This window comes from Acidithiobacillus sp. TH-A67 (assembly GCF_057473545.1).
On the sequence record NZ_JBYCKU010000031.1, the window covers coordinates 1 to 53,288 of the forward strand.

Below are 53,288 nucleotides of genomic sequence, written 5' to 3' on the forward strand. Positions count from 1 at the left end.
CAGGGAGCCAATCGTGAACCGAGGGATGCAGTTGCTACCAGAATCCGCCAAGCCCTTTTTACTGGAGGCCATTCATGCCTGGTGTGTGGAACAGGGCTTCTCCCCTTTCATCGTCGTGAAGGTCGATTATCCAGGCGTCGAGGTGCCCGCGGGTTATGATCGTGACGGCCGCATCGTTCTCGATATCTCCCCTGCGGCGGTGGTGGGCCTGCAGATGGCCGATTCCTGGATTCGGTTTCAGGCGCGCTTTGGTGGCGTTGCCCGTCGCATTGCTGTGCCGATGGCCGCAGTGGTGGCCATTTACGCCGCCGAAACCCAAGAAGGGATGGGATTTCCCGAGCCAGCCACGCCCCCTTCCGCGCCGGAACCGGCACAGAAAAGCGACAAGCCGGTGGCACAACGACCGGGTTTGCGAGTCATCAAATGACCCGACGGCGGATACTGGCGATCGTCTGGCTTGCGCTGCTGAGTACTTCGGCGCAAGCGGATATTTACGCTTACACGGGAAGCGATGGCGTCGTCCATCTCACCAATCTGCCCCAACACAAGGAACAATACCGCTTGGTCATGCGCACGCCAAAGATGGCGACGCATATCGCCCGGCAAAACGTCAACCCCATTGCCCGCAGCGAATTGCAACCCTTCGTCAAGGCGGCAGCGAAACAATACGGACTGAGCGCCGCGCTGCTCAATGCGGTGATTCGCGTCGAGTCCGGATTCAACCCCGGCGCGGTCTCCAGCAAGGGGGCGATGGGTTTGATGCAATTGATGCCGGCCACGGCGAGTCGTTTTGGGGTGCAAAACCCCTTTGATGCCGCGGAAAATATCCGCGGCGGCGCCGCCTATCTGGCCGATCTGATGCGCAAATTTGGCGGCGATCTACGGCTGGTTCTGGCAGCGTACAACGCCGGCAGTCAGGCGGTGATCCAGGCGGGCTACCACATCCCTCCCTTCCAGGAGACGCAAAACTACGTGCCCAAGGTGATGGATTATTACCAAAAGTTTGCCAACGGAACGCCGCCTCAGGAGCCTGGCACACACTGGATAAAACCGGTGATTCAGATCTCCAGCCCGTAGTACTGAATCTTTTTGCTCAAGGTATTGCGGTTGATTCCCAGACACTGCGCGGCGATGCCGCGCTGCCCGGCATGTTGTTGCAACACTTTCTCCAGGAGGGCGCGCTCGACCTCTTCCATGACTTTTTGGTGCAGGTTTTGCGGCGCTTCTGATCCCAAATCGGCAAAATAGCGCCCCACCTGGTGCAAAACGCAGTCGCGCAGGCTGGGCATCTCCTCCTTGCCGGGGGCTGAAACATCCGTCACGGCAGACTCAGTATCGTGACCTGATAGCCAGGCGCCGCTTCGAGTTGGGGTCCCTGCAGGGTGAAGGGCACCTTCTGCCCGGGGGAAAATCCATCACGGGGCAGTACATCTCCCGGGAGGTACGTGCTGGGGGCGAAGGTCAGGGTACGAATTGTCGAGCCGTAAGCATTGCTGAGCACCACCTGAAGTTGCGGATACGCCTGTACCATCCTTGAGGTATTTTCCAGCTGTCCACGAATCAACGCCAGGTGATTGGGCAAGGGCGTTACTGTGCTCTGGACGATATGGATTTCCCGGTTGGGCCCTGGCCAGGGGACTCCGACCCCCAGGCCATTTGCCGCCTGCACGATGACGTTGCGGATGGCGGGAGACGCCGCCAGATAGGCATAACTGCGGGTCCACCAGAGAATCTGCACGACCAATACCAAAAGCAGAAAGACAATGATCGCCAGCAAAAACCAACTACCGATACCGCCGCGACGGGCAGATTCGGCTTCCAAAGACTTGGTCACCGCAGGTGCGGCGATCGGCACGCGAAATACCTCACCACAGACGCTGCACTGCAGCAATCCCTGATGCTGTCGCAGCGAAAGAGGCTCTACCGCAAAAGTCGATTCACAACGCGGGCACTGGACTTCCATCTTGCCCTCCTGGCAAACGTGTTCCAATCAGCAGTGACCAATCCTCGCGCCGCTTGGCTGGTGCAAAGGAAAAATACGGGGCGTAGGCTGCCCGCACCGAGTCCTCCTGCGCATGGAGCAGCCCGGAAAGCGCGATGCGCCCTCCAGGCAACACTCGCTGCGCCAGAAGGGAGGCGAGCTCGATGAGCGGCGCGGCAAGGATATTGGCAACGACAAGCGCATATTGCCGCGCTTTCTCCTCCTTCGGCAAGCACAGCGACAGTCGCTCGGCCACACCATTTTCCATGGCATTTTCGCGCGCCACCTCCAGGGCAACCGGATCGGTATCTACCCCCAGCGCAGATTCCGCACCCAACAACAGAGCGCCAATGGCCAGAATTCCCGACCCACAACCATAGTCGAGTACCATCTCGCCACCCGCAATGGTCTCGCTCAGAAACTCCAGACACAGTGCCGTCGTCGCGTGCGAGCCGGTGCCAAAGGCGCGTCCGGGGTCCAGGCGCAACAGCAGGGCATCGGCGGGAACCTCTGCCCAATGGGGCGCCACCCAGAGTCGTCCGAATGCCTGGGCAGGAAACGCTGCTTGGGTTTGTGCCACCCAGTCCTGTTCGGCTAGCGCCTCGACGCGTGGCTGATACCGCTGCCAGTTTGGCTGCGCCAGCAGTCCAGCGATGGCCTCGCGCCCCTCCTGGGTACCGGCGAAGAGTGCCTCGCCCTGATTGATCGGCCAGGTTTCGCCATCGACAAAGACGGGGGCCGCCGCGTCGTCCTCCAGCCAGCTCACTGCCTCGGCACCCGCCGCCAGCAGCTGCTCCTCGACTTCTGCCAAATCCTGCCCCGGTACGCGCAGATGGAGCTGCCACCATGCAAGACTCATAGGTCGAGCAATGCCTCTAGATAGTGGATATGCACTCCGCCGGCAGCAAACTGGGCATCGTCAACAATCCGCCGATGCAAAGCGATATTGCTGTGGATACCTTCGATGTTGATCTCGCGCAGGGCACTGCGCATTCTCGCCAAGGCCTCGTCCCGGTCGATACCAAAGGCAATCAGCTTGCCGATCATCGAATCGTAATACGGCGGCACTCGGTAGCCGGCATAGATATGGCTATCGACTCGAATCCCGGGTCCTCCGGGAGGATGCCAGGCAGTGATCTGCCCCGGAGACGGAACAAAGCGCTCGGGGTCTTCGGCATTGAGGCGGCACTCGATGGCATGCCCACGTAGTTGCACGTCGTCCTGGCTGAGCCAGAGCCTTTCTCCGGTGGCGACACGAATCTGCGCCTTGACGATGTCGATGCCGGTAATGAGTTCCGTCACCGGATGTTCGACCTGTATGCGGGTGTTCATCTCGATGAAGAAGAAGGTCTGCGCGACCGCATCATAGAGGAATTCGATGGTCCCTACGCCGCGATAGCCAATATCCTGACACGCCTGCGCGACCCTAGCGCCCATCGTTTGCCGCTGCTCGGCGCTGATTCCCGGTGCTGGGGCCTCTTCGATGACCTTTTGATGGCGGCGTTGCACCGAACAATCGCGCTCGCCCAGGTGAACACAGTTGCCATGGCCGTCACAAAGCACCTGAAACTCGATGTGGCGCGGCGTTTCGAGGAACTTCTCCATGTACAGGGCGGGGTTGCCAAAGGCCCGCGCTGCCTCGGCAGTGGTCAGGCTGACGGCATTCAGCAAGTGCGCCTCGGTATGCACCACGCGCATACCCCGCCCACCGCCACCACCGGCCGCTTTGAGAATCACTGGGTAGCCAATCTCTCGAGCCAGTCGATGAATCTCGGCGGGATCCTCCGGCAGGGGGCCATCGGAACCCGGCACACAGGGAACGCCCGCCTTGCGCATGGCAGCCTTGGCGGCAATCTTGTCACCCATCATGCGAATGCTTTCGGGACGCGGGCCAATAAAAGCAAAGCCACTGCGTTCGACACGCTCGGCAAAATCGGCATTCTCGGAGAGGAAACCAAAGCCGGGATGGATCGCCTCGGCATCGGTCACCTCCGCCGCGGCAATCACCGCCGGAATATTGAGGTAACTTTTGTCCGACGCCGCCGGGCCGATACAGACCGACTCATCGGCCAGCTTGACGTGCATCAGATCACGATCGGGCTCCGAATGCACCGCCACCGTGCGAATTCCCATCTCGCGGCAGGCACGTTGCACCCGCAGGGCAATTTCACCACGGTTGGCAATCAGGATCTTGCCGAACATTTCAGGACTCGGGCGCAATGATGAAGAGGGGTTCGCCGTATTCCACCGGCTGCCCATTGGCGACGAGGATCTTGAGGATCTTGCCACTCACATCAGCCTCGATCTCGTTCAAGAGCTTCATCGCCTCGATGATGCAGAGGGTCTGGCCGGCCTTCACCACGCTGCCCTCGTCGACGAAAGGCTTGGCCTCTGGTGACGGGGCGCGATAAAAGGTCCCGACCATGGGCGACTTGATCATGTATCCTTCCGGCTGCGGCGGCTCCGCCTTCACCGCACTGGGTGGGGTCTCTGGCACCGGCATGGTCGCGGGGCCAGCGCTGGGCGCGGCAGGGGGCGCAGCGTAGGACACGGCGGCGACGGGGGCCTCCCGATGCCGGGAGAGGCGTACTTTGCTCTCTCCCTCGACCACCTCGATTTCATCGATGGAGCTCTTTTCGAGAAGGTCGGCCAGGCGGCGAATGAATTGTATGTCCATATGCTTTCCTTTTGATGTCGTTCAGGCGGACAGACGACGGCGAATCGCCTCAAGGGCCAGGGTATAGCCATCCGGCCCGAGGCCGACGATGCTTCCCTGGGCTAGATCGGAGAAATAGGAATGACGGCGGAAGGGCTCCCGCGCATGAATATTGGAGAGGTGTACTTCGATGAAGGGGATGGCGACGGCACTCAGGGCGTCGCGTAAGGCGACACTGGTATGGGTAAAGGCTGCGGGGTTGATGATGATGTAATCGACCCCCTGTTTTGCCGCGGCCTGCACCGCATCGACCAATTCATGCTCGGCGTTACTTTGTAGACAGCGTAGTCTCCAGCCCCAGACTTGGGCCTGCGCCTGCAGGGCAGCATCGATCTGCGCCAGCGTGCTTTGACCGTAGTGCTGCGGCTCGCGTCGGCCGAGAAGGTTGAGGTTGGGTCCGTGTAGGGTCAGTATGTGGGGCACTCGGGCAACCTTGCGTCTGGGGTCGTTCGGTACATGGTCCAGAGTCTGCCGCAAAGTGCCCCACAAATCCAGATAATGGAGCGTTTTCCCTCAGAAATGATCTTTGATCAACCAGTCGCTGCTCGGCAGGCGATTGCGCTCCCAGGCATTGTCCATGCCCTTGCCAACGGCCACCATATACCCAATCACATAGTTCTTGGGCAGATGGATGAGACGCGCCACGGCATCGAAGTCAAAGCCATCCATCGGGCAGCTGTCGTAGCCCAGATCTTGCGCCAGCAACATCACGGTCATCCCAAAGATCCCCAGACTGCGCATGGCCTCATCGCGCGCCACTTGTGGCTTTCCTCGGTAATATTCGTCGAGCTTGGGCAGCAAAAAGTCCTGCACCGGTTGCGGCGAGGTCGCCCAGTAGCGCTGCGGCTCTTCCTGCCACGCATCAAGATCGGCACAGAGAACGAGGAGTAGCGAAGCGTCGGTGACCTGCGCTTGTCCCCAGGCCACTTCCCGGATGGCCTGGCGCAACTGCGGATCCTGCACATCGACCACTCGCCAATGTTGGATATTATAGGCACTGGGCGCGAGGGCGGCATTTTCGAGCAGCACACGGCGCGTCTCCGCGGACATTTGATGCTGCGGATCAAAACTCTTGACAGCGCGGCGCTTTTGAACGGCGGTAATGACATCCATACGACTTTCTCCCCTATAGACAATGCGGATAAATCATACCAACCAGTCTGTATAATGGCAAAGGCTAGCGGCTGATCGGCTTGAAGCGCAGCCGGTGAGGGCGTGCAGCCTCTTCCCCCAGACGACGGCGCTTGTCTTCCTCATATTCGCGGTAGTTGCCAGTAAAAAACTCCACATGGGCATCGCCCTCAAAGGCGATGATGTGGGTGGCGATGCGATCGAGAAACCAACGGTCGTGGGAGATCACCATCACCGTACCGGCGAATTCGAGGAGGGCATCCTCCAGGGCACGCAGGGTTTCCACGTCGAGGTCGTTGGAAGGCTCGTCCAGCAACAGCACATTCCCACCGGTCAGCAGGGTCTTGGCGAGGTGCAGTCGGCCACGCTCACCGCCAGAGAGCTGTCCCACCAGCTTTTGCTGATCCGCACCCTTGAAATTGAAACGCCCGCAATAGGCACGCGAGGGGATCTCGAACTTGCCGATCTGCAGGATATCCAGTCCACCGGAGATCTCCTCCCAGACGTTGTTTTTGGCGGCAAGGGCATCGCGCGACTGATCGACGTAGGCGAGCTGGACGGTGGGGCCGATCTTTACCGTGCCGCTATCGGGCTGCTCCTGGCCGGTAATGAGCTTGAAGAAGGTCGACTTGCCGGCACCGTTGGGGCCGATAATGCCAACGATGGCGCCCGGCGGGATCTTGAAGCTCAAGTTTTCGAACAGGAGACGATCACCAAAGCCTTTGGCCACATTCTCGAACTCGATCACCTCATTGCCCAGGCGTTCGGCCACCGGAATGAAGATTTCCTGGGTTTCGTTGCGCGCCTGATACTCGTAGGAGCTCAGTTCTTCGAAACGCGCCAGACGCGCCTTGCTCTTGCTTTGCCGCCCGCGAGCACTCTGCCGTACCCATTCCAGCTCCTGCTTCATCGCCTTGACGCGCGAGGCCTCGGCACGCGCCTCCTGCTCCAGGCGCTTTTCTTTCTGCTCCAGCCAGGTCGAATAATTTCCCTTCCAAGGAATTCCTTGGCCACGATCGAGCTCCAGAATCCACTCGGCGACGTTGTCGAGAAAATAGCGATCGTGAGTGACCGCCACCACGGTACCCGGAAAGCGCGCCAGATATTGCTCCAGCCACTCCACCGATTCGGCATCGAGGTGGTTGGTAGGCTCATCAAGGAGGAGCATGTCGGGGCGACTGATGAGCAGGCGACAGAGGGCAATCCGCCGTCTTTCGCCACCGGAGAGGGTACCCACCTTAGCGTCCCAGGGGGCAAGGCGCAGGGCATCAGCGGCAACTTCCATTTGTTGCTCGGCCTGATGTCCGTCACCTGCCGCCAGAATCGCCTCCAGGCGCGCCTGCTCGCTGGCCAAGTGGTCAAAATCGGCATCCGGCTCGGCGTAGGCGGCATAAATAGCGTCGAGCTCGGCACGCGCCGTGAGGATCTCGCCCAAACCTTCTTCTACGGCCTCGCGTACGGTCTTTTCCGGATCGACGTGGGGTTCCTGCGGCAGATAGCCAATCTTCAGGTCGGGCATAGGTGTAGCTTCGCCCTCATACTGCTTGTCGACCCCCGCCATGATCTTGAGCAGAGTCGATTTTCCGGCCCCATTGAGGCCCAACACGCCAATTTTTGCGCCGGGGAAGAAGGACAGAGAGATGTCTTTGAGCAAGGCGCGTTTGGGCGGTACTACCTTGCTCAGACGATTCATAGTGAAGACGTATTGGGCCATCGGAAATCCTTGCTGCGATCTGGATGGGCGCCAGTGTAGCAAAAACGCGGGCGCGATTCCCCGCCCTCGGACGAGCAGTTACAATACTCATGGTTTACTAAGTGGAGGGGCAAAGAGATGCTCAGCATGTGGGGAGAAATCGTGATCCTGGTAGGGACGCCCGTCCTGCTCTTGCTCGTCGCCGTGGGCGTCAACCGCCTCGCTCGCCGTCATTCCAACGAGCACAAGGAACGCTGATGCTGATCACCATGCTGAAAAGCAAGCTGCACCGGGTGCGGGTCACGGCGGTAGAGCTCGATTATGAGGGTTCTTGCGCCATCGATGCCGATCTGTTGGCGGCGGCGGGCATCCTTCCCTTCGAGCAGATTCAGATCTACGACGTGAACAATGGCGAGCGCTTCACTACCTACGCCATCAGTGCCGCGCCCGATAGTGGCTGCATTTCGGTGAATGGTGCCGCTGCCCGGCGCGTGGCCTTGGGCGACTTGCTCATCATCGCGAGCTATCTCCAAATCAGTCCCCAGGAGGCGCAGGGCTGGCTACCTAAAGTGGTCCACGTCGATACACAAAATCGGGAAATTCGCCCCACCCTCGCTGTCTGAAGCGTTTTGCTGCTCACCAACGTACCTGCAAGCGCGCGCCGACTGCTGGCTGCGCGCGCGGCGCGCAGTGTGGGGCAGGGTGCCCTGGTGGTCGATTTTGCCCTGTATCTGCACGCCCTGCACTGGACGGCGGTGGCGATCGGCGCTCTCTACTCTGCCAGTCTTCTGCTGGGCGGACTTGCTACCCTGCTGGTAGGGCCCGCCAGTGACCGCTACGGCGCACGACGTTTTTTATTGGGCTATGAAGGCACCCAGATCATTGCCGCCGTTCTGGCGTTGCTCAGCAGTAATCCCGCCATCCTCAGCATTGCCGCCCTTCTCGGTGCCTTTGGACGTGGCGCCAATGGCGGCGCCGGCCCCTTTGCGCCCGCGGAACAGGCGTGGCTTTCCCGTAGCCTGGCGCAGGAAATCTGGGGCCGGGTTTTGCCGATCAATACCGCCATTGGGCTAGCGGGAATGGGCCTGGGGGCAGCGCTTGCCGCTCTGCCAGGCCAGTTTGCCCGCGCTCTTCCCGAACTCCTGGGATACCGCAGCCTCTTTGCTCTGGTCCTCCTCGGCGCATTGGCTAGTCTGTGGCTGCTGTACCGTGCCCGCGAACCCGGACCCCGCGCCGTATCCGCAGCGGCCGCGGAGGAGGCAGCCTCGGCACCGACCACCTTTCACTGGGGTCCGTTGCTCAGCTTTGGCGCCATCAACAGCCTCAATGGCCTCGGCATCGGCTTGATCGGCCCGCTGATGGCCTACTGGATGCACCTGCGTTTTCATGCGGGCCCGGCGCTGATCGGCCCGGGTATGGCCATTGCCTTTCTGGTGGCGGCGGCCAGCTCACTGTTCAGCATTCGCCTGAACCGACGCTTTGGCATGGTAGGTACAGTAGTGCGCCTGCGCTTGGTCGGTTTGTTGATGTTACTGTTGATCCCTCTGGCGCCGAACTTCTGGCTGGCGATGCTCGCCTACATCCTCCGCTCGGCCATGAATCAGGGCAGCATCGGTTCCCGGCAGGCCCTGTTTCTGGGCATTGTCGATCAGCGCCACCGGGGTCTCGCCGCCACCATCAACAGCCTGAGCATCCAGGCACCGCGCGCTATTGGCCCGGCCATCGCCGGGCTCTTCTTCGCCGCTGGCCTGCTCAGCTGGCCCTTCTACCTCGGCGCCGGGCTACAGGCGCTGTATCTGCTCTTCTTCCATCGCTTTTTCGGCAACACCGAAGCGGCGACGAAGAAAGCCGATGCCTGAGCTCAGAGCTTGCCGTAGGAATGCAGGCCCGACAGGAACATGTTGACACCCAGGAAGCAGAAGCTGACCACCCAGAGGCTGAGGAAAGACCACCAGGCCATGCTGCGGCCGCGCCAGCCCTTCACCACCCGGGCGTGCAGAAAGCCTGCGTAATTGAGCCAGACGATCAGGGCCCAGGTTTCCTTGGGGTCCCAGGACCAGAAGCCGCCCCAGGCCCGCGCCGCCCAGACCGCACCAAGGATGGTAGCCACGGTAAAAAACAGGAAGCCCAGGGCAATGGCGCGGTACATGACCTCGTCCATCAGGTCGGCGTCGGGCAGGCGGGCGGCCAAGATTCCGCGGCGCCGGACAGACCCTTCACGCAGCAGATATGCCGCGCCAATCAAGCTGGCAATGGTGAAATTGGCGTAGCCGACAAACATCATCGGCACATGCAGCTTCATCCAGAAACTCTGCAAGGCGGGGATCAAGGGCTCGACGCGATCCATGTGTTGCGCCAGGGTCAACCACAACAAAAAGCCTACCGCCGCCGCCACCAAGGGCATGATAAAGGCCCCCAGGCTGCGATTTTGCGCCTTTTTCTCGTAATACAGGTAAAACAACGGAGTCGTCGCGCAAAAAAGCACAAAGACTTCCCATAGATTACTGACGGGGATATGTCCCCAGCTCGGGTGTCCGAGGTAGGTCTCGCGCCAACGCACGCCCAAACCAATGAAGCCGAAGATCACGCCACCCCAGGTCAGGCGCGTCGCCCAGCGCCCCACCGCCTCACGCCCCGAGAAAAAATGCAGCAGGTAGGCCCCGGTAGCGAGGAGGAGGAGTACCGACATCCACATTGCAGCAGCGACACCCTGTAACACGTAGTGCAAGAGGAAATTGTTTTCTGCCGTCTGACCGTGGGCATAGAGCCAGACCGCGCCCAATGCCGGCAAGACACTGGCTACGGTCGCCCACTGCAGCGGACGCCAGGCAACGCCGGCCAGCAAGAGCCCGACATACCAGGACGCCAACACCACATATTGCCAGTAGTCGAACTGCGCGCCCCAGCGGACGAGAATGAATACCGCCACCGCCGTCAGGCCCAGGATCCAGGCGGCTTCCTTACGCAGGATCTCCGCCAGGGTCCGGTGCCGATACTCTGCGGGCAGTTCTTCTGCCCAGGATTCCATGCTCTTTGCCATGTGTTCGCCCCTCTCTCTAAATAGGTCAACAATTCAAAGTGGTATCTTCTGTTCCAGGCGGCGTCCGCAAGGCACGCTCCCAGGCAGCGAACTCGCGGGCGAACTCCCGCTTGTTCCGGTCAGCGCTGGCCCCCAGTTCCAAATGACTGCCGCCTTCCCGATCCTCCACCACCCGCGCCCAAATCCGCCGTTGCGGCAGGTAAAAGAGAATGAAAATTCCCAGTACCAGGGCCACACAACCCCAGTAGATGGGCACCGTGCCGGGCCACTTGGTAACCTGCAGACCGGCCGCCCAGCGATGGTCGAAGGACTGCAGATGTAGAATAAAGGGAGCGGGATAATCCCGCATCTGCGCCAAGGCATTCAGGCTCGCCTGCACGAAACGATCCTGCTCGGCAGTAGACATATTGGGTGCGACACGCGCGGCAAGCATCGCAAAAATCTGCTGAAATACCGCCGGAGATGCCTGTGCACCGCCGCGCGCCGCCACCTGCAAGGCAGCCAGATAATTCAGAAACAGGGAGATGCCGCCGTTGGGCCCGATGGGCAGATAGACATAGTGATAAGGATCGCCGAGCGCCTGACGATATCCCTGCACGAAATACCCTTGCCCATTGCGGCTGATGGGGCTGAAATAGGTTTTGAATTCCGCCGCGCCGCCCTGCGGGTCATGTACCACGTAGGTGTAACTCGGGCCCAGGTTGACCATAGGGTTTTTCGGGTCGGGCTTGTCGCCTACCGCCGTGCGCGGCATGACATTGTAGAGGGAGAAGTTCTTCAACTGCACCGAATAACCGGAGCCCCCCGCCTGCAGGGTCTGCCCGACCCGTCCCGTGAGCTGCCCCGGCTGCAGCGCTGGCATTCCCAACACATAACTTTGCAGGTGCAGGAGGGAGCCACCGTCACTGAAGCTCGACTGATAAATTTCCACGCCATCATAGGACATCGGATGATTGACGCGAATGATGCCACTTTTCAGTACCTTGCCCGACGGACTGTAGAGCACGACATCGGAAACGAAATCGCGGGGCATGCCTGTAGAGTAGTAACTGACGTGAAAGGAGCGCAGATGAATGCGAAACGGCAGGGGCTGCACGAGGTAGCCAGCGCCGGCCAGCTCGAAGACGGCATCCGCCGTCTGTCCCTCAGGCAGGGTGATGATGCCGCGGTAAGCGGGATTGTGCAGCGGCATCCAGGCCGAACGGGGGATTTCACTGAGAGGCAGGTCGAAGTTCTTGGCAGGCTGGAGAGCGCCCGTCCACTCTGCCCATTTCACCGGAATATCGGCATTGTAGAGGGCCGCCGCGCAGATGAGGATGATGGCCAGATGGGTGAGGAAATATCCCAGCCGGTGAAAGCGCCCCTTGCGCGCGGCTACATAGAACTCACTACCCTCACGCTCCAGGCGCGGGCGGAAACCGGCCTGGCGTAGCAATGCCGCAAGGCGGTTGGCCATGCCTTCGGCCGACAGCTCCGCATCAGTCGAGAAAAAATATTCCTGCGCACGGATAGCCGCGCTGCGCTGACGGATCGGCAGGGCGCGCATGTCGCGCAGCATGCGCGGGCCATTACGCGTCACACAGGTGGCAGTGGAGAGGACCAGAAAGGCGACGATCCCGGTGTACCACAGGGTCCGGTAGACGTTGTAGAGCCCCAGCTCGCGATAGACCTGAAACCAGAAGCTACCGAACTGGAGCTGGTAGTTGTCATAGGGCTGTTGCTGGCTCAGTATCGTACCGATGATGGAAGCGATGGCGAGCAGGACAAGCAGGCTCACCGCCAGGCGCATCGAGCCCAAAAATTGCAGCAGCAGACGCAATCGCGAAGACTGCGCAGAGTGAACACGACTCACGGTCTGCAAGACCACCTCCCAATTCTGTTATCTGCCCGCAGTCTAGCGCCTCAGGAAAGAATTGCCAGTAGCCGCGTGGCACGGCTATGCTCCTAGCATGGAACATACCAAGGAAACTCCGAGGCCGGAGAAAGCGCGCACGGTTGGTCTGCAGCAGGCCGAGTACCTGCTGAGCGTGACCCGCCTAGGCCAACTCCCCGCCGATAGCGGTGCCGAAGTGGCCATGGCCGGGCGCTCCAATGTGGGCAAATCCTCGGTCCTCAACCGCGTCTGCCAACAACGCACCTTGGCTCGGGTCAGCCGCACCCCGGGTCGTACCCAGGCGCTGAACTTCTTCACTCTGGGCAGCCCCAAGCAGCGCCTCGTTGATCTGCCAGGTTATGGCTACGCCAAGGTTCCGGAGGCCATGCGCGCCCAATGGGGGGAGCTGCTCAGCCAGTACTTGCGCAGCCGCCAGAGTCTGATGGGACTGATTCTGGTGATGGACATTCGCCATCCACTGATGCCCTTCGACTGCGATCTACTGCGCTTTGCCGCGCATTGCCAGCGACCCGTACATGTGCTCCTCAACAAGGCCGATAAACTGTCGCGTGGGGCAGCAAGGCAGACCCTGCAGCGGGTGTTGCGCGCGGGAGAAATGGCAGGGAGTACAGCACAACTGTTCTCCGCGAAAGAGGGCGAAGGGCTCCCGGAGTTACAGAGCAGACTGAGCGCTTGGCTGGAAAAAAGTCCCCCGCCGGCGGCGGGGAACAATAATGAGTCCTCAAAGGGAGGAGAGGACTCCCATCCCGGACAGGGAGGTGAAGTCCGGGAAAAACCACTTCTCTTAGAATCTAAAGATTGAAGTAAAGTTCAATTTTTTTGCGAAGCGGTCCAAGGAATCTCTCATGCCATTGAAAGATCATTACATTATCGTTGGTGACACGCCGCTGGCACGCAACAGCTATCGCCAGTTGAAAGACCGCGGACAGGTCGTGCGGGTCATTCTGCTGCGCCAGCCCGACGACACCTATTTTCAAGCCGAGGATGTGATCATCGGCGACGCCAGCGACACCGACATCCTCAATCAGGCTGATGTCCAAAGCGCCGCCGCGGTCCTCGCCCTGCGCGCCGATGACTCGGAAAACGCCTTCATCATCCTTGCTACGCACGAACTACAGGGCGCTGCGAAGACCGTGGCGGCGGTCAACGACAGTAAAAATCTCAAGCGCGTGCAACGGGTACAGCCGGATATGATCATCGCCCCCCAGGTCATTGGCGGCGAGGTCCTCGCCATGGCGCTGAACGGTGAAGAGCTCAGCAGCGACGCCATCCTGAAGATGTTTCAAGGCAACAATCAACGCTAAACATCAGGAGTGCGCTTCCGCCCAGGAAGCGCCCCAGCCCACACTCACCTCCAGAGGAACGGCGAGTTGTGCCACCCCTTCCATACGTGCCCGTAGGGCCTGACTGGCCTCCTGCAGACGCTCCTCCGCGACCTCCAGAATCAACTCGTCATGTACCTGCAGGATCATTCTCCCCCGCGACCGGTCTTCCTGTAACCAAGTATCGACGGCGATCATCGCCAACTTGATCAGATCGGCGGCGCTGCCCTGCAACGGGGCATTGATGGCGGCACGCTCGGCGTACGCACGACGCGCCGGATTGCGCGATTGAATCTCAGGCACATAGAGACGGCGGCCATACAGGGTCTCGACAAAACCTTGCTCCCGCGCCCGTTTGCGGCTTTCTTCCATGTACGCCCGGACCCTGGGATAGCGCTCGAAATAGCGCTGCATGTACGCCCGCGCACTGGCCTGATCGACCCCCAACTGCTGCGCCAGGCCAAAGGCAGTCTGGCCATAGATCAGACCAAAATTGATCGCCTTGGCGGCCCTTCGTTGCTCCGCATCGACGTCCTCTAGCGGGATCTGGAAGACCTCAGCGGCGGTCGCCCGGTGGACGTCTTCCCCCGCCGCAAAGGCGGCGAGCAGACCCTCATCGTGGGAAAAATGCGCCATGAGACGAAGTTCGATCTGTGAATAATCGGCGCTCAGCAGCAGGTGCCCCGGCTCGGCGATGAAGGCGGCACGGATTCGTCGCCCCTGCTCGGTGCGCACTGGGATGTTCTGGAGATTCGGATCGCTGGAGGAAAGTCGTCCCGTAGCCGCCACTGCCTGGCGATAGTGGGTATGCACACGCCCGGTGCGCGGATGGATCATCTGTGGCAGGGCATCGGCGTAGGTATTCCGCAGTTTGGCCAGGCTACGATATTCGAGAATCAGGCCCGGCAGGGGTGAATGGCTGGCCAGTTGCGCGAGACTATCCTCGTCGGTCGAGACCTGCCCGCCCTTGGTCTTCTTCTGGCTTGGCAACTGCATCTTGTCGAAGAGAATTTCCTGAATCTGCTTGGGGGAAGACAAATTGAAGGGCTGCCCGGCCAATTCCTGCGCCTCCCGCTCGACCTGCTGCATGGCCGCAGCCAGCTCACTACTGAGGGCCTCCAACTGCTGCCGGTCGATCTTCACTCCTGCCCATTCCATGCGCGCCAATACCAGCGCAAGGGGCATTTCGATCTCTGCAAACACCCGCCGCAGCCCCGCTTCCCGTTCGATCCGCGGCCACAGCAGAGCATCCAGGCGCAGACAGACATCGGCGTCCTCCGCCGCATAGGGCAGGGCCTCGCGGATCGGGACCTCGGTGAAACTGCGTTGCTTTTTGCCTTTCCCAGCGACGTCCTCATAGGCGATGTTCTGGTGCTGCAGAAAGCGCTCCGCCAGATGATCCAGGTCGTGCGGCCCGTTGGAGTCCAGCACATAACTTTCGAGCAGGGTATCGCGCAGCAGACCCTGCGGCTCTATGCCCTGGCCCCAAAAGATCTGCCAGTCGAACTTGGCATTCTGGGCGAGCTTGGCCCGCTCGGACTCCAACCAGGGGCGCAGCGCGGCCAAGACCGCTGGTCGGGGCAACTGCTGACCCTCGCGGTGTCCGAGGGGCAGGTAGGCTGCCTGCATCTCGTTGCCTTCCTGCCAGGCAAAGGAAATCCCCACCAGCTCGGCATCATGGGGATTGAGAGAGGTGGTTTCGGTATCGATGGCCACCCGCTGTGCCGCCGCGATCCGCGCCAGGAGATCTTGCAGGGCGTCTTCCGTATCGATCAGGCGGTAGCGACTGCGGTCGATGGTATCCCCTGGGAGAGGGGAAAATCCTGCAAGATCCCCTGCCGCTGCCAATTCGCTCTGCAGCTCGCGGCGCCAGCTACTGAAGCCCAGACGTTCCGCCAGGGCAAGAAGCGCCGCAGTATTGACCGGCTGCCGCACGAGCTCGGCAGCGGGGAGCTCCAGATCACAGCGAATCCTGGCCAAGTCCCGGCTGCGCGGCAGAAAATCACGACTGGCGCGCAGGGCATCACCAACCTTGCCGCCGATTTCATCGGCATGCGCAAGAAGATTGTCCAGGGTACCGTACTGTCCCAGCCATTTGGCCACCGTCTTGGGTCCTGCGCCCGGCACGCCCGGAATGTTGTCCACCTTGTCGCCCACCAAGGCAAGGTAGTCCACCATCTGTTCCGGCGGGACGCCAAACTTGTCGCGCACTCCCTGCGCATCGAGCATGGTGTTTTTCATGGTATCGATGATTTGCGTACGCGCATCGATAAGCTGTGCGAGATCCTTATCGCCGCTGATGATCAGGAGGGGACGATCAGCAGGCGTGGCGCAGGCAAGTGTGCCGATGACGTCATCGGCCTCGACGCCCGCCTCACGCAGCAGAGGCAGGCCCATGGCCGCTATCCACTGCAGCAGTGGCTCGATCTGCACGCGCAGTTCCTGTGGCATGGGTGGGCGCTGCGCCTTGTATTCGGGGTAGATCGCATCCCGAAAGGTCGGCCCGGCGGCGTCGAAAACCACCACGATCTCGCCCTGCGGATACTCGCGCTGCAAACGTCGCAGCATGTTGACCACCCCATAGATGGCGCCGGTAGGCAGGCCATCGGGGGCGCGCAGATCCGGGAGGGCATGAAAGGCGCGGTAGAGAAAACTGGAGGCGTCAACCAGGATACGAGGAGTTTCGGTCATGAGCAGGACTTTTCGGCAGCTTTCCCCCATAATACGGAAAATTTGAGCAGCTACGGTAGGCCTGCAATGCGCGCACCCTTGGACACGGAACGTCTTCTTGACGGCGGCGAGAGTCGCCTCACCCGCGAAGCCTGGAAAATCTTTCAGATCATGGCGGAGTTTGTGCGTGGCTACGAAAAGCTGGCCGCTGTTGAGCCCTGTGTCAGTATCTTCGGCTCGGCGCGGCTGCCCGAGGAGCACCGCTGGTATCAGCAAACCTTGAGCATTGCCGAGAAACTCTCCAACGCTGGTTTTTCGGTGATCAGTGGCGGTGGTCCGGGCGTCATGGAGGCGGCCAACCGCGGCGCCTATCGCGGCACCGGCTACAGCATCGGCCTCAACATCGAACTGCCGCATGAACAACACAGCAACCCCTATCAGGATATCTCCCTCTCCTTCGAACATTTTTATTCGCGCAAGGTGATGTTCATGAAGTACGCTGCCGCCTATGTGGTCATGCCCGGCGGCTTTGGTACCCTCGATGAACTCGCGGAATGCATCACCTTGGTGCAGACCGGCAAGACCCGCCGCATGCCCATCATTCTTTTCGACTCTGGCTTTTGGAATGGATTGATCGACTGGTGGAAAAGCACCATGCTGGCGCACGGCACCATCAACGCGGCCGACCTGGATCTGGTCACCGTACTCGACGATCCCGATGCCGTTGTTGCCACCATCTTTGATCATTACGAAAAACGCGGTTTTGCCCCCTCGTCGGCAGAAACCGAAGCCCTGCTCAACCTGTAACAAGGGAGGAACCTCGTCATGCCGCGCACTCTTGCAATCTTTCTGGGTCTGGGAGCCTTTCTCTGCGCTGGCGTTGCGCTGGCCGAGAGCAGCCCCGAGAAACATCCCTACCATCTGCCGCGCCTGGCACCGCCCAAAAACAGTGGGCCCGAGGCCCAACTCCATGTGCCCAAGGGCTCCAGAATCGAAGAATACAGGGCCGATGGCGAGGTCTACATGGTCAAGGTCATCCCGCCCAAGCCCTTCCCCCCGTACTATCTCGTCAACCGCAGCGGCCATGGCTTCACCCGTGTACCCAATTCCGATGCGGAAAAAATGGATGTCCCGCAGTGGACTCTCTTCCGCTGGTAAACGCATGGCTGTCTACACCGAACTCCCCGATGCCGAGTTGGCAAGCTTTCTGGCCGCCTATGACCTTGGCAGCCTGGAACAGGTTACCGGCATTTGCGCCGGTACCGAGAACAGCAATTTTTTTCTCGATACCCAGGCCGGACGCTTCGTTCTGACCATTTTTGAACGTCTGCCGCGGGAGAGCATTCCTTACTACCTGCACGTTACAGAGTGGCTCAGTCAGCATGGCATTCCTTGCCCGGCGCCAGTGCATTCGCGCGCTGGCGAGATCCTCGGTACCCTCTCCGGTAAACCGGCCGCCATCGTGCAACGCCTGGCCGGGCAGTCCATCGAGGGCCGCATGCCCAACGAGGCCGAGATCAACGCCCTCGGGCAACTGCTCGCACGCATGCATCTCGCTGGTCGCGGCTTTCCCGAGGAGCATCCGAACCCCGCGGGGCTCGGCTGGTGCCTGGAAACCGGCAGACGACTGTTTCCCAAGTTGAGCCCGGCCGAAAGAGAGCTGCTTGCAGATGAACGGGAAACGCAGAAGCAATGGCCACGCGATAAGCTGCCGGGCGGTGTGATTCATGCCGATCTCTTCCCCGATAACGTCCTCTTTCAGGGCAACGCAATCACCGGTACCATCGACTACTACTACGCGGGCGACGATGCTTGGCTCTACGATCTGGCCATCGTGGCCAATGCTTGGTGTTCCTTCCCCGATGGCAGTCTCGACAAAAACCTTGCCGCCATTCTCTGGCAAGCATACGAAAGCGTACGCCCTTTCGAGCGGCGCGAGCATGGCCTGTGGTTTCCCTACATGCGTGCCGCCGCCTTGCGCTTCTGGCTGCTGCGTCTGGAGGCCAAGCATTTCCCCCGCGGCGGCCAGCTCACCGAGCTACGCGATCCGGAGGAATATCAGCGCATTTTGGAGCGGCGACGTGAGTTTTGTTGATCGCCGCTTGCTTCAAGGCTTAGGTCGCGACCAAAAGCCCGCCAGCCAAAGGGCGACACCAAAGAAAAGCCCCTCGCCCGCAGGCAAGATCCAGTCCCAAGGATGCCCACCCATGGCAATGGAAGCGAAGAGCGCCAGCGCGGCAATCATCAAAAAGATGCCCGCCCGCTCCACCCAGCGACTGAAGACCTCGCGATCGATCCCCTGTATCCAGTCCCATAGGCCCAGGCGCGTCAGAATCCGCCGCGTTTCTGCGGGAAACCACAGCGCCAGCACAATGCCCAGCACAAACAGGGTGTTCAACAGATAGAGTATGATCATCAGACGCCCCCCTCTTTGCTATCATCATACTTTTTCGTCCCTTTATGGGGAAGCCTGAAAATCACGATATACTGGGCGCAATCCATCTGGGAGGAAAGATGTCCGACGATTCCCGCGACAATCCCTGGCCACGCGAGGCACGCTGGCTGCACGCCGGTATCGCCTTTGGTGTCACCTGGCAGCTCTTCAGCTCCTTATGGATGACGCCGGATTTTCAGCATGCCGACTACGGCAGCGTCACGGAGCTGCTCTTCAGCACTCATGCCTGGATCGGCCTGACAACGGCGCTCTTTCTGCTCTGGGAATGGTTGTGGATCTTCACCACCCCCGCCATCCGCGCCCAGCTCTTCCCCCTGCGGGGACCCTGGCGACCCATCTGGGACGATCTGCGTGCCCTGCTACGCGGCCGCTTACGGCCCAGTGGACCGGCACCAGGACTCGCTGCGCTCGTGCATGGTCTCGGGCTCCTACTGGTCAGTTGGATGGCGCTCACCGGTACTGCCATCTTCTTCTTTCTGCCCCAGGGCGGTACCCCGCCCGGCGCTATCCTGCAGGCCCTCATCCCCTTGCACAAGGCGCTCTCCAATCTCGTCTGGGCCTACTGGATTGGTCATGTCGCCTTTACCCTGCTGCATGCGCTGCGCCGCGATGGTATCTGGAACATTTTCCGCCTGTTCGAGCTCTAAGCTGTGGTCATGACAACGACCAAGGCGCAGATCTCAAAGAAATTATAGTGGGAGAATCTGATTCTGAAATCCGGAAAGAAGCCGACCATCGACATCCAAACGCGCGATTATCTCGAATCAGTATTCGATCCCGACATACAACGTCTGGAGACACTTGTCGGAAAAGACATCCCGGGCCTGCGCTCGTCCTGGTAGCCTCCGCACCGCAGCCATACCGGCGGTGCCTCAGGCAGTTTGCCTGGAGAGTGAGAGTGGTGGCGTTTATTCTCTGGTAGATCACGCAGTGTATTGGGCGGCTAGTTCTCATGCCACTTGCTCGGGATAGGTCAGGTGAGATTGAGTCCACCTCACCCCCACCTGGCCCGGCAAAAAACTCCACGAACTCCTGAACTGGACAGACCCTATCGTAGCTTGAACGACGCACCCTCCGAAAGGTGGGTGGTCGGACGCTTACGGTTGACCGAGAGGTTAGAGCCCACCTGGATCATGCCAATGACTACTTCCAGTTCAGATTTAGCTTTCGCTGTGAGGCAACGCAATCGCGCAAGTACAGGTTGATGAGGCTTTGATATGGGATACCAACCTCTTCGGAGAGAGACTTGAAATAGCCGATTGAATCTTCGTAGAAGACTGATCTCGCCTCCTCGAAGCTCACGCCATGCTTCTTGAGATTAGCCGCGGCCTTCTTTTCGTCCCACTCGAAGTGCAGTGCGCCCATGGAGTAATTGTAGTTACATTGTAATTCTCGCTCAAGGATATGACGCAAGAAGTGGGCTCTAACGGGGCGCAGTTGACCGGTACCACCGGCGCAAGAGACGGGAGCCAACACCAAGCTCGATATTCGCCTTCAGCGTATAAAACGCTGCCGCGTCGTGCAGTTCGGCGAGCGTCGGTGGAGTAACGACGAGCTTCACTTCAGTGCTGCACGGACCTGAGCCAGAGCGTCAGCAATCGGAATAACTTGTACCGCTCCACTTTCGATGTCAGCAACTCTGCGCTCGGTTTCGGCAGCCCACGCTTCCTCAATCTCGGTATCTTCGTCGAGACTGGCGAGCAGTAGCTGGGCGAAAGCGGCGCGCTCACCAGCAGTTAGTTTCAGGCCTTCTGCTTCGAGCAATTCGAGTTGATTTGCCATGGCTAAGACCTCCGTAAAAATAACAAAAATTGTACCGCGAGTTCAGTGCCGAGCGATGGAGAGATGCCCAACGTCTGAATTCCCCGGCCTGGCGCGGCTTGCCGCGACAGGTCCGGTGGAATGATGGGTTAGGCACCTGCATTTCATGCGACCTCTGTGAGTTGCCGGGAGAAGAGGACGTGATGATGGCCAGGACCATCACGGCCTAAGCATACCGGGTAGCCATTGACATTGCCATTACCGGGCAGGAGCTGAAACCCAAGCCGGCTATGATAGCGAATGGAGGACTCGTTGACTGGTGACGTAACGGCCCGGAGTTCAGTACAGCCAAGCCGTGCTGCGGCATCGAAGAACTGCTGATACAGAAGGCGACCATAACCCTTGCCTCTGGCGCCGGGGTGAACGCCAATGAAATGGACATAGCCGATAGTTGAATTGGACTGCGAGCGGAACCCGACAAGGAAACCCACGTGGCGCTTGCCGCGTTGGGCGGGCTGGCCAGCGACCGAAGTGCCGTCGATCTGGTCCGTTACGAGCGCTTTGGGTATAGTCTCGCCTGGCGAGGAGGTCTGTGATGAGTGAAAAGATGTGGGGCGGGCGCTTTACCGCCGGTACCGATTCTCTGGTCGAGCGCTTTACCTCGTCCATTGCCGTGGATCGACGCCTCTATGCCGAGGATATTCGCGGCTCGATGGCGCACGCGCGCATGCTGGGGCGGGTGGGCGTGCTGACAGCGGCCGAGGTGGAGGCGATCTGCAGCGGGTTGCAGGAGATTGGTCGGGAGATTGTCAATGGCAATTTCACCTACACCGACAGCCTCGAAGACATCCACATGCACATCGAGAGCCGTCTGATTGCGCTCATTGGCGATACGGGCAAAAAACTGCACACCGGCCGCTCGCGCAACGACCAAGTGGCTACCGACATGCGCCTGTACACCCGCGGCGCCATCGACCACCTGCTCGCTCTCCTGCACGCGCTACAGGGGGTCTTCGTTGATCTCGCCGAGCGCGAAGTCGACACCATCCTGCCTGGCCTCACCCATTTACAGGTGGCCCAGCCCGTCACTTTCGGCCACCACTGTATGGCCTATGTCGAGATGTTCCGCCGCGATGCCGAGCGTCTGCGCGATGCCCGCAAGCGGGTCAATGTCTTGCCCCTCGGCGCTGCGGCCCTGGCCGGGACCACCTTCCCCATTGATCGCTGGGACGTAGCGCGCGAGCTCGGCTTCGATCATGTCGCGGAAAACAGTCTCGACGCCGTTTCCGATCGCGATTTTCTGCTCGAGACCCTGGCGGCTCTCTCCCTCATCGCTGTGCATCTGTCGCGTCTGGCCGAAGAGCTGATCTATTGGATGTCGGCGGCGATCGCCTTCATCGACCTGCCGGACGCCTTCTGTACCGGCTCAAGCATCATGCCGCAAAAGAAAAACCCGGATGTCGCGGAACTGATTCGTGGCAAGAGTGGCAAGGTCATGGGGCAACTCACGGCTTTGCTCATCCTCATGAAAGGACAAGCCCTCGCCTACAACCGCGACAATCAAGAAGACAAGAGTATTTTCTTCACCGCGCTGGACGAAATCGAGGCCAGCCTCCAGCTTCTGATCCGCATGCTGCCCGGCCTGCAGACCCGTCCGGCGCGGATGCGGGCGGAAGCGGAAAAGGGCTTTGCCACCGCCACCGATCTCGCCGACTACCTGGTACGCAAAGGGGTGCCCTTCCGCGATGCCCATGCGGTGGTCGGTCGCGCCGTCCGCCTGGCGCAGGAGCGCGGTATCGGCCTGGAAGCCTTGCCACTGGCCGAACTGCAGGCCCTGTCACCAGCGATCGCCGATGACGTCTTCCAGGTGCTCACCCTGGAAGGATCGGTCGCAGCGCGCAAGCACCTCGGCGGCACCGCGCCCGAACAGGTGCGCGCCGCCATTGCCCGCGCTCGGCAGCGATTGGCGGGAGAAGGTGCATGATGCCATTACGCCCCTGGGTCCTGCTACTCTTGCTTGGCAGTCTGGCCTTGGCCGGTTGCGGACGCAAGACGCCACTCACCCTTCCCAAGACCCCCACCCCCGTCAGCGCCCCAACGAGTAGCCACTGATGCACCCCTTTCATTATCAAAACGGGCAACTGTACGTGGATGACTGCCCGCTGCACGAAATCGTGGCGCGCTATGGCACGCCCTGCTATGTCTACTCCGAACTGCATCTGCGCGAGCGCTACCACGCCTTCGCGCATGCGCTGGGCGCACAGACCCTGACCTGCTACGCGGTAAAAGCCAACAGTAACCTGCATCTATTGCGCCTTCTGGCACAATGGGGGGCAGGCTTCGATATCGTCTCCGGCGGGGAACTGGCGCGGGTGCTGCGGGCCGGCGGCGATCCAAAAAAGATCGTCTTTTCCGGGGTAGGAAAAAGTCGCGAGGAGATCCGTGCCGCCCTGGAGGCAGGGGTCTTCTGCCTGAATGTGGAATCTGCCGCCGAGCTTGAGCGCATTGCCGAAGTGGCGGCCGAGATGGACCGGCGGGCACCGGTTGCCCTGCGCGTTAACCCGGATGTCGACGCCGGCACCCACCAGTACATCGCCACCGGCCTGAAGGAGAGCAAGTTCGGCATTCCCATCGCCGCTGCCGAAGACCTATACCGGCGCGCGGCAGAGTGGCCAAGTATCGAACTCATTGGTATCGCGGCACACATCGGCTCCCAGCTCATCGACCTGCAACCCCTGGGTGCCGCTGCCCGGCGTTTGCGCGATCTGTACGAGCGCCTGCGCCGCCACGGCATCGAACTGGCGCATATCGATTTGGGCGGCGGAGTCGGCATCCGCTACCACGACGAAGTACCCCCGAGTCCAGCCGACTATGCCGCCATTCTCGATGATGCCCTTGCCGGTCTGGAGCTCCGTCGGGTGGTGGAACTGGGCCGCGCCCTGGTCGGCAATGCCGGGGCCCTGCTCACCCGTAGCGAATACTGGAAGGAGAATGAGGGCAAGCATTTTTGCGTGGTCGATGCGGCCATGAACGACCTGTTGCGCCCCAGCCTCTACGGTGCCTGGCACGAGATCCTGCCCCTACGACAAAGCGCCGCGCCGCTGCAGGAATGCGATGTGGTGGGGCCGGTCTGCGAGAGTGGTGATTTCTTCGCCAAGAACCGTTCTCTCCCTACCGTCACCGCCGGGGAGGGCCTGGCCATCCTCGGCGCCGGCGCCTACGGCTTTGCCATGAGCAGTCAGTACAATACGCGCCCACGCGCTCCGGAGGTCTTGGTACATGGAGCGGAAAGCCGCTGTATTCGTCGCCGCGAAACCCTTGCCGATCTGCTCGGCCCGGAAGAGGACTGCCCCCTCGACTAAGCGCTGCCGCCTTTGGGCATCGCGGACCAGCTGAAATTGGCCGTGCCGATCTCACACTCGGTATCATTACAGGGATATTTCGCGTGGTAAAAGGCGTATTGGTCGCCGTGGCTGGCAAAACGATAAGGAGCCCAATGCAGCTCGGCACCCGTGGCGCGAATCTCCCGTTCTTCCTTGTGTACCTGCCAGGGCCGCATATGGTAGGGCTTGCTATCGATGATCACCCGCACCTGCACAGCACGGAGCTCGGCAGCCTTCAGAGCATCCAGCAACTTTCGATCGCTCAGGTAATGGACCCCCACGTCCACTTGGTGTTTGGCCTGATCAACGATCTGCAATAAGGGAGCCGGTCCGGCTTGGGGTTCGATATAGTACATGCAAAAACCTCAAAGTCGTAGCAGACGCCAGAAAACCTGCTCACCCGCCCGCAGTGGTACGACCGTCTCCTCTCCGAAACCCATACACTCTGGCACTGTCCATGTTTCGCGACGCAAGGTAATCTGCTCGTCGTTGCAAGGTAATTTATAGAAGGCCGGACCATGACGACTGGCAAAACCCTCCAGCCGGTCCAGGGCATTGGCCTGTGCGAAGGCCTCGGCATAGAGCTCGATGGCCGCATGTGCGGTGTAGATACCGGCGCAACCGCAGCTCGACTCCTTGGCCGAGCGCGGATGCGGGGCGCTGTCGGTACCGAGAAAAAACTGCGGACTCCCACTGGTAGCGGCGGCTATCAGTGCCTGCCGGTGCTGCTCCCGCTTGAGGACAGGCAGACAGTAATGGTGGGGGCGAATCCCGCCCTGGAACAGCGCATTGCGATTGAGCAGCAAATGGTGCGCGGTGATGGTGGCGGCAGTGCGCGGGCCCGCAGATTGCACAAAATCCACCGCAGCGCTGGTAGTGACGTGCTCCAGCACCATGCGCAGTTCCGGGAAATCGCGACGCAGGGGCGCCAGATGGCGATCGATGAACACCGCCTCCCGGTCGAACACATCCACCGCTGGGTCCGTCACTTCACCATGCATTAGCAAGGGCAGATCCAGCTCCTCCATCGCCGCAAGGACGGGAAGCACATGGCGCAGGTCGCGCACGCCATTTTCCGAATTGGTGGTCGCTCCCGCCGGATAGTATTTGACCGCATGCACCAAGCCGCTTTCCTTCGCTGCCCGTATCTCCGCAACCGGTGTCGCCTCGGTCAGGTACAGGGTCATCAGCGGCGTGAAGCTCATTCCCTCCGGCAAGGTCGCCAGAATCCGCTGGCGATACGCCGCGGCGGCCACGACCGTGGTAACCGGGGGCTTCAGATTGGGCATGACGATGGCGCGACCAAAACGCGCGGCAGTATCGGGCAATACGCTGCGCAAGATAGCCCCATCCCGTAGATGCAGATGCCAGTCGTCTGGCCGCAGGATGCGGATTTCTTCTACCCCTGTCGATTTCACCCCGGAAGCCCCCCTTATTTCGCAAGGTGCCAAGGGTAACATTGCGCGCCACCCTCGCCTATGCTACTGCGGAGGATCCGGCAACCGTCGCCGCCGTTGCGCGCAGCGCGTACCTTCCCGTTGCTCCGCGAAGCATTCGCTCAACCGCCGCCTTCGCTCCAGATTTCGGCCTGGGCACGACTGACCGCCGGCGTTTGTACCCGACAAAAGTCTTTCTCCCCTAGTGGCATGGGCACCTGGAAAAAGGCCCCGGCCTGCAAGGCCTGCGGGCTCGGCAGATGGTTGATCTGCTCCAGATAACGACTGGTGCTGTGATACTTGAGCGCCAGCTCGTGCAGGTCGGAACCGGCAGGCACACGAATGTCGAGGAACTTGCCCCCGATGTTACAGCGCGGCGCAACATCGAGGGTGCGCAGGGCGCGCCGCATAGTGTAACGGAACACCGGCGCCGCTTCGATACCGCCAAAATTCCAGGAATAGTGACTGCCGCGCAGGTTCACCGCCATCACCAGGTCCGGACGCGGGCCAGGCGCAAAACCCACGAAGGTGGCATTGGTGCGGTGATGGTAGAAACCATCCTTGCCGTTGGCCATATTCGAGGTCCCGGTCTTACCCGCCACCGCATAGCCCGGAATCGCCGCCAGAATCCCCGTACCGCCGGGGCGCGCCACCGACTGGAGCCAACGCCGCAGATCATTGGCCACCCAGGCAGGCATCACCCGATGGCGCTGGATTTTTTCACCGACAAACAGATGCGGGCGCACATGCCAGCCGCCATTGGCAATGCTGGCATAGGCCGCTGCCAACTGTAGCGTCGTCACCGAGACGCCATAGCCAATGGAAATCGTCGCATGCCGGGCAACGCCCCACGACTGCCAGGGGGGCAAAACACCCGCCGTTTCTCCCGGCAGGCCCAAAGGCGGCTCCCGACCAAAGCCGACGGCCTGGTACATATTGTATAGCGTGCGTTTGGGGGTCAGCAGGGCAATCTTGGCAGTGCCGATACAGCTGGAATACTTGAGAATATGTTCGATATTAAGGATGTGATGGCGCACATCATCGGTGATGGGATAGCCTCCCACCCAAAGTGGGTAATACACATTGAATTTCTGGCTAGGAGAAACACTGTGACTCGCCAGGGCCGCGGCAATGGCAAAGGGCTTCATCACCGAACCGGGCTCGAAGGCCTGATGCACGGCGTAATCGACATAGTCTGCGGGTGAGCTACAAGCACCCTTTTGGTTTGGGTTACAGCTCGGCGCGCTGACCATCGCAAGGATAGCACCGGTATGCACGTTCATCAGCACCGCCGAACCGACCTTGGCATGAAATTGATGCAGGGAGCGTAATAGGGCCATATAGGCCCAATACTGCATCTGCGGGTTAATGGTCAGATGAATGGCGTGCCCCGGACGCGAAAGTCGCGCCACCTTGAGCACCTGCACGATCTGCCCATGACCATCGTACAGGGCCTCCTCGGAGCCGGGATGCGCGGCCAGCCACTGGTTGTAACTCAGCTCCATGCCCGTCGCCCCCTGATGGGCCTGATCTACCAATCCGATCAGCGGGGTCGTTGCCGCACCCAGAGGAAAATAGCTGCGCGAACTCGGCAGCACCCCAACTCCCGGGATTCCCAAAGCGCGCACCGCTTTGCCCACGCTCGGTGGTCGTTGCCGCGCCAGGTAGGCAAAATCGGCGCCAGCGCTGGCCAAACGCTGGCCGAGTTCGATCACGGAGAGATTCAGTGCCCTGGCCAGTTGCGGCCATTGATCCTGGTGTTTGCCGAGGACCTTGGGATCGCCCCAGATGGTGCTGGCCGCCGTGTTGACCGCCAGCGGCAGGCCGTTGTCCCCAAAAATCACCCCGCGTTGGGCGGGCAGACGCTGATTGTGCAGATACCGCATCTGTCCCTGCGCGCGCAGTTGGCCGGTCTGCAGATACTGCACCTGGATATCGCGGCCAAGCACCGCCAGAAAGCCAAGCACAAAGACGCCCGCAAGCCAAAGGGGCCGCGAGCGCGGCAATGGACGAAAGGGTCGGCCAGCCGGATTCATTCTCTGCCAGTCGCGGCGCGATAGACGAAGTCGACACGCTGGTTTTTCTGCCAACAGGCAACAGTGTTCTGATTACAAAGGAGATTATCCTTGCCGAAGGAAACCGTGCTGATGCGACTGGCGGGGACACCATCCGCCTCCAGCAACTCCTTGATGGCATGGGCACGCCATTCCCCAAGACCGAGATTGTATTCCTGCGTGCCTGGTTGTGAGCAGTTCCCCTCCAGGCGCACATGCAGGTTCGGGAAGCGCAGCAGAAAACGCGCATTCTCGGCGGTGATATGGCGGGCATGGGCACTCACATGGAAGCTGTTCTGGGCAAAATGCACGCGCAGGTGCCGGGGCAGGGCCGCAAGTTCGGCATTGGAAAGGTTTTCGTTTTGGCCGCCGAGGGGACCGTACTTCAGGTTTTTCTCCCGTTCCTCGGCCTGGTTCAGCGCCTGGGTACTGGCACTCGAACTGGGGACCGCACTACTGGGCTCCTGCTGCGCATGCGTGGTAGGAGAAACCTGTTGCGCACAGGCGCCAAGAAGCAGGGAAGCAGACAATACGGCGACAAAACCCAAGACACCCTTGGGCGAAGCAGAAGACAGACATTGCGGCATGAGAATATTCCTTCACTTGTCGGTATACCCCTATGACCGCAATTGTTCTTTTCAGTTCTCAGGCAATGGCTGCTTTGGCGCGCCAGCGATAGCGTGTACCCACCGAGGCTAGCGGCTGCGGTCGCACACAAGCGGCACAGGCGCCGGCGCAAGCACTCTGACAGCTGCTGCCTGAGACTTGGGCTTGCACCAACGTCTGCACCCGAGCGATCAGTCCACGCCTCTGCCAATGCTGCAGGCCGGCATCCACCAAATCTTGCGGCAAGTCCAGGCGCTGGGCGATCTCTGTGGCGCTCAGGCTTTCCCCGTCGCGCAACAGATCGCGAATTCGAAAAAGGGGGCTCTCCATCATCCCTGCTCCTGAAAACGCAACTGGTTTTGCTGGTGCCGCCCTTGTCGGCGCAAGGCCAAGAGCAAGATGCCAAGAGCCACGGCAATACCGGCGGTCCACAGCCAGGTCGCCTGCGGATGGGCGGCATAGGTCCCCCACTGATAGACCAGCGTTGCCACCGCCCAAGCCATGCCAATACCATAACCGATGGAGAAGAGCATCCAACCCCAGCCGACCTCGCGCCGCAGGGCCCCCATGGTGCTGGCACACGGCACATAGAGCAGCACAAAGAGGAGATATGCCAGGGCCGTTAGCGGTGTAAAACTTTGTGCCAGGGAGCCAAGGGTCTCAGAACTCGCTCCCGAGGCGGCGATACTCGCGTCCCGGTTGGCCAGATCGCCCAGTCCCAAAGGATCTCCCAGGCTGCTGAACAGCTTCCCGGCATTCTCCGGGATGGTGGCCAGGGCGTCGCGAAGCCCCTGCAGCAGATCCACCTGCCGATACTCTGCCATCAGATCCCCACCCGCCTGCCGCTGATAGATGCCGTTGAGGGTACCGATGACGACCTCCTTGGCGGCCGCGCCCGCCACCAGTCCAGCAACGGCAGGCCAGTTGTCCCGCTCGATGCCCATGGGCGCAAAAACGGGAACCAGCGCCTCGCTACCCTGGGCCAGCAGGGAGTGGTCGATGTCGGTGGCGCGCAGGCCGTGACTGGTCCAGCCAATTCCCGGCAAGAGGAAGAGGATGAAGCCGATGGCGGCAATCACCTTACCGACGCGCAGGATAAAGATGCGCAGGCGCTGCCAGGCCTGCAGCACCACGCTGCGCAGGCTGGGCAAACGATAGGGCGGCAGCTCCATGACGAAGGGTCGGGCCTCTCCCCGTAGCGCGGTTTTTCCCAGCAGCCAGGCAGTGAACAGGGCCATAACAATGCCCGTCAAATACAACAGAAAAACCACCTGCCCACCGTTGCCGCGGAAAAAGACCACGGCAAAGGCCATGTAAATGGTCAGCCGGGCCGAGCAGGACATGAAAGGTTGCATCAACACCGTGAGCACCCGACCGCGAGGATCGTCGATGATTCGTGCTCCCATGATCGCCGGCACATTGCAACCAAAGCCGATGACCATCGGCACCAAGGCATTGCCAGGCAACCCCACCCGGCGCATCAGGCGATCCATCACATAGGCCGCCCGCGCCATGTAGCCGGAATCTTCGAGAAAGGCGAGGAAGAGAAAGGTGAGTCCGATGGGAGGGATGAAGCTGATCACCAGATTCAGCCCACCGCCAATACCGCCAGCCAGGGAACTCACGACCCAGTCCGGGGCGCCGGAGAGGAGCAGCAGGTGACCGAAACCATGCATCAGCAGGGCAGCAGAAGCCTGATCGAAAAAGTCCAGGAAGACATTGCCACCGCTAAAGCTGACCACGAAAACCAGATACAGTACCGCAAGAAAGATCGGCACGCCCAGCCAGTCATGCAAGATCCAGCGATCGAGATGGCGGGTCAAGCGCTGACGCCATCCCGCCTTGCCACCGGACACGATCACCTGCGCGGCGAGCCGCGCAGCCCAAGTGAAACGCGCGGCAGGCAACAGATCGGCAAGATCCTCGGCACTGTCTGCCTGCAGATGCTGAGCCGCAGAGGCGCGCGCGGCGAGCAGCGCCTGCGGCGTGCTCTCTGGCAGTTCCAGGTACTGCCAGGCGAGAAAGCGGCCACGCGCTCCGTCAATCTGGGCGGCAAAGTCGTGCAGGGCAGCTTCCAGATCTGCAGGCCAGGCCGGCCGCTGCGGCAGAGACGGGCTACGCAACGCGCTGCGCAAGGCCATGCGCAGTTCGCGCAGACCCTTGCCCTTGCGCGCCACCATGGGGACCACCGGCACCCCAAGCTGCAGCGACAGGGCCTGGGCATCCACCCGCAGACCACGATCCTCGGCCTCGTCCACCATGTTCAGAATGAGGAGCAAAGGCCGCTGTAACTCCACCAGCTCGGCGGTCAGCAAGAGCTGTCGCTCCAGGGTACTGGCATCGAGGACCTGGACGATAAGCTCGACCTCCTCGTCGCGCAGAAAGCGGCGCGCTACCGCCTGATCCTCGCCACCTCCACCAAGCAGGCTGTAAATACCCGGCAGATCGATCACTTCGATCTTCTCGTTGCCCAGGCGTGCGCTGCCAGAGCGGCGCTCGACGGTGACTCCGGGCCAGTTGCCCACCGTCTGATGGGTGCCCGTGAGCAGATTGTAAACGGTAGTCTTGCCACAATTGGGATTGCCAACCAGGGCGATGCGCGGCAGGCCCTCTGCGAGCCTGGTCCCCGCGGCCGCATGACAGTGCTTGGCCATGGATCAGCCCTCCTCGAAGGATGAGAGGGGGCGGACCTGGATCTGCTCCAGCCACTCGCGGCCCAAGGCAATGCGGGTACCGGCGCTATCGAGTACCACGCCGCGACGGTCTGGTCCCAACAGCAGGGTAAAAGCCGTGCCGGGACGCAGACCCATGACCAATAAACGCTTGCTCTCGTTGCTAGTACCACGAACGGCGTGGATGATGCCGCACGCGCCCCGCGACAGTTGTCCCAAGGTTCGGAGTTCCTGCGTGCACTGCCTTTGCTCCATGATCGCTCCCGTCAAGTCCCTCTGAGCACGATTCTATTAAATGAGAATCGTTCTTGCAACGTCTCTCAACGCGAGGTCAGTCGATTATGGCAAACAGGTCATATTCATCGGCATCGCAGATGCGCACGTGCAGACGCTCCCCCACCCGTCGCCCCTGGGCGTTCTGTAGATGCACCACGCCGTCGATTTCCGGGGCGTCGGCATGACTGCGGGCCACGGCGCTGCCGTCGGGGTGGATCGCGTCGATGAGCACTTCGCGCAGCTGGCCTACCTGCTGGCGCAAACGGGCAGTACTGATCTCCTGTTGTTCCGCCATGAAGCGGGCGCGACGTTCCTCGCGCACGGACTCGGGAACGGAATCCGGCAAGGCATTCGCAGCAGCACCGTCCACCGGGGAATAGGCAAAGCAGCCGACCCGGTCGAGTTGCGCAGCGCGCAGAAAATCGAGCAGTTCCGCAAACTCCGTTTCCGTCTCACCGGGAAATCCGACAATGAAGGTACTGCGGATGGTCAAGTCCGGCACAGCGGCGCGCCAGCCCTGAATCCGCTCCAGGGTACGCTCGGCCGCCGCCGGCCTCCGCATGGCCTTGAGGATATGCGGGCTGCCATGCTGCAGGGGCACATCCAGGTAAGGAAGGACCTTGCCCGCCGCCATCAGGGGGAGCAGCTCGTCGATGTGCGGATAGGGATAGACGTAATGCAGCCGCACCCAGGCCCCCAATTCACCGAGCGCGGCACAGAGGTCCGTGATCCGGGTCTTGAGCGGACGACCCTGGTGAAAGGCCGTGCGGTATTTGCGGTCCACGCCGTAGGCACCGGTGTCCTGGGAAATCACCAGCAACTCCTGCACCCCGCTCGCCACCAGAGCCTCCGCCTCACGCAGGATGGCGTTGGGATCGCGGCTGACGAGTTTGCCGCGCATGCTGGGGATGATGCAGAAGCTGCAGGACTGATTGCAGCCCTCGGAGATCTTCAGATAAGCATAATGGGGCGGGGTGAGGCGCAGCCCTTGGGGTGGCACCAAGTCATCGAAAGGATCGTGGGCCGGCGGCAGCGCTTCGTGGATCGCCTCCAGCACCGCGCTGTTCTCCTGCGGCCCGGTGACCGCCAGCACCTTGGGATGGACCTTGCGCACGAATTCGCCCTGGTCCTTTGCACCCAGACAGCCGGTGACGACCACCCGGCCATTCTCCTGCAGGGCCTCAGCAATCGCCTCCAGGGACTCCTCTACCGCCGCGTCGATGAAGCCGCAGGTGTTAACCACCACCAGATCGGCGCCGGCATAGTCGCCGACCATCTGATAGCCCTCGGCACGCAATTGGGTGAGGATGCGCTCGCTGTCCACCGTTGCTTTCGGGCAACCAAGGCTGACGAAGCCGACTTTGGGGACCGCTCTCGCCGCCTTCAAAAGGTGTTGCTCACGCTGGCGACGCCGGGGACCGCCCCGACAATCTTCTCCACCACCTGTTGCAGGTCGATGACGGCGTTGGGGCAACCGGCACAGGCCCCTTTCATGCGCACCCGCACATCACGCTCGGCGATTTCTACTAGCTCGATATCGCCGCCATCGCGGTTGAGAATGCGCCGCACCGCAGCGACCGCTTCCGCCACTGCTTGCGGGTCAGGCAGGGGATCGTTGGGACCAAATTCGCGCTTGCGGCCGATGAGACGCTGCGCCATCGCCTGGGCGGGGCGATCTTGGCCGCGGCGACGGGATCGCTTTCCTCGAGGATGTCCAGTTCCTCTTCGGTGTAAAATCGGACGGGGGTTCTTTCCATGGGGCTCATCACCTCAATATAACATGCGCCCGCCGTCCACGACGATGTTCTGTCCCGTTACATAGGGCGCATCGAAGAGCAGCCAGGCGACCGCCCGAGCAATGTCACCGGGATCTCCCTCGCGTTTGAGGGCGGTGCGGGCGAGGAGTCCGGCGCGGTCACCATCCGGAGGATCTTTGCCCTCCGCCCAAAGGACTACCCCCGGGGAGACACTATTGACGCGTACCTCTGGCCCCAGCTCCTTGGCCAAGGCGCGAGTCAGCGCCAAGAGACCGGCCTTGCTGACACTGTAGGGAAGATAGCCACGCAGGGGAATCTCGCCATGCACGTCACCAATATTGACGATGGCCCCAGTTTGCGCACGCAGCAGGGGCCAAGCGGCCCGACTCAAGAACAGCGGCGCACGAATGTGGATCGCCTCCATCTCCTGCCAGTCCTCCAGATGCAATCCGGAGAAGGGCGCTGGACGATACAAAGAGGCGTTGTTGACCAATCCGTCGAGGCGACCGAAGCGGTCCTGCACCTGCTGCAGCAGACAGTCAGGAGCACTCGCTTCGCTGAGATCAGCGCAGAACAGTTCCACAGTTGTCGCGAACTCCTGCCACAAGGCGCTCGCCAAGGCTTCGGCCTCCGGCCGCGATCGTCTATAGTGGAGGGCCAGCTGGCAGCCTTGCACGGCGAGTTCGCGGGCAATGGCCGCCCCCACGCGACGTGCGCCACCCGTGAGGAGAACGACCTTTCCCGAAGCCTGCACCAGGAGTTCCATGCAATCGAAACGAAATGGGGTTGTAACCCAATCGCCTGCAGGGCGCAAGGCATCTACCTTGCCGGCGCCGGATCCCGCAGCCCAGGCCCACAGCCTGACCCTGCAAGAGGAAATTCGCGCCCGCATCGCCGCCGCAGGGGGGTGGATTTCCTTCGCTGAGTATATGGAAATGGCCCTCTATGCCCCGGGGAAAGGCTATTACATGGCCGGTCAACGGCGTTTTGGCCCAGCCGGAGACTTCGTCACCGCGCCCGAGCTGGGTGCGGTGCTAGGACGCGTCCTCGCCCGCACCCTCGCGCCCCATTCCGGGCGCGACGGCATCCTCGAACTGGGTGGGGGGAGTGGCGCCCTCGCGGCACAGATCCATGAGGTTCTGCGGCAAGTCCCGTACCACATCCTGGAACCCAGTCCCGACCTGCAGGCGCAGCAGCGCGCTCGCTGTCCGGCGCTGCAGCATCTGCAGCGGCTCCCAGCCGAGTGGCATGGCGTCTTCCTCGCCAATGAGGTGCTCGATGCCATGCCCGTCGCCGTCGTTGAAAAGATGCCAGATGGCGACCTTCGCGAGATGGGGGTAGTGACAGATGCCAACGGCTTTGCCTGGGCTCCCGCGTCCCAGCCTCTCCCCAGGCCCTTGCTGGAACCTCTTCAACCATATGTCGCCAATTGGCCCGTCGGCTACCGCAGCGAAGTCTGTCCGGCAGCGACGGCGTGGATACACAGTCTGGCCGCGCGCCTACAGCAGGGCCGCATCCTCCTCATCGACTACGGCCAGGAGGCGGCGGCCTATTACCAGCCTCAGCGCTACCTGGGCAGCCTGCGCGCCTACCATCGTCATCACCTTCTGGAGGATCCCTTCTACTGGCCGGGGCTTTGTGATCTGACCGCCGACGTCAATTTTTCCGCCATCATGGCAGCGGCCGTGGCGGCAGGTCTGCAAATTGCTTGGTATGGCCCCCTCGCGCGCTTTCTCGTCACCCACGGCCTGCCGGAGGTCTATGCCGAGCTCGAGGCACAGGCCAGCCCAGAGCAGCGCCTTGCGTTGAACAACGAAGTCAAGATACTCACCCTGCCGCAGGAGATGGGAGAGCGTTTTCAGGTATTGATTCTTGAGAAAGGAGAGCCAGCATGAGCATTACCGTCTATGGCATTGCCAACTGCAACACCATGAAAAAGGCCTTCGCCTGGTTGCATGAGCACGGGGTGGCCTATGCATTCCACGACTACAAGAAGGCCGGGGTACCAGAAACAGCCCTGCGGCATTGGGCGGCGGAACTCGGCTGGGAGGCGTTGATCAATCGCCGCGGCACTACCTGGCGCCGCCTGAGCGAAGCACAGCGCGCGGTCGCCGATGCGGATGCCGCGATCGCCTTGGCTCTGGCCAACCCCAGCCTGATTCGCCGCCCCATCGTACAGAGGGATGACGATCTCTTGCTCGGCTTCGACCCCGAAGAATGGGCGGCACGCCTCGTTTGAACTAAAATTGTGAAAAATATGCATAGGTTGGAGGCAATGATGGCGGCAACGGAGCGGGTAGTAGTGCTAATGAGCAGTGAGCAAAAGGCGCAACTGCAGAGTCGGGCGCGAGCAGCACATCTTTCCCTGGCGGACTATGTGCGCCGCAAGGCCCTTGATGAGGATGCCACCCTCGAGGCGCTCTTGCAGGAGTTGTCGGCATCAACGGCACAAGCGCGGCAGGCGTTGGAGCGCACCTTGACCCATCTGCAGGCAGAACGCGAGCAGCGCGCCAAAGACATCGAGAGCCTGCGTGCCCAGTTGCGCGCAGAGTATAGCCAGCTCAATCCCGAGCAACTCCCCTCCCTGCTGGCGCCGTTGCATTCATGAGCACTCTCAACGACGTACTCAAGGGCATCCGCGAGACTATCCTGCTCAACGAACGCATCACGCGTCTCAGTGAAGAAGTAGAGCAGATGGCAGAACGGGAGCGAGACCTCAGCCTGCGCATGGTACGTGTAGAGACCTTCTTCGAATTTTTGCGTCCGGCACTTCGGCGCTTGCCACCCAACGACACTTGAACCTTCTCTAAATCACCCGCGAGAACTGCGTCTGGCTGCGCCCCAGGTAGGCGTCGAAGGCCATGCACACGTGGCGCACCAACAGGCGTCCTGCCGGGAGCACGGTGATGCTACCTTCGTCCAAGGTAATCAGCCCATCGCGCGCCAAAGCCTCCAGGGTCCTGCGACTCTCGGCAAAATAGCGCCAGAAATCGATGCCATGTCGCGCCTCGATAGCCGCAACATCGAGGCGAAAATCACAGATCAGGCGGGTGATCACCTCCCGGCGCAGCAGGTCGTCAGCCGTCAGGCGTAGCCCCCGTTCCACCGGCAGCTGTCCGGCATCCACTACCGCTCCCCAGGCCTCCAGGTCCTTGCGGTTTTGGCTGTAACTCGGGCCAACCATGGCAATGGCGCTCATGCCAAAGGCCAGCAGGTCGGCATTGGAGTGGGTAGAATACCCCTGAAAATTCCGGTAGAGCTGGCCCTGTAGTTGCGCCCGGGTGAGCTCGTCCTCGGGCAGAGCAAAATGATCCATACCGATATAGACATACCCAGCAGCCTCCAGGGCCCCGATGCTCTGCTGCAGGATCTCCAGTTTCTGCGCCGGGCTAGGCAGCTCCTCGGCACGAATGCGCCGCTGCGGCGGGAAGCGCTCGGGCAGATGGGCATAATTGAACAGGGACAGGCGATCCGGGCGCAAGGAGATGATTTGCGCCAGGGTTTCGGCAAAACTCTGCGGGCTTTGCAAGGGCAGTCCGTAGATCAGATCGAGACTGATGGAGCGATAGCCCAGGCTGCGCGCCTCCTGTATCAGCTCTGCCACCAGATTCAGGCTTTGCTCGCGATGTACCGCCTTCTGCACCGCCGGATCGAGATCCTGTACCCCCATGCTCAGACGATTCCAGCCACGGTTACGCAGCAGGGCCAATACTCCCGGTTCGATGGCGCGCGGGTCGACCTCGATCCCATACTCGCCGGTATCGTCATCGAGCAGACGGAACTGCGCCTGGATGCCGTCCACCAGACGCTCCAGGTCCGCACGCAAGAGAAAGGTGGGGGTACCACCACCAAAATGCAGTTGGGTGACTGGGCGCTGCGCATCGATATCGCGCCGGGTCAGAGCCATTTCCCGCAGCAGGCGCTCCACATAAGGCTGGCCCCATTCCCGGTGCCGCGTCACCACCTTGGTGCAGGCGCAGTAAAAACACAGATGCTCGCAAAAGGGAATGTGAAAGTACAAAGACAAGGGTTTGCCGCTGGCGTTACTCGCGCGCAGCTCCGCCCGCAAGGCGCTTTCATCGAACTCCGCTGCGAATTGCGGTGCCGTAGGGTAGGAGGTATAGCGCGGCCCTGGCCGGTCATAGCGCTGGATCAGATCGATATCGAAAAGTACCGTTTCCGTGCCCATCCCTTCTCCTCCTTACCGACGCCCCTGTCCTACAAGCGGCGAATGCCGCGCAGCTCGCTGCTCGCACTGGCGCGAATCTCGCCCAGAAACGCCTGTAGATGGGGCTGTTCACTTTGCCCCTGCAAAGTGGCTGCTTCCAGATCCTGCCACAGTCCCCGCGGACCCAAGGGCAGGGCTCGTACATAGCCGCGATCACCGTAGCTGCTCACCGCCCAGGCAGGCAAGGCGGCAATCCCCTGCCCAGAGGCCACCAGCTGCAGGATGATGACCGTCAATTCCGCCTGCCGCCGTCGCCACGGCTGTACACCTGCGGGATGCAAAAATTCCCGAAACAAGTCCAGGCGCCGGTCTTCCACCGGGTAGGTGATGACGGTCTCCTCGAGGAAATCCTCGGGCAGCAGAAAGGGGCGTTCGGCCAGGGGATGACGCGGGCTCAGCAGCGCCACCACCTCGTAGCTGAACAGGGCATGGCGCTCGATTTCGCCAGGCAGGGCCTCGGGGGCACTGAGAATGGCCAGGTCGGCCTGATAAGCGCGCAGCAGTTGCACCGGGTCCTGCTGGAATCCAGAGGCAATATCCATCTCCACGTCGGGCCAGCCGGCACGAAACTGGTCCATGGCGGGGGTAAGCCAGTCGAAACAGGTATGGCACTCCACGGCGATACGCAATCGCCCCCCACGCCCCGAGGCGAGCCGGTGCAGCTCCTCCTGGGTGCGCCGCAGGGCCGGCAGGACCTCGCGCGCCAGGGCATAAAGCCGCTCCCCCGCCGAGCTGAGACGCAGGTTGTTGCTGCTGTCGCGATCAAAAATCTTAATGCCGAATTCGTTTTCCAGTCCCCGAAGCTGGTGCGAGAGGGCCGACTGGGTCAGGTGCAGGCGCTGCGCCGCCGCGGCAATGCTGCCGTGTTGCAGAACGGCTTCGATGGTACGCAGCTGGCGAATCTCGATGGGCATGGACGACCTTATTAGTCAAGCTATTTGCAGATCATACGCCAGCTTGTCGCAGGAGGGCAGCCACCGACCGCTGTCACAAAAGTGTCATCAAAGGTTCATAAAAGTGTAACAATTCTTTGATATAGTGCGACGCACAAGTTGATAGTGTAAAGAGCGTATGCAACTATCAAGAATACCTTCTCCTGCCGGGGAGGGGTTCCGTTGGGCCTCTTTGCAGTATCCACCAACTGTAGAGGGAGTTAACCATGAAGAAGCGCTTCATTCTGGTGGCGATCGCCGCCGTTTTTGCCGTTCCCGCCCTGGCCCAAGCCGATGAGTCCACGGTTCTGCACGCCAAAAACGACGATTACAGCCTGATGTTGGGCGGACGTATCCAGGCCGATTACGCCACTTACTTCAACAAGTCCTTCCTTGCCCCCAACGGTTCGGTCACCGAGATGGGTGCCGCCGGCGCCAAATTGCGGCGGGCGCGGATCTTTACCGCCGGTAAGATCGGCAAAGACTGGAAATTCAAATTTCAATACGAGTTCACCGACAGCGGCGCGGCAGGCTTCAAGGACGCCTACTTTGCCTACACCGGCCTGATGCCCGGCAACACCATCACCCTGGGCCAGGCCAAGACCTTCTTCAGCATGGACCAGTTGAACAGCTCCAACGACAACGTCTTCATGGAGCGGCCGCTGCTGGAAGGCCTCGATACCTACGGCGACCGGCGCATGGGCCTCAAGATCACCCAGAGTGGCGAGAACTGGATGTTGGGTCTGGGCGGCTTCATGAACGCCCTGGATGAAAAGGTCTACACCAAATACAGTGGTGTCGCTCGAACTGCGTATACCCAAACTGAGACCCTCGCCAGCATCAGCAAAAGCACCAGCAACCAGAGTGGCATCTACACCATCTCCGGGCGCGCCACCTATGCCCCGTTGCACAGCTACGGCAACGACCTCTATTTTGGCGCCAACCTGAACTATACCGGCTTTGGTGACAAAAACGCCGCCGCCTTCTACGGCACCCGCCCGGAAACCAGCGTGGCTGGCACCAAGCTCCTGGAAGCCTACATCAGCAATCCCAGCAGCCAGTTCAACTATACCCTGGAAACTGCAGCCGTGGCGGGTCCCTTCTCGCTCGAAGGCGCCTATGTCGGTATGAATGTCTCCCGCCGCCTCGGGCTGCCCACCGCCAGCTTCAATGGCTATTACGTGCAGGCGAGCTACACCCTTACCGGCCAGCCGCGCAATTTCAAGCCGAAGATCGGCGAGTTCCATTATCTGAAGGACATCGGCCCTGGCGGTGCCTGGGAAGTCGCTCTGCGCTATGACCGCCTCAACCTCAACGATGCCAATGCCGGCATCTACGGTGGCCGGGGCTATGCCCTCACCGCCGGCATCAACTGGTATGCTAACGAGCACGTCCGGCTGATGCTCGACTACAGCCACGGTCATGTGGGCGGGATCCCCAGCACCCAGCCCGTTGGCGCCACCTGGTGGAACGATCCGCGCTATAACAGCGACCTGAACATTCTGCAGTTCCGCGGGCAGTTCCTGTTCTGATGCCGTACATGGGGAGGGGGACCCCTCCCCGAAGGAGAATTCATGCGTAAATCTTCCCTATTTGCAGCCTGCCTCGCCCTGTATGGCGTGCACGCCTGCGCCCAGGAGCTTGCGGGCGAAGCCCTGCGTGCGCCCCTCGATACCGTCACCGTGGCTGGTCGGGAGCTGCATCTGAGCATCGGTCCTGGTAGTGGACTGACCCATGCCCACGGCACAGCATGGACTGACTTCTATGCCGTCAGCGATCGGGGTCCGAACATCCCCTGCAACAAGAGTAGCAAGGTGCTCGGCAAAGAAGTCTGTAGCAAATCTGAGGTGATCTTTCCCATTCCCGATTATACCCCCAGCATCTATCCCCTGCTGGTGCAAGGAGGTCAGGTAAGCCTGCGCGGCGAACCGATTCCGTTGCACGCGGCCAATGGCCAGAACTTCAGCGGCCTGCCACCGCAGCTCCCCAAGGGCGAGAAGCCGCTGAATGGGCAACTCCAGCCCCTGCCATTCTCCCCCAACGGGGTCGATACAGAATGTATTTCCGCGCTGGCCCAAGGCGGTTTCTGGATCGGCGAGGAATATGGACCCAGCCTGCTGCGCGTGACACCCAATGGCGTCGTACAGGAACGTCTGGTACCCAAGGGTACGGCAGCCTACTATCAGGGCAGCAGTGTCCCGGTGCGCGCTGTCCTGCCGCCGTTACTGGCCCGGCGCAAGCTCAACCGCGGTTTTGAAGGGATGGCCCTGGCGCCGGACCAGGAGCTGCTCTTCGTGGCCCTGCAAAGTCCCCTGGCCAATCCCGATGACGATACAGCGAAACATTCCCGGATCGACCGGCTGATTACCCTGCATCTCGATGCCGAGGGCAACTTTGCCGGAATGGCCGGTGGCTATGCCGTGGCATTTCCCAGGATCGAAGAATTTGCTCCAGGGGAAAAGCAGAAGGATCTCAAACTCTCGGCCATGAGTGCGGTGGATGATCATCGCGTGCTGCTGATGCTGCGCGCTGGCAACAAGGTCGCGGTCTACCTGGCCAACCTTGACAGTGCCACCAGGCTGATCGGCACCGCCTGGGCCCGTCCGGATACCCACCCCAGCCTGGAAGAGCAAAATGATCTGGCCAAAGTCGGCATCCAACCGGTTGCCCTGCAGCTGCTCTGGGAAAGCAACGATGCCTTTGGCAAGAGTCTGGGCAAGGTCGAAGGCATGAGCCTGGTGGACGGCAAGAGCCTGCTCTTCATCAGCGATAATGACTTTGGCATCACGGGCGAAAAAAGCACGGTCTGGGAATATCCTTTGAGCGCCGAGGCCCAGCGTCTATTGCACTGAGACCGCGGGGCGAAGCTCTCCTCTGGCATCGTAATAGCGTTTTAGATACAACGTCACAAAAGATTCACGGAACTGTCATCATGCTGTCACATTTCGTTGTTATCGTGCCGTGGTAGTAAACACACCGAAGAGGAGAATGCCCATGTTGTTCAAGCACCGCGCCACCACCCTGGCAGTGCTGATGGCCCTGACCGGCTTCAGTGCTGTCGCCCACGCTGCCAGCAGCGATGACTCTCTGAAAAGCTTCATCATGGATAGCAAGGTCGATGGCCAGGTCCGCGCCTACTACTTCGACCGCTTCTTTGGCAAGAACGCCACCAATCTCAGCGCCTTCTCGCTGGGCGGCTATATCAATGCCCATACCGCCTCCCTCGCCGGTTTCAGTGCCGATGTGGGTTTCTACACCGCCAACAGCCTGGGCGCCAACCGGGTGAACCCCGATGTCACCCTCATGGGTAAGGGTACGTCCATCAATGCCCTGGGTCAGGCCTACCTGCAATACGAAATTCCGCACGCCCTGCTGATTCGTGCCGGGAACCAAATCGTTAACACCCCTTGGGTGAACGGCTCCGACTCGCGCGTCATTCCCGCCACTTACCAAGGCGTCTTTGCCCAGGTCTCTCCCTACTGTGGCTGGAATATCTATGGCATGCGCATCTTCCGCTGGAAGAGCCGCACCTCCGCCGACTACTATCGCGACAACCTCCACTACCAAACGGGCTTTGACGGTGATCCCATTTACGGTGGATCAGCAGTCGTTCCCAATACCGACAATACCGACAATGCCGCCAATGGTATTCTCGCCTTCGGCACCAGCTACAAGCGCTATGGCATCCATGCCCAGGCTTGGTACTACAACTTCTATCAGTTCACCCAGACGGTTTATGGTGATGCCAAATATACGCTGAAGACCGGCATCGGCGTGGACCCCTTCCTGGGCGCACAGATCAACCGCGAGTGGGAAAGTAATAGTCTGCTGAACACCAGCTATGCCCCCGGAACCAAGCCCATCGACGGCTTCAAGGGCAATGGCGTCAACAGCACCGCCTGGGGTGTGATCGGCGGTATCGACTACGACGTTGGCAGTGCGCTGCTCGGCAAGGGTCAGCTCTCCGCGGCCTATAACGAAATCCTCTACCATCAAGGGGCCGTGGGTGGTGGCGCTATCGTCTCGCCTTACACCGTCGGTTACGCCACCGATCCGCTCTACACCACTTCCATGATCCGCGGTCTGGTGGAAATGGGGCCCGGGCACGGCTTCAAGATCAAGTGGACGCAGCACTTCCTGAGCAACCAGTTCCTTTTCATGGCCGCCTACGCCCAATATCACCTGCAGACGGCGGGCTACGCCAACGACATCTACGGCGACCTCACCTACTTCCCGCAGGGCTGGATCAAGGGTCTGTCCATCCGCGATCGCGTGGAAGTGGCGCACGGAGATCTGTCGACGGGTTATTTCATCTATAACCGCGTCATGCTGACCTACGACTTCTAAGACCTTATGCCCTGCGGCCGTGGTCGCAGGGCCTGCCAGGAGAAAAGAACCATGCGCATTATCCATACCCTGCTGATCGCTGCCGTCCTCGTTTCTGCCGCCGGCTGTGCCGAGGCCCCCTTCTCTGGCTGTCCGGCAAAGACGGCGCCGGTCGCCGCACCGGCGCCCGCACCCACTCCTGCTCCGATGCCGGCCCCCATTGCGCCGGTGCAGAAAACGATTCTGGAGAGCAAGCCGATCACCATCACCGGCATCAACTTCAAACTCAACTCCTACAAATTGCTCAGCCATGACATCCAGGTCCTCGATGAAGTGGCCGCCTTTGCCGAAAAGCACCCGGATGCGGTTCTGAACATCAATGGCTACTGCAGCAAGGTCGGCTCCTACGCCTACAACCTGAAACTCTCGCAACAGCGTGCCGAGAGTGTGGCACAGTACCTGGAGCAGCATGGCGTGGCCCGCGATCGCATGGTGCTCAAGGGACACTCCTACGAGGACCCCATCGCCAGCAATGCCACGCCGCAGGGTCGCTTCCAGAACCAGCGCGTGGAGATCAATTCCACGATCAAGGTGGAAAAGACCGTTACCGAGTAATTCGCGCACCAGCGCAAACGATTTCAACCCTGCAGTGCTCTAGCATTGCTCCTCCTCTGCCTCGCCCCGCTTCGTCGGGGCTTTTTTATGCCACCTTGCGGAGCAGGCGCTTTTCCAGCTCCACCAGGAAGAACACCGCTACGGCAATGAGCAGGGCCAGGCCCCAGTGACGGGGTTGCAGTGGTAAGGTATGAAATACCCGCTGCAGGGTGGGCAAGTAGAGAAGGGCGAGCTGCAGCAGCAACAGCACTCCCAAGGCAATCCACGCGATGGGGTTGCTGAACAGTGTCGATCTCCGCCACGCCGAGCCCTGCAGGTGACGCACGTTGAAAAGGTATAGCGCTTGACTCAGCACCAGGGTGGTCACCGCCATGCTGCGTGCCAACTCTGCAGGCATTCCCGCGGACAGTTCGGCGTAAAAGGTGGCCATGGTAGCGCCGCCGATACTCACGGATACGAGGGCGACCCGGAGAAGAAAACGCCAATCGAGGAAACTCTCCGCCGGGTTGCGCGGGGGACGCTCCATGATTGCCGGCTCCGCCGGCTCGAAGGCCAGCGCGAGTGCCAGGGTGACGGCGATGACCAGATTGACCCACAGGATTTGCAGCGGCGTGAGCGGCAGTTGCAGGCCGGCGATGATCGCTGCGAGCAGCACCAGGCCCTGCGCACCATTGGTGGGCAGGATGAAGAGGATGGCCTTGCGCAGATTGTCATAAATCGCCCTACCCTCAGCGACCGCCTGGGCAATACTGGCAAAGTTGTCATCCACGAGTACGAGGTCGGCGGCCTCCTTGGCGGCTTCACTGCCGCGCGCCCCCATGGCGATACCGACATCGGCACGTTTCAGGGCCGGGGCGTCGTTGACCCCATCTCCAGTCATGGCCACCACCTGACCGCGTGTCTGCAATGCCTCGACCAGACGCAATTTGTGTTCCGGGCTGGTGCGAGCAAAGACCTGAGTCCGCAGGGCTACAGCCGGAAAATCGTCGGGTGCGATGCGATCGAGCTCCGTGCCGGTAAGTACCTGTGACTCTCCACCTGCAACAAGGCCCATTTCCCGGGCAATGGCCAACGCGGTATCGGCATGATCGCCGGTGATCATCTTTACCTGGATGCCGGCGCGACGGCAGTCGCTAATGGCAGTGATGGCCTCAGGACGAGGCGGATCGACAATGCCGACCAAGGCCAGCAGCGTGAAGTTCTGCCCCAGACTATCGAGATCCAGGCTTTCCTGTTGCTGTCCATCGACATCACGTCGCGCCAGGGCCAAAACCCGCAAGCCCTGACTGGCCAGCCCTTGGTTTTCCCGTTCCCAGAAAGGGATGTCGATGGGCAGCGAGCTGCCATCGGCATCCAGCATGCTCCCACAACGCGCCAGAACCCGGTCAGGAGCACCTTTCAGCAAGATCCGCCGCTGCCCGTCTGGCCGCTCTGTCAGCACCGCCATAAGCTTGTGCGCCGATTCAAAGGGAATACTGGCCAAACGTCGATACCCCTCGCCGGGAAAACCGGCCTTGGCGCTCAGGGCACGCAAGGCACCTTCTGTTGGCTCACCAATGATCTGCCAATTTCCACCTTCTTGCCGTAGCTGCGTATCGTTGGCGACGCTGGCGACTTCCAGGGCAGCGAAACGCGCCCTGTCGCCCGACTCTGCGCCGGCAAGCTCGCCCTGCGGCGCATATCCCGTACCGGTAGCCTCATACCAAGCTGCGTGGGTGCGCAGCCCACGGGCAAACATCTCATTGCGGGTCAGCGTGCCCGTTTTGTCGGTGCAGATGACAGTTACCGCACCCAACGTCTCAATGGCGTGGAGATGGCGGGCGATGACCTGCCTTCGCGCCATGCGCTCCACGCCAATCGCCAGGGTAATGCTGAGGATGGCAGGCAAGCCCTCGGGGATGGCAGCCACGGCAAAACTGATGACCGCCAGAAAAACCTCAAAGGGTGGCAGCAGTTGTCGTGCCAGGCCGACACCCGCCATCACCGTACTGAGTACCAGCACCAGCAACGCCAAGGTTTTGCTGAAGCGTTGCATCTGGCGGATCAACGGAGTCTGCAGAGTATTCGTCTCCTGCAACAGGCCCTGAATCTTGCCAAGCTCCGTCTGCGTGGCGATGGCCGTGACCACTGCCACGGCGCGTCCCGCCTGTACAAAGGTACCGGCGTACAGCATGCTGTGGCGATCGCCTAGGGCAGCGTCGGCCTCTACCGGCGCCGGCGATTTGTCGCTGAGCAACGATTCGCCGGTGAGCAGCGATTCATCGACGCGCAGCCCCTGGGCCGAGAGGATGCGCAGATCGGCGGGCACCCGGTCGCCGGAGCGCAACTGCACGATATCGCCGGGGACGAGCTCCTCGGCGTCGACGTTCTGCCATTCTCCCGCCCGCCGCACCTTGGCCTGCAGGCGCAGGATCTTGCGGATCGCCGCCAGGGCGTTCTCGGCCTTGCCCTCTTGCAGGGTACCGATCAGGGCGTTGATCAACAGCACCGCCAGGATCACGGCACTATCGAGTAGGTGTCCAAGGAGCAAAGTGACCACGAAGGCGGCAAGCAGGACATAGATGAGGGGATCGCGAAACTGCCGCAGAAAGCGCAGGGCCCAGTTTGGGGGAGCCTGGGTGGGGAGACGATTGGCACCATACCGTTGTCGCCGTGCCGCGATTTCCTCGCGGCCCAGTCCTTCGGAGCGACTGGCCAGTTGTCTCAATACGCTATCGGCAGCGACAGCATGCGGGGTTGCGGAAAGGACTTTAGGCTCGTCCATCGCTCTTCAGGCTCCCTCTATGAGCTTTCCAGTACCCTGGCCAGTACCTGACTGACCTCGATCTCTTCCATACAACGGTGATGCTTGAGCGGGCAGACCCGCTTGCCGCAGGGACTGCAGGGCAGGTCCCGACGCAGAACCTGGGCATTTTCCGACAGTGGCGGCGTCATTGCCAGCGAAGTGGGGCCGTAGATGGCAATGACGCGACTGCCAACGGCACCAGCGACATGCATCAGGCCGGAGTCATTGCTGACGGTGATCGGCGCCAGAGAAAGCAGATCGATAGCCTGCAGCAGGGTGGTACGGCCGCCCAGATCGATAGCCCCAGGTGCCTGGGCAGCGATTTCCTGGGTAATGGGGGCATCCTTGGGACTACCAAAGAGCCAGACCGCGTGACCACTTTGCAGGAGGGCCTGGGCCAGACGCGTCCAGTGGCCGACTGGCCAGCGCTTGGCCGGCCCAAATTCGGCGCCCGGGGCCAGGGCGACCACGCGCGCCCCGGGATCGAGACCAAATTCCTGCCAGGCCAGGGACCGGGCCGCCGCGTCGATCTGCAAACGCGGCGCGGGCAAACTGTGCGGCTGCGGCAGACGTGGGGGAAGGCCGAGAGCGACGTACTGATCCACGGTACGTGGGAGTTTGCGGCGATTCAATCGATGGGGATCAGAAAGTAGCCACGCACGCATCTCGCGACGAAAACCACTGCGCACCGGAATATTCATCCAATATGGGATCAACACCGACTTGAAACTGTTGGGCAGGCAGATGGCCCAGTCATAGTCGGTGGGCTGGAGCTCCCGGGCGAGGGCACGCCGCGCCTTGAGTGCCAGCTTCCCATGCGGAATTTCCAGCGAGATCACCCGCCGCAGCTCGGCCATGCGCAACCCCACGGGCGCACTGGCCGGCGGTGCCAGAAGATCGATCTGCACCTGCGGCCAACGCCGGCGCATTACTTGAAACAGCACCTGTGCCATCACCATGTCCCCCACCCAGGACGGACCGATGACCAGCACCTGCGCCGGATCGTTACTGCGCGCCAGCCGCGTCATGCGCTGTACCCGCGGCAAAAGCTCCGCGACCTGCGCGTCGGCTACCGCCTCGTCTACCACAGGTTCCCCAGCAGCATGACCACCAGTTCCACGGCAATCAGCACGATGATGATCCATTCCAGAATGGTCTCGCGCTCGTGGCGGCTGGCGACGACGATGACCTCCAGACCCTCGCGGATGGCATCGAGTTTTTCGTCGAGGGCGCGAAAGCGGCTGGTGAGTTCGAGATCGCCAGACAGCTCCCGGGACAGGAGCTCAAGACCCGGGGTTTCCCAGACGATGTCCGGGTTGTCGAGTACCGCCAGCCGCGAGAGGATCTCGGTGCGGGTAGCAGAGGTCGACGCCAGAAAACGCAGGTATCCGCCCCTGCGCCCTGGCAAACGTCCGCTTCTGGTGACCTCAGAAAGCAGATTCAGGGTAGTTTCGAGGAGGCTTTCGACCGCCTCCTCATGGAGTTCCAAAGCCAGACTCTGGGCCAGACGCAGAGCCACCAGAAAGAGGCGCTCATCATCCATCTGGCGAAGCTGTACCGCTTCTTTTCCGACACCATCGCGATCACTCAGACGGAGCTGGAGTTCTTCCACGTTCACCTTACTGACCGCCGGAAACGCCGCCTGTACACCCGCCATGATCCGCGCCTGCAAGGCCGGCCCCGCTTCATAGAAGCAGATCACCCCAGAGCGAAACAGCACCACCCGGGTCTCGCCATCGCGCAGCATGCGGTGCGCTGGTCCCTCAAAGACGCGTTCCATGTCAAAGCATTCGTTCCAAGTCTTGAGCTGGATCTGGCGCACCGGCTGAATAGCATAGAGAAGGGGCTGCATGGGGGGCTTAGTCGTCGGGAAACAGCTTGCCAGGGTTAAGGACCCCCAGGGGATCGAAGAGCGCTTTGATTTGCCGCTGCAGGTGCAGGCTGACAGGGTTCAGTTCGCGGCCCACGAAGGCGCGCTTGACACTGCCGATGCCATGTTCTCCGGAAAGCGTACCGCCGAGCGCCAGCACGCTGCCGAACAGGCGATCCAGACCCCGCTCGGCGCGTCGCATCTCGTCCGGGTTGGCAGGGTCGACGAGGAAATTGACGTGGAGATTGCCATTGCCGGCATGACCAAAGCTGACGATCCGCAAGCGTTCGGCGCGGGCGATGTCTTCGATCTCGGCCAGAAGATCACAAAGGCGCGGCACCGGCACCACCACATCTTCATTGATCTTGCGCGGGGCCATGGCCTTGGTCGCCGGCGACAGCGACTTGCGTGCCGCCCACAGGGCAGCAATGGCCGCCTCGTCCTGACCGTGTTCGATCTGTAGCAGCCCCTCCCCGGAGAGCGCGGCACCCATCAGTTCCAACTGACGCGGGAGATCCGCCGCTTCGCCATCCACCTCCACCATGAGCAGAGCGCGACTGCTGTCGGGCAGGCTGTTCGCGGCGCCCATACCGCGCACCGCCGCCAGGGCGTGGGCGTCCATGAACTCCACCGCACTAGGCAGAAAATCCTGCTGCATGACCCGATTCACCGCGGCACAGGCATCTGTGCCCTGCGCATAGGCGGCGCGCAACAAGGCCCGCGCGGCAGGACGCGGCGCCAGCCGCAGCGTAGCCTCGGTAATCAGGGCCAGGGTACCTTCACTGCCCACCAACAGCCGGGTGAGATCATAGCCCACCACGCCCTTGCTGGTGCGCACGCCGGTATCCAGGGTTTCGCCACGCCCGGTCACAGCCCGCAGGCCCAGAACATAGTCTCGGGTCACACCGTATTTGACGGCATGCGGCCCCCCGGCATTCATCGCCAGATTGCCACCGATGCGGCAGTAGGGACTGCTACCGGGGTCAGGGAGATACGCCAGTCCATCGCGGCTGGCGATGCGATCGATCTCGCCGGTGATGCAGCCGCTTTGCACGCGGATGAGGCGTTCCTGTGGGGCATATTCCAGCACCTTCGTCATGCACTCGAAAGAGACCACCGCCCCGCCCTCCACCGGCAGTGCGCCGCCGACGTTGCCGGAGCCCGCCCCGCGCGCCGTCAGGGGAATGCGATGACGACCTGCCAGACGGACGATCGCCTGCACCTCCTCATGGCTGTGGGGGAAGAGCACAATGGCTGGCAGCCGTGCCTCGGGGGTATCATCACGGCTATACAGCTCGCGCGTGTAGTGATCATCGCGGGCACGCTCGGCACCCAAGCTGGCCTTGAATCCGGCAATGGCCCTCTGGCTCATGATTGCGTCTCCCGAATTTTCTGCAACAGGCCGGTGGTACTGCGCTCATAACGAAAAGGAATGCTCAGCACCCGACCGCCCCAGCCCTGCACCTCGGTCGCACCAACAATTTTTTCGACGGGCCAGTCGCCCCCCTTGACCAGGACCTCGGGCCGCAGCCTTAGAATCAGTCGCAGGGGAGTGTCATCATCGAAAGCCGTGACATAGTCCACCGCGGCCAGGCCGGCAAGGACGCCCTGGCGATCAGCGAGGGGATTGATCGGGCGGTCGACACCCTTGCCCAGGCGCCGCACCGAAGCATCACTGTTCACCGCCAGCACCAGAGTAGCGCCTTCGGCTTTCGCTTCCGCGAGATACTGCACATGGCCACGGTGGAGAATGTCGAAAACGCCATTGGTGAACACCAGGGGACGCTGGCCCTGTATCCGCCCCACCAGCTCGTCCCAGTCGTTGATGATTTTGTCGTCCAGGCTTTGCGGCTGTTCCAACTCCGCCGCGTGGGCATCGACGGCGGCACAGAGGCTATGAATCAGCAGCAAGTGGACTTCCTGAATACGGGCCGTGCGTTCATGGGGTACGCGCAACTCGATATCTCCGGGACGCAGCTCCCGCGCCAGGGCGCCGCCGTCCCGGCCGGTAAAGGCAAGAACCCATAGACCCCGGGCCTGGGCCGCACGCACGGCAGCGAGAATATTGGCGGAATTGCCGGAGGTACTGAATACGAGCAGGCCATCTCCAGCCTTGCCTAAGGCCGCCACCTGGCGAGCGAAGACCTGCTCATAATCGAGATCATTGGCAATGGAGGTCAGCACCGCCCCGTCGGTACTGAGGGCGATGGCCGGCAAGGGTTGGCGCCAGCCCTCGAAGCGATTGACCAGTTCCGAGGCAATGTGGGCGGCATCTCCGGCGGAGCCGCCATTACCACAGCTCAAGAGCTTGCCGCCACGCCGCAGGGTGCGCAGGATACTTTCCTCTCCCTGCCGACAGGGCCCTGCCAGCTCCTCCAGCGCACGCAAAAGGGCGCGATGCTCAGCCAGTTGCGCTGGCCAAAATAGTGAATCATTCATGGGCTGGGCACCTGAAACGCATCACGAATCCACTCGCCATCTTCCCCGCCATCAAAGCTCACGACATCGAAGCGACAGGGCCAGGACTGATATTGGGCATGGCGCAACAGAAAAAATTGGGCGGCACGGATGATCCGTTTTTGTTTGCGCGGCCCGATGCTGGCGGCTGCGTTCCCCTGGCGGTCGTGGCTACGGCTACGTACCTCGATAAAGACGAGACTATCTCGGTCCTGGGCAATGAGGTCGATCTCGCCAAGGCGGCAGCGAAAGTTGCGCTCCAGCACGCGCATTCCCCGTTCACGTAACAGCCCCTGCGCGCGATCTTCATGCCACTGGCCAATGCGCTGCGTAGGAGAAGGCATCGTCAGGGCCTCGGCAATTGCGACAAGACCTGCAGGGTGCCATTCTGCCAAGTGACCCATTGCAGATGGCGTTGACCGTGTCGCACCGGGTCTGCGGCAATCCCCATCAACTGCATATTCTCCTGCTGGGCCGATGCAGTGGAGCCAAGGATCTTCGCCAGCAAGCCATAAGCCTCCACCCCGAGCCCCGCCATACGCCACTGTTGCGCTGTTGCCTGCGGCAGGCTCTGCTTGACTGCTTCGGCGGCGGGACCATTGGCCATCTGCGGGTCGAATACCCAGGGCATGCCCAGAGCGTAGATCTTGCTGCCACTCAGTCCGCCAGAATTCTCACTGGTAAAAGTGGGGATGCCGGCCAAAAGGATCGAGGCGGAACTCTGCGCGCGTATATCGCTAATGATCGTCGCCAGATTTTGCCCCGGCGCGACCAGGAAAAAGAAAGCCCTTTGTCCACCGACAGAGCCCAAAGCCTCCTGCACAGCGCCTGCAGTATCGCCACTTCCCACTCGGTAATGGGCGACCCCCGCAACGTCGCCGCCAAGCCGCTTCCAGTTTTCCAGAAAGGCCGCCTGCATGGCGGCACCCTCAGCATCCAAAGGATAGAGTACCGCGGCTTGGCGATAGCCGGCCTGAAATGCATCTTCCGCGACGCGTCGAGCGACCACCTGCAAACTGATGTCAAAGTCGTAGATGCCTTTGCTAGGATCGCTGGCGACGTCGCCAAGCAGCAGGATGGGCGGATCCTGCGGGTGGCGCGCACCGAGCACGGCATTGATATCCTGTGGCAAAGCGGGACCGACAAAAGCCGCGCAGCCGGCCTGAACCCCCGCAGCATACTGGGTAGCATTCAGTGCCGGGTCGCTGCTGTCACTCAGTTCGTGAATGGCTGGCCCCGAGGCCTGCCGCGCCGCCACTTGCAGACCCGCCGTGAAGGCCAGGGTATCGTCGGCAAAGCGGCCCGTGGTGGGAAGCAGGGTGCAAACCGCGCCCTTGGCTCCACTCGCTGGGGTTGCCGCTGCATGTTCGTAATGAATGTTGGGATGACCCGGGTGCGCCTGTAGCCAAGCGGCAAACGCTGCCGCACGGCTCGCGGGGTCGACATGTTCCCGAGCGATCAAGGCAAAGGCCAGCCATTCCTGTACGATCGGATCGCCGCTGCGTCCCTGCCAGTTTTTCAGTTTTGCCGAGCTCTGCGCATCCAGTAGCGAATGAATATGCTGCCGGTTTTCCGCCTTGGCCGAACCAGAGAGAAGTGCATCCCGCTTCACCAGAAAATCGAGGGCCGTGAGATCGTGGTTTTCGCGCTGATAAATCTCTGCCAGCTCTTTCATTGCGGTGGCACGTCGCTCGGGAGAGACAGCACTGATGCTGATGAGCTCGGCAAGGGCGCCGCGCGCCAGCTTGTCCTGCCCATCGCGCTGATAAGCCTGCGCCTGTATCCACAACGCCTTGGCACGTTGGGACGGATCCTGACTCAGGCGCAGCACCTCGGCACTGAGCAGACTCGCCACCTGCGCGCGATTGCCATCCAAAGATGCCTGCGCTGCCTTGAGCAGGTACTCGAGTTGTTTGTCGGCCCCGCTCGCGGCAGCGGCCTGGATATACTCCTTGGCAGCCGCAAGGTCCTTTCCTTCCGCCAGCAAGCGGTCAGCCTCTTGTGCCTGACTGATTTCCGTTGCCGCCGGCGTCACCGCCACCGGCGCGGGAGTGGGGGTTGGCGACGGTGAATGTGGCATACTGGCGCAAGCGCTCAACAACACGGTGAGAAGTGCCGTGCTTCCGAGGCGCCACGATGCGGGCGCGAAGAGTCGGGAGAGCTGCTGCATGGGGCAAAGTGTAGGGAGAAGACCGCAGGTGCGCAATGAGAGGATGGAGATGCCAATTGGACGAGAAAACTATCCCGGTCGCTTGGCAATCGTCGGCACGCCCATCGGCAATCTGGAGGATCTCTCGCCCCGGGCACGGCGAGTGCTCAGCGAGGCCGACCGGATCCTCGTCGAGGACCGCCGCCATGCCCAGCGCCTTTTTCAAAGCATCGGTATCCAGCCGCGCACCGAAGCGCTCCACGAGCACAACGAGCGCAGCCAGATCCCCCGCATCCTCGGCTACCTGCAGGCCGGCGAGCGCCTTGCCCTGATTTCGGATGCCGGCATGCCGCTGATCTCCGACCCCGGCTACCCGCTGGTCCGCGAACTGCACCGTGCCGGAGTTGCGATCACCGTCATCCCCGGCCCCTCTGCGGCCCTAGCTGCCTTGGCCCTAGCCGGCCTGCCTACGGATCGCTTCTGCTTTGAAGGCTTTTTGCCAGCCAAGTCCGCAGCACGGCAGCAGCGCCTGCGCGAACTCGAGGCGGAAACTCGCAGCATGATCTTCTACGAAGCGCCACACCGCATTTTAGCGACCCTGGAGGACATGATTGCGCTGCTGTCTGGCGATCGCGGCGCCATTTTGGCCCGCGAAATCACCAAGTTGCACGAAGAAGCCGTGGGCGAGAGCCTGGCAGAAATCCATGCCACCCTGGCCGCTTCCCCGGAGCGCCAACGCGGCGAGATGTGCCTGGTGCTCGCTGGCGCGCCAGAACGCGAAAGCGGCGAGGCAGATCTCGATCGCCTGCTCCGTCCATTATTGAAAGAACTCCCCCTGGCGCAAGCCGTGCGCCTTGCCGAGGCCCAAAGCGGCGCTCCCCACCGGCGCCTCTATCAGCGCGCCCTTGCCTTGACTTCCGCAGCGGAGTCGGATTAAATCGCGACTCTCATAGCCCAGGTAGCTCAGTCGGTAGAGCAGAGGACTGAAAATCCTCGTGTCGGTGGTTCGATTCCGCCCCTGGGCACCAATTAAATCAACATGTTAACGGAAAATTGCCTGCCTCATGATTAGAGGACCT

56 protein-coding genes and 1 tRNA gene are annotated in these 53,288 nt (G+C 61.3%); 23 read left to right on the top strand and 34 right to left on the bottom strand.

The window, feature by feature from the left end; translation table 11 throughout:
- Positions 1 to 13 precede the first annotated feature (13 nt).
- Positions 14 to 427, top strand: coding sequence for a ClpXP protease specificity-enhancing factor (locus tag AC2VNM_RS04595; protein WP_483165186.1), 414 nt, complete (start codon positions 14 to 16; stop codon positions 425 to 427).
- Positions 424 to 1,077, top strand: a complete 654-nt coding sequence (locus tag AC2VNM_RS04600; RefSeq protein ID WP_483165185.1) for a transglycosylase SLT domain-containing protein — start codon at positions 424 to 426, stop codon at positions 1,075 to 1,077. The genes AC2VNM_RS04595 and AC2VNM_RS04600 overlap by 4 nt, the downstream gene beginning before the upstream one ends.
- Here the strand turns inward: AC2VNM_RS04600 and AC2VNM_RS04605 are convergent.
- The 8 genes from AC2VNM_RS04605 to ettA all read right to left on the bottom strand — a co-directional run bounded on the left by AC2VNM_RS04605 (position 1,059) and on the right by ettA (position 7,542).
- Positions 1,059 to 1,322 carry a helix-turn-helix domain-containing protein gene (locus tag AC2VNM_RS04605; RefSeq protein ID WP_483165184.1) on the bottom strand — a complete coding sequence of 88 codons (264 nt, stop codon included), beginning with the start codon at positions 1,320 to 1,322 and terminating at the stop codon, positions 1,059 to 1,061. The two genes, AC2VNM_RS04600 and AC2VNM_RS04605, sit on opposite strands and share 19 nt — an antisense overlap.
- On the bottom strand, positions 1,319 to 1,963 hold the full coding sequence (locus tag AC2VNM_RS04610; protein WP_483165183.1) for a zinc-ribbon and DUF3426 domain-containing protein: 645 nt from the start codon (positions 1,961 to 1,963) through the stop codon (positions 1,319 to 1,321). Before AC2VNM_RS04610 ends, AC2VNM_RS04605 begins: the two co-directional genes overlap by 4 nt.
- Entirely contained in the window at positions 1,938 to 2,840 is a 903-nt protein-coding gene (gene prmA, locus AC2VNM_RS04615) for a 50S ribosomal protein L11 methyltransferase (protein ID WP_486912942.1), read from the bottom strand. The genes AC2VNM_RS04610 and prmA overlap by 26 nt, the downstream gene beginning before the upstream one ends.
- Positions 2,837 to 4,183, bottom strand: coding sequence for an acetyl-CoA carboxylase biotin carboxylase subunit (gene accC / locus AC2VNM_RS04620; RefSeq protein ID WP_483165181.1), 1,347 nt, complete (start codon positions 4,181 to 4,183; stop codon positions 2,837 to 2,839). The genes prmA and accC overlap by 4 nt, the downstream gene beginning before the upstream one ends.
- 1 nt (position 4,184) lies before the next feature.
- Positions 4,185 to 4,658, bottom strand: coding sequence for an acetyl-CoA carboxylase biotin carboxyl carrier protein (gene accB / locus AC2VNM_RS04625; RefSeq protein WP_483165180.1), 474 nt, complete (start codon positions 4,656 to 4,658; stop codon positions 4,185 to 4,187).
- 21 nt (positions 4,659 to 4,679) lie between these two features.
- Positions 4,680 to 5,120 carry a type II 3-dehydroquinate dehydratase gene (gene aroQ, locus AC2VNM_RS04630; protein WP_483165179.1) on the bottom strand — a complete coding sequence of 147 codons (441 nt, stop codon included), beginning with the start codon at positions 5,118 to 5,120 and terminating at the stop codon, positions 4,680 to 4,682.
- 90 nt (positions 5,121 to 5,210) lie between these two features.
- Positions 5,211 to 5,810, bottom strand: a complete 600-nt coding sequence (locus AC2VNM_RS04635) for a nitroreductase family protein (protein WP_486912943.1) — start codon at positions 5,808 to 5,810, stop codon at positions 5,211 to 5,213.
- Between the two features lie 64 nt (positions 5,811 to 5,874).
- A complete protein-coding gene (ettA, locus tag AC2VNM_RS04640) occupies positions 5,875 to 7,542 on the bottom strand; it encodes an energy-dependent translational throttle protein EttA (RefSeq protein ID WP_483165177.1) in 1,668 nt (555 codons plus the stop codon).
- 236 nt (positions 7,543 to 7,778) lie between these two features.
- Between ettA and panD the strand changes: the two genes are divergently transcribed.
- Together panD and AC2VNM_RS04650 are read left to right on the top strand one after the other, a co-directional pair.
- Entirely contained in the window at positions 7,779 to 8,144 is a 366-nt protein-coding gene (panD, locus tag AC2VNM_RS04645) for an aspartate 1-decarboxylase (protein ID WP_483165176.1), read from the top strand.
- A 6-nt stretch (positions 8,145 to 8,150) separates the two neighbouring features.
- A complete protein-coding gene (locus AC2VNM_RS04650) occupies positions 8,151 to 9,380 on the top strand; it encodes an MFS transporter (protein WP_486912944.1) in 1,230 nt (409 codons plus the stop codon).
- Between the two features lie 2 nt (positions 9,381 to 9,382).
- Here the strand turns inward: AC2VNM_RS04650 and ccsB are convergent, their stop codons facing one another.
- Both ccsB and AC2VNM_RS04660 read right to left on the bottom strand, forming a co-directional pair.
- On the bottom strand, positions 9,383 to 10,561 hold the full coding sequence (ccsB, locus tag AC2VNM_RS04655; RefSeq protein ID WP_486912945.1) for a c-type cytochrome biogenesis protein CcsB: 1,179 nt from the start codon (positions 10,559 to 10,561) through the stop codon (positions 9,383 to 9,385).
- A 25-nt stretch (positions 10,562 to 10,586) separates the two neighbouring features.
- Complete coding sequence (locus AC2VNM_RS04660) at positions 10,587 to 12,413, bottom strand: cytochrome c biogenesis protein ResB (RefSeq protein ID WP_486912968.1); 1,827 nt, start codon at positions 12,411 to 12,413, stop codon at positions 10,587 to 10,589.
- 97 nt (positions 12,414 to 12,510) lie between these two features.
- Between AC2VNM_RS04660 and yihA the strand changes: the two genes are divergently transcribed.
- Both yihA and AC2VNM_RS04670 read left to right on the top strand, forming a co-directional pair.
- On the top strand, positions 12,511 to 13,257 hold the full coding sequence (gene yihA, locus AC2VNM_RS04665) for a ribosome biogenesis GTP-binding protein YihA/YsxC (protein WP_483167190.1): 747 nt from the start codon (positions 12,511 to 12,513) through the stop codon (positions 13,255 to 13,257).
- Positions 13,258 to 13,300: 43 nt separating this feature from the next.
- A complete protein-coding gene (locus AC2VNM_RS04670) occupies positions 13,301 to 13,759 on the top strand; it encodes an NAD-binding protein (RefSeq protein WP_483165171.1) in 459 nt (152 codons plus the stop codon).
- A 3-nt stretch (positions 13,760 to 13,762) separates the two neighbouring features.
- Here AC2VNM_RS04670 and polA read toward each other — a convergent pair whose 3' ends face one another.
- On the bottom strand, positions 13,763 to 16,468 hold the full coding sequence (gene polA / locus AC2VNM_RS04675; protein WP_486912946.1) for a DNA polymerase I: 2,706 nt from the start codon (positions 16,466 to 16,468) through the stop codon (positions 13,763 to 13,765).
- 66 nt (positions 16,469 to 16,534) lie between these two features.
- On the opposite strand from polA, the gene AC2VNM_RS04680 reads away from it, so the two are divergent.
- From AC2VNM_RS04680 to AC2VNM_RS04690, 3 genes are read left to right on the top strand one after another with little or no spacing between them, the layout of a single operon-like run.
- A complete protein-coding gene (locus tag AC2VNM_RS04680) occupies positions 16,535 to 17,254 on the top strand; it encodes an LOG family protein (RefSeq protein ID WP_483165169.1) in 720 nt (239 codons plus the stop codon).
- A gap of 18 nt (positions 17,255 to 17,272) precedes the next feature.
- A complete protein-coding gene (locus tag AC2VNM_RS04685) occupies positions 17,273 to 17,605 on the top strand; it encodes a DUF2782 domain-containing protein (RefSeq protein ID WP_483165168.1) in 333 nt (110 codons plus the stop codon).
- The gene (locus AC2VNM_RS04690; RefSeq protein ID WP_483165167.1) at positions 17,574 to 18,542 is read left to right on the top strand and encodes a homoserine kinase; all 969 of its coding nucleotides are present in this window, start codon (positions 17,574 to 17,576) and stop codon (positions 18,540 to 18,542) included. Before AC2VNM_RS04685 ends, AC2VNM_RS04690 begins: the two co-directional genes overlap by 32 nt.
- A gap of 12 nt (positions 18,543 to 18,554) precedes the next feature.
- On the opposite strand, the gene AC2VNM_RS04695 is transcribed toward AC2VNM_RS04690, so the two are convergent.
- Positions 18,555 to 18,863, bottom strand: coding sequence for a hypothetical protein (locus AC2VNM_RS04695; protein WP_483165166.1), 309 nt, complete (start codon positions 18,861 to 18,863; stop codon positions 18,555 to 18,557).
- 98 nt (positions 18,864 to 18,961) lie between these two features.
- Between AC2VNM_RS04695 and AC2VNM_RS04700 the strand changes: the two genes are divergently transcribed.
- Positions 18,962 to 19,549: a cytochrome b/b6 domain-containing protein gene (locus tag AC2VNM_RS04700; protein ID WP_483165165.1), complete on the top strand. Its 588-nt coding sequence runs from the start codon at positions 18,962 to 18,964 to the stop codon at positions 19,547 to 19,549.
- Between the two features lie 496 nt (positions 19,550 to 20,045).
- Here the strand turns inward: AC2VNM_RS04700 and AC2VNM_RS04705 are convergent, their stop codons facing one another.
- The 3 genes from AC2VNM_RS04705 to AC2VNM_RS04715 form a co-directional block, all read right to left on the bottom strand.
- Positions 20,046 to 20,267 (bottom strand): BrnT family toxin, encoded by a 222-nt coding sequence (locus AC2VNM_RS04705; RefSeq protein ID WP_483165164.1) that lies wholly within the window; start codon positions 20,265 to 20,267, stop codon positions 20,046 to 20,048.
- A gap of 192 nt (positions 20,268 to 20,459) precedes the next feature.
- Positions 20,460 to 20,684, bottom strand: coding sequence for an addiction module protein (locus AC2VNM_RS04710; RefSeq protein WP_486912947.1), 225 nt, complete (start codon positions 20,682 to 20,684; stop codon positions 20,460 to 20,462).
- A gap of 143 nt (positions 20,685 to 20,827) precedes the next feature.
- Positions 20,828 to 21,154, bottom strand: coding sequence for a GNAT family N-acetyltransferase (locus AC2VNM_RS04715; RefSeq protein WP_486912948.1), 327 nt, complete (start codon positions 21,152 to 21,154; stop codon positions 20,828 to 20,830).
- 104 nt (positions 21,155 to 21,258) lie between these two features.
- On the opposite strand from AC2VNM_RS04715, the gene argH reads away from it, so the two are divergent.
- Genes argH through lysA form a run of 3 tightly spaced genes read left to right on the top strand, consistent with a single transcriptional unit; the run spans position 21,259 to position 24,025 of the window.
- On the top strand, positions 21,259 to 22,647 hold the full coding sequence (argH, locus tag AC2VNM_RS04720) for an argininosuccinate lyase (protein WP_486912949.1): 1,389 nt from the start codon (positions 21,259 to 21,261) through the stop codon (positions 22,645 to 22,647).
- Positions 22,644 to 22,775 (top strand): LPS translocon maturation chaperone LptM, encoded by a 132-nt coding sequence (gene lptM / locus AC2VNM_RS04725; RefSeq protein ID WP_483165160.1) that lies wholly within the window; start codon positions 22,644 to 22,646, stop codon positions 22,773 to 22,775. Before argH ends, lptM begins: the two co-directional genes overlap by 4 nt.
- A complete protein-coding gene (gene lysA / locus AC2VNM_RS04730; RefSeq protein ID WP_486912950.1) occupies positions 22,775 to 24,025 on the top strand; it encodes a diaminopimelate decarboxylase in 1,251 nt (416 codons plus the stop codon). Before lptM ends, lysA begins: the two co-directional genes overlap by 1 nt.
- Here the strand turns inward: lysA and AC2VNM_RS04735 are convergent.
- The 10 genes from AC2VNM_RS04735 to AC2VNM_RS04780 form a co-directional block, all read right to left on the bottom strand.
- Positions 24,022 to 24,402, bottom strand: a complete 381-nt coding sequence (locus AC2VNM_RS04735; RefSeq protein ID WP_486912951.1) for a phospholipase D-like domain-containing protein — start codon at positions 24,400 to 24,402, stop codon at positions 24,022 to 24,024. The two genes, lysA and AC2VNM_RS04735, sit on opposite strands and share 4 nt — an antisense overlap.
- A 9-nt stretch (positions 24,403 to 24,411) precedes the next feature.
- Positions 24,412 to 25,464: a dihydroorotase gene (pyrC, locus tag AC2VNM_RS04740; protein ID WP_486912952.1), complete on the bottom strand. Its 1,053-nt coding sequence runs from the start codon at positions 25,462 to 25,464 to the stop codon at positions 24,412 to 24,414.
- Between the two features lie 140 nt (positions 25,465 to 25,604).
- Positions 25,605 to 27,518, bottom strand: a complete 1,914-nt coding sequence (locus AC2VNM_RS04745) for a peptidoglycan D,D-transpeptidase FtsI family protein (RefSeq protein ID WP_486912953.1) — start codon at positions 27,516 to 27,518, stop codon at positions 25,605 to 25,607.
- Complete coding sequence (locus AC2VNM_RS04750; RefSeq protein WP_486912954.1) at positions 27,515 to 28,123, bottom strand: OmpA family protein; 609 nt, start codon at positions 28,121 to 28,123, stop codon at positions 27,515 to 27,517. The genes AC2VNM_RS04745 and AC2VNM_RS04750 overlap by 4 nt, the downstream gene beginning before the upstream one ends.
- A gap of 58 nt (positions 28,124 to 28,181) precedes the next feature.
- Positions 28,182 to 28,475 carry a FeoC-like transcriptional regulator gene (locus tag AC2VNM_RS04755; RefSeq protein ID WP_483165154.1) on the bottom strand — a complete coding sequence of 98 codons (294 nt, stop codon included), beginning with the start codon at positions 28,473 to 28,475 and terminating at the stop codon, positions 28,182 to 28,184.
- Positions 28,472 to 30,796 (bottom strand): Fe(2+) transporter permease subunit FeoB, encoded by a 2,325-nt coding sequence (feoB, locus tag AC2VNM_RS04760; RefSeq protein WP_483165153.1) that lies wholly within the window; start codon positions 30,794 to 30,796, stop codon positions 28,472 to 28,474. The genes AC2VNM_RS04755 and feoB overlap by 4 nt, the downstream gene beginning before the upstream one ends.
- 3 nt (positions 30,797 to 30,799) lie before the next feature.
- Positions 30,800 to 31,069 (bottom strand): FeoA family protein, encoded by a 270-nt coding sequence (locus AC2VNM_RS04765; RefSeq protein ID WP_483165152.1) that lies wholly within the window; start codon positions 31,067 to 31,069, stop codon positions 30,800 to 30,802.
- A gap of 76 nt (positions 31,070 to 31,145) precedes the next feature.
- Positions 31,146 to 32,477: a 30S ribosomal protein S12 methylthiotransferase RimO gene (gene rimO / locus AC2VNM_RS04770; RefSeq protein WP_483165151.1), complete on the bottom strand. Its 1,332-nt coding sequence runs from the start codon at positions 32,475 to 32,477 to the stop codon at positions 31,146 to 31,148.
- Positions 32,474 to 32,749 carry a NifU family protein gene (locus tag AC2VNM_RS04775; RefSeq protein WP_486912955.1) on the bottom strand — a complete coding sequence of 92 codons (276 nt, stop codon included), beginning with the start codon at positions 32,747 to 32,749 and terminating at the stop codon, positions 32,474 to 32,476. The genes rimO and AC2VNM_RS04775 overlap by 4 nt, the downstream gene beginning before the upstream one ends.
- Positions 32,750 to 32,860: 111 nt before the next feature.
- Complete coding sequence (locus AC2VNM_RS04780) at positions 32,861 to 33,601, bottom strand: SDR family oxidoreductase (RefSeq protein WP_486912956.1); 741 nt, start codon at positions 33,599 to 33,601, stop codon at positions 32,861 to 32,863.
- A 10-nt stretch (positions 33,602 to 33,611) separates the two neighbouring features.
- Here AC2VNM_RS04780 and AC2VNM_RS04785 point away from each other — a divergent pair, with 10 nt between their 5' ends.
- From AC2VNM_RS04785 to AC2VNM_RS04800, 4 genes are read left to right on the top strand one after another with little or no spacing between them, the layout of a single operon-like run.
- Positions 33,612 to 34,742, top strand: coding sequence for a class I SAM-dependent methyltransferase (locus AC2VNM_RS04785; RefSeq protein WP_486912957.1), 1,131 nt, complete (start codon positions 33,612 to 33,614; stop codon positions 34,740 to 34,742).
- Positions 34,739 to 35,086 carry an ArsC family reductase gene (locus AC2VNM_RS04790; protein WP_486912959.1) on the top strand — a complete coding sequence of 116 codons (348 nt, stop codon included), beginning with the start codon at positions 34,739 to 34,741 and terminating at the stop codon, positions 35,084 to 35,086. Before AC2VNM_RS04785 ends, AC2VNM_RS04790 begins: the two co-directional genes overlap by 4 nt.
- Positions 35,087 to 35,122: 36 nt before the next feature.
- Positions 35,123 to 35,455, top strand: coding sequence for a plasmid mobilization protein (locus tag AC2VNM_RS04795; protein ID WP_483165146.1), 333 nt, complete (start codon positions 35,123 to 35,125; stop codon positions 35,453 to 35,455).
- Positions 35,452 to 35,646, top strand: coding sequence for a hypothetical protein (locus AC2VNM_RS04800; RefSeq protein ID WP_486912960.1), 195 nt, complete (start codon positions 35,452 to 35,454; stop codon positions 35,644 to 35,646). The genes AC2VNM_RS04795 and AC2VNM_RS04800 overlap by 4 nt, the downstream gene beginning before the upstream one ends.
- Positions 35,647 to 35,653: 7 nt before the next feature.
- Here AC2VNM_RS04800 and hemN read toward each other — a convergent pair whose 3' ends face one another.
- Positions 35,654 to 37,036, bottom strand: a complete 1,383-nt coding sequence (hemN, locus tag AC2VNM_RS04805; RefSeq protein ID WP_486912961.1) for an oxygen-independent coproporphyrinogen III oxidase — start codon at positions 37,034 to 37,036, stop codon at positions 35,654 to 35,656.
- Between the two features lie 29 nt (positions 37,037 to 37,065).
- A complete protein-coding gene (locus AC2VNM_RS04810; RefSeq protein WP_483165143.1) occupies positions 37,066 to 37,989 on the bottom strand; it encodes a LysR family transcriptional regulator in 924 nt (307 codons plus the stop codon).
- A gap of 245 nt (positions 37,990 to 38,234) precedes the next feature.
- Here AC2VNM_RS04810 and AC2VNM_RS04815 point away from each other — a divergent pair, with 245 nt between their 5' ends.
- The 4 genes from AC2VNM_RS04815 to AC2VNM_RS04830 all read left to right on the top strand — a co-directional run bounded on the left by AC2VNM_RS04815 (position 38,235) and on the right by AC2VNM_RS04830 (position 42,948).
- Positions 38,235 to 39,539 carry an OprO/OprP family phosphate-selective porin gene (locus AC2VNM_RS04815; RefSeq protein WP_483165142.1) on the top strand — a complete coding sequence of 435 codons (1,305 nt, stop codon included), beginning with the start codon at positions 38,235 to 38,237 and terminating at the stop codon, positions 39,537 to 39,539.
- A gap of 42 nt (positions 39,540 to 39,581) precedes the next feature.
- Entirely contained in the window at positions 39,582 to 40,859 is a 1,278-nt protein-coding gene (locus AC2VNM_RS04820; RefSeq protein WP_486912962.1) for an esterase-like activity of phytase family protein, read from the top strand.
- A gap of 142 nt (positions 40,860 to 41,001) precedes the next feature.
- A complete protein-coding gene (locus AC2VNM_RS04825; protein WP_486912963.1) occupies positions 41,002 to 42,354 on the top strand; it encodes an OprD family outer membrane porin in 1,353 nt (450 codons plus the stop codon).
- Positions 42,355 to 42,405: 51 nt separating this feature from the next.
- Positions 42,406 to 42,948 carry an OmpA family protein gene (locus AC2VNM_RS04830; protein WP_483165139.1) on the top strand — a complete coding sequence of 181 codons (543 nt, stop codon included), beginning with the start codon at positions 42,406 to 42,408 and terminating at the stop codon, positions 42,946 to 42,948.
- An 85-nt stretch (positions 42,949 to 43,033) separates the two neighbouring features.
- Here AC2VNM_RS04830 and AC2VNM_RS04835 read toward each other — a convergent pair whose 3' ends face one another.
- Genes AC2VNM_RS04835 through AC2VNM_RS04865 form a run of 7 tightly spaced genes read right to left on the bottom strand, consistent with a single transcriptional unit; the run spans position 43,034 to position 52,140 of the window.
- Positions 43,034 to 45,712, bottom strand: coding sequence for a cation-translocating P-type ATPase (locus AC2VNM_RS04835; RefSeq protein ID WP_486912964.1), 2,679 nt, complete (start codon positions 45,710 to 45,712; stop codon positions 43,034 to 43,036).
- Positions 45,713 to 45,729: 17 nt separating this feature from the next.
- Positions 45,730 to 46,878 (bottom strand): lipopolysaccharide heptosyltransferase II, encoded by a 1,149-nt coding sequence (waaF, locus tag AC2VNM_RS04840; protein WP_483165137.1) that lies wholly within the window; start codon positions 46,876 to 46,878, stop codon positions 45,730 to 45,732.
- Positions 46,815 to 47,585 carry an RMD1 family protein gene (locus AC2VNM_RS04845; protein ID WP_483167187.1) on the bottom strand — a complete coding sequence of 257 codons (771 nt, stop codon included), beginning with the start codon at positions 47,583 to 47,585 and terminating at the stop codon, positions 46,815 to 46,817. Before AC2VNM_RS04845 ends, waaF begins: the two co-directional genes overlap by 64 nt.
- Before the next feature lie 7 nt (positions 47,586 to 47,592).
- Positions 47,593 to 48,975 (bottom strand): FAD-binding oxidoreductase, encoded by a 1,383-nt coding sequence (locus AC2VNM_RS04850; protein WP_486912965.1) that lies wholly within the window; start codon positions 48,973 to 48,975, stop codon positions 47,593 to 47,595.
- The gene (locus tag AC2VNM_RS04855; RefSeq protein WP_483165134.1) at positions 48,972 to 50,042 is read right to left on the bottom strand and encodes an SIS domain-containing protein; all 1,071 of its coding nucleotides are present in this window, start codon (positions 50,040 to 50,042) and stop codon (positions 48,972 to 48,974) included. Before AC2VNM_RS04855 ends, AC2VNM_RS04850 begins: the two co-directional genes overlap by 4 nt.
- A complete protein-coding gene (locus tag AC2VNM_RS04860; protein WP_483165133.1) occupies positions 50,039 to 50,404 on the bottom strand; it encodes a YraN family protein in 366 nt (121 codons plus the stop codon). The genes AC2VNM_RS04855 and AC2VNM_RS04860 overlap by 4 nt, the downstream gene beginning before the upstream one ends.
- Positions 50,405 to 50,406: 2 nt before the next feature.
- Complete coding sequence (locus AC2VNM_RS04865) at positions 50,407 to 52,140, bottom strand: penicillin-binding protein activator (protein ID WP_486912966.1); 1,734 nt, start codon at positions 52,138 to 52,140, stop codon at positions 50,407 to 50,409.
- A gap of 139 nt (positions 52,141 to 52,279) precedes the next feature.
- On the opposite strand from AC2VNM_RS04865, the gene rsmI reads away from it, so the two are divergent.
- Positions 52,280 to 53,146 carry a 16S rRNA (cytidine(1402)-2'-O)-methyltransferase gene (rsmI, locus tag AC2VNM_RS04870; protein WP_486912967.1) on the top strand — a complete coding sequence of 289 codons (867 nt, stop codon included), beginning with the start codon at positions 52,280 to 52,282 and terminating at the stop codon, positions 53,144 to 53,146.
- A 15-nt stretch (positions 53,147 to 53,161) separates the two neighbouring features.
- Positions 53,162 to 53,237 (top strand) — tRNA-Phe (locus tag AC2VNM_RS04875).
- Positions 53,238 to 53,288: the final 51 nt, after the last annotated feature.

Bases quoted from the DNA above. Each gene is read 5' to 3' on its own strand.
- AC2VNM_RS04600 (WP_483165185.1), top strand. From the start codon at position 424: ATGACCCGACGGCGGATACTGGCGATCGTCTGGCTTGCGCTGCTGAGT.
- AC2VNM_RS04610 (WP_483165183.1), bottom strand. From the start codon at position 1,963: ATGGAAGTCCAGTGCCCGCGTTGTGAATCGACTTTTGCGGTAGAGCCT.
- prmA (WP_486912942.1), bottom strand. From the start codon at position 2,840: ATGAGTCTTGCATGGTGGCAGCTCCATCTGCGCGTACCGGGGCAGGAT.
- accC (WP_483165181.1), bottom strand. From the start codon at position 4,183: ATGTTCGGCAAGATCCTGATTGCCAACCGTGGTGAAATTGCCCTGCGG.
- accB (WP_483165180.1), bottom strand. From the start codon at position 4,658: ATGGACATACAATTCATTCGCCGCCTGGCCGACCTTCTCGAAAAGAGC.
- AC2VNM_RS04635 (WP_486912943.1), bottom strand. From the start codon at position 5,810: ATGGATGTCATTACCGCCGTTCAAAAGCGCCGCGCTGTCAAGAGTTTT.
- ettA (WP_483165177.1), bottom strand. From the start codon at position 7,542: ATGGCCCAATACGTCTTCACTATGAATCGTCTGAGCAAGGTAGTACCG.
- panD (WP_483165176.1), top strand. From the start codon at position 7,779: ATGCTGATCACCATGCTGAAAAGCAAGCTGCACCGGGTGCGGGTCACG.
- ccsB (WP_486912945.1), bottom strand. From the start codon at position 10,561: ATGGCAAAGAGCATGGAATCCTGGGCAGAAGAACTGCCCGCAGAGTAT.
- yihA (WP_483167190.1), top strand. From the start codon at position 12,511: ATGGAACATACCAAGGAAACTCCGAGGCCGGAGAAAGCGCGCACGGTT.
- AC2VNM_RS04670 (WP_483165171.1), top strand. From the start codon at position 13,301: ATGCCATTGAAAGATCATTACATTATCGTTGGTGACACGCCGCTGGCA.
- polA (WP_486912946.1), bottom strand. From the start codon at position 16,468: ATGACCGAAACTCCTCGTATCCTGGTTGACGCCTCCAGTTTTCTCTAC.
- AC2VNM_RS04680 (WP_483165169.1), top strand. From the start codon at position 16,535: ATGCGCGCACCCTTGGACACGGAACGTCTTCTTGACGGCGGCGAGAGT.
- AC2VNM_RS04685 (WP_483165168.1), top strand. From the start codon at position 17,273: ATGCCGCGCACTCTTGCAATCTTTCTGGGTCTGGGAGCCTTTCTCTGC.
- AC2VNM_RS04690 (WP_483165167.1), top strand. From the start codon at position 17,574: ATGTCCCGCAGTGGACTCTCTTCCGCTGGTAAACGCATGGCTGTCTAC.
- AC2VNM_RS04695 (WP_483165166.1), bottom strand. From the start codon at position 18,863: ATGATCATACTCTATCTGTTGAACACCCTGTTTGTGCTGGGCATTGTG.
- AC2VNM_RS04700 (WP_483165165.1), top strand. From the start codon at position 18,962: ATGTCCGACGATTCCCGCGACAATCCCTGGCCACGCGAGGCACGCTGG.
- AC2VNM_RS04705 (WP_483165164.1), bottom strand. From the start codon at position 20,267: ATGGGCGCACTGCACTTCGAGTGGGACGAAAAGAAGGCCGCGGCTAAT.
- AC2VNM_RS04710 (WP_486912947.1), bottom strand. From the start codon at position 20,684: ATGGCAAATCAACTCGAATTGCTCGAAGCAGAAGGCCTGAAACTAACT.
- argH (WP_486912949.1), top strand. From the start codon at position 21,259: ATGAGTGAAAAGATGTGGGGCGGGCGCTTTACCGCCGGTACCGATTCT.
- lptM (WP_483165160.1), top strand. From the start codon at position 22,644: ATGATGCCATTACGCCCCTGGGTCCTGCTACTCTTGCTTGGCAGTCTG.
- lysA (WP_486912950.1), top strand. From the start codon at position 22,775: ATGCACCCCTTTCATTATCAAAACGGGCAACTGTACGTGGATGACTGC.
- AC2VNM_RS04735 (WP_486912951.1), bottom strand. From the start codon at position 24,402: ATGTACTATATCGAACCCCAAGCCGGACCGGCTCCCTTATTGCAGATC.
- AC2VNM_RS04745 (WP_486912953.1), bottom strand. From the start codon at position 27,518: ATGAATCCGGCTGGCCGACCCTTTCGTCCATTGCCGCGCTCGCGGCCC.
- AC2VNM_RS04750 (WP_486912954.1), bottom strand. From the start codon at position 28,123: ATGCCGCAATGTCTGTCTTCTGCTTCGCCCAAGGGTGTCTTGGGTTTT.
- AC2VNM_RS04755 (WP_483165154.1), bottom strand. From the start codon at position 28,475: ATGATGGAGAGCCCCCTTTTTCGAATTCGCGATCTGTTGCGCGACGGG.
- feoB (WP_483165153.1), bottom strand. From the start codon at position 30,796: ATGGCCAAGCACTGTCATGCGGCCGCGGGGACCAGGCTCGCAGAGGGC.
- AC2VNM_RS04765 (WP_483165152.1), bottom strand. From the start codon at position 31,069: ATGGAGCAAAGGCAGTGCACGCAGGAACTCCGAACCTTGGGACAACTG.
- AC2VNM_RS04775 (WP_486912955.1), bottom strand. From the start codon at position 32,749: ATGGCGCAGCGTCTCATCGGCCGCAAGCGCGAATTTGGTCCCAACGAT.
- AC2VNM_RS04785 (WP_486912957.1), top strand. From the start codon at position 33,612: ATGCAATCGAAACGAAATGGGGTTGTAACCCAATCGCCTGCAGGGCGC.
- AC2VNM_RS04790 (WP_486912959.1), top strand. From the start codon at position 34,739: ATGAGCATTACCGTCTATGGCATTGCCAACTGCAACACCATGAAAAAG.
- AC2VNM_RS04795 (WP_483165146.1), top strand. From the start codon at position 35,123: ATGATGGCGGCAACGGAGCGGGTAGTAGTGCTAATGAGCAGTGAGCAA.
- AC2VNM_RS04800 (WP_486912960.1), top strand. From the start codon at position 35,452: ATGAGCACTCTCAACGACGTACTCAAGGGCATCCGCGAGACTATCCTG.
- hemN (WP_486912961.1), bottom strand. From the start codon at position 37,036: ATGGGCACGGAAACGGTACTTTTCGATATCGATCTGATCCAGCGCTAT.
- AC2VNM_RS04810 (WP_483165143.1), bottom strand. From the start codon at position 37,989: ATGCCCATCGAGATTCGCCAGCTGCGTACCATCGAAGCCGTTCTGCAA.
- AC2VNM_RS04815 (WP_483165142.1), top strand. From the start codon at position 38,235: ATGAAGAAGCGCTTCATTCTGGTGGCGATCGCCGCCGTTTTTGCCGTT.
- AC2VNM_RS04820 (WP_486912962.1), top strand. From the start codon at position 39,582: ATGCGTAAATCTTCCCTATTTGCAGCCTGCCTCGCCCTGTATGGCGTG.
- AC2VNM_RS04825 (WP_486912963.1), top strand. From the start codon at position 41,002: ATGTTGTTCAAGCACCGCGCCACCACCCTGGCAGTGCTGATGGCCCTG.
- AC2VNM_RS04830 (WP_483165139.1), top strand. From the start codon at position 42,406: ATGCGCATTATCCATACCCTGCTGATCGCTGCCGTCCTCGTTTCTGCC.
- AC2VNM_RS04835 (WP_486912964.1), bottom strand. From the start codon at position 45,712: ATGGACGAGCCTAAAGTCCTTTCCGCAACCCCGCATGCTGTCGCTGCC.
- waaF (WP_483165137.1), bottom strand. From the start codon at position 46,878: ATGGATCATCATCGTGCTGATTGCCGTGGAACTGGTGGTCATGCTGCT.
- AC2VNM_RS04845 (WP_483167187.1), bottom strand. From the start codon at position 47,585: ATGCAGCCCCTTCTCTATGCTATTCAGCCGGTGCGCCAGATCCAGCTC.
- AC2VNM_RS04850 (WP_486912965.1), bottom strand. From the start codon at position 48,975: ATGAGCCAGAGGGCCATTGCCGGATTCAAGGCCAGCTTGGGTGCCGAG.
- AC2VNM_RS04855 (WP_483165134.1), bottom strand. From the start codon at position 50,042: ATGAATGATTCACTATTTTGGCCAGCGCAACTGGCTGAGCATCGCGCC.
- AC2VNM_RS04860 (WP_483165133.1), bottom strand. From the start codon at position 50,404: ATGCCTTCTCCTACGCAGCGCATTGGCCAGTGGCATGAAGATCGCGCG.
- AC2VNM_RS04865 (WP_486912966.1), bottom strand. From the start codon at position 52,140: ATGCCACATTCACCGTCGCCAACCCCCACTCCCGCGCCGGTGGCGGTG.
- rsmI (WP_486912967.1), top strand. From the start codon at position 52,280: ATGCCAATTGGACGAGAAAACTATCCCGGTCGCTTGGCAATCGTCGGC.